The following is a 44,458-nucleotide window of genomic DNA, read 5'->3' on the forward strand; positions in this document are numbered from 1 at the left end:
ACATCCAAATGCTCTGCAACATGATGTAAATGTAATATATTCCTGTCCGCAGAAATATATTTTTCTTTTATTATGATAATTCAAATAGCTGGAAAGCGCATGCCGCAGCAGAAAATGCTTTCTTTTTGCATATCGCCGGACGCAGATCGGTTTAATCTCATATGCCGTGCAGCATGCGGCGAAACTGTCATAAGTCACATAGTTATATGTAAAACGATTATATTTATAATACTGATAATAATGGCTGAGCGCCTCCTCTTTTGATATTCTATTTTTCTGCATATAAGTACATAGGGATTTATAGTTTATATTGTAATAATCGCAGCATTTTTTTAAATCTGTCCACCTCACTTTCCTCCTTTATTACAAAATATTGCAAAATGTTATAGAATTAAAAAGTCCTTGCCTGACATCTCTGCCTGACAAGGATCTTTTTTTGATACTTTTTATTACTTCTTCTTTAAGAGGACATTTATTTGATTTATTCTCGAGAAACTTCCTACGCTTCTCTTTCCATTCCCATTCCTTCTGCAAGCTTCTTGCTGAATACAAGTACAACTGCACCCAGAATCGCTACCACCGCGCCGATTCCGATGAAGAACGGCACTTCGCTTCCTTCTTTATAGAAGTTAACGAGGATCATGTTAAGAGCAGCTCCTACTGACTGAGACATTGACCATACAGTCATCATCTGTGTTACAAAGGCTTTTGGCGCTGCTACTGCTGTGATCGAATATCCGATCGGGCATGTAAATCCTTCAGCAAACATCAGTACTGCATAGAACAATACGATCCACCATGCATTTACTTTTGCATCGCCTGGGTAGATGATATAAAGGAGTGCAATGATCATTGCGCCAAGTCCCCACAAAATCGTTCCGAATCCCATCTTTGTTGTTCCGAATGGCTGTTTCTTGCCAAGTTTTGTCCAAAGCATAGTAAGGAAGCTACCAAAGCAAACCGCAAAGATTGCCGGGATTGTCTGGAAGGAAGCTGCCGGAATTTCTACTCCGAAGATCACACGGTTTACTTTTTCTTCATAGAAGATAGCAAGGATTGAAATTGTCTGTGTCCAGATCAAAAGTGTAACGGCATTACAAATAAATGGCGGAAGCAGACAAAGCACTTTCTTTTTCTCATGCTTTTCTGTCTTCTTGCTTGAGTAGATGAAGACAAGATAAGCAAGCGGGATAAAGATAGAAATAGTACTTACTACGTTTGCAAAGGAAGATATTTTCAGCTTTCCTGTTGCAAATGAAACTGCTAAAGCTGTTCCTACGATAGCAACAACAATAAGCATTTTTACAACGAAAGAACGTTTCTTATCTGCCGGAAGCGGATCATCCGGTTCCAAACCGATATTTCCGAAGAATTTTTTGTAAGTAGCAATATAAGCAACAGTACCTAAGAATGAGAGAACTGCTGCTAATGCGAATGCTGCGTGGTATCCGCATTTCGCTGCAATTACACCCGCAAGAGCCGGAGCTGCTGCACCGATGTTGGAAATTACGTAAGAAATTGTGAAGGCACTGTCACGTCTTCCATCGTTCTCATCATAGAATTTACCGATCAGAGTTTCGATACATCTTCCTGCGAAGAGTGAACCGAATACCATACATCCCATAGCTGCTGCATATCCTACTACCCCAAGTGGAAATGCAAGTAAAGTATAACCGATAAATCCGGTAACTCTGGCTACAAGCAGTGACCTACGACATCCAAGGATACGATCGCAGACATAGCTTCCGATGATGGTTGTCATTCCGACTACAGTTGCGTATAAAGAAATCAACTGTGCTGCATCCGCTTTATCGAATCCAAGACCTGCAGGTGCATTTGCATACAGGTAATAGATCATTATAGCACTCATTGCGTAACTTGAAAAAGATGAACAAAGCTGTACAAAACTGAGAGTCCCCACTCCCCTAGGCTGACCTAAAAACGCGGTCTCCTTTTTTAAGGCTTCATCATATTGATTCATTTTTATTTTTCCTCCAAATAACATATACTTCTCATTCAATAAAAAACAGTTTATATTTTCCCCGATTTTTCCTGCTGCCCTCCTTTTTCCATGATTATATTCACTTGTTTTTATCTTGAACCTTTCTTGTATCTTACTGAATTTTCCCAAAATTGTCAACATTTTACATTTAACAAAATGCATTTATACTCATTTTTGTAACCATACACAAAAAAGATGAAAAGAGTTTGGTTTCCCATGACTCTTTTCATCTTTTTTTCGTCATTTTTCACATATAGAAAATTCCATTTTCGGAATTTTATTAACAATTAAACACTTCCATGATCTTTTGGATTTTTATATCTTGAGGTGTTCCAAAATTATGATAAACAACCTGAAAAGTAAGATCTACTGATAACCATATAATACAAAAGACATAATAACACCTCAAAAATCATCTTTTACAATACATGAAACTCCGGCTTTTCCTCCCCATATACACCCCAGAGCACCACTCCTCCAAGCACGATCGCCAGGCACAAAAGTCCTGAAAACATCACCATAAACGGCAGGCAGATCTGGCCACACAGCTGGAACGGCTGATCCCGGTAATCCCAGATCCCGATCTTCAGCCATTTATTACAGATAATCCCCGTCATAAATTCCAAGGATGTCAGGAAAAGCACTGCCCGGATAATCTGAATCCACATCGGCTCAGACCAGTGCATTACCTCGCCCTGAAAACTGCAAAATGTCAATGCAACTCCCCCAAGCACAAACATGGTCCAATGAGAAAATCCACGAAACCAGATCTCGATCAGATAATAGGTGCTTCCCCCTGCTGCTATCAGAAAGACTATCTCACTTACCCTTTTACTCACTCTTTTCACCATAAAAAACGCCCTCACTATGCAAATCTCTTACATAGCATGAGCGTTTCTTTTGGATTTTATCACAAATCATTGGATTTATTTACAGAGTTCTCCCATATAATAGAAGCCTTTTGCCTCTTTTAAGTAAACTGTCACGATCTTACCGATCATGCTTTCATCTCCCGGGAAATGTACCAGGAGGTTGTTGCTCATTCGTCCTGTCACCAATGACGGATCATGATCGTTGACACTTTCTACCAGCACATCCTGTGTGGTTCCCTGATGTACAGAGCATACTTCCGCCGAAATCTGCTGCACCTCTTTTAAAAGGCGATCAAAACGGTCTTTTACCACGTCGTCAGGAACCTGATCTTCCATTGCTGCCGCAGGGGTTCCTGTTCTCTTGGAATAGATAAAAGTAAAGGCACTGTCATAACGCACCTGTCTTACAATATCCAGAGTATCCTGGAAATCTTCCTCTGTCTCCCCAGGGAATCCGACGATAATATCCGTTGTAAGGGAAATATCCGGCACTGCTTCGCGGATCTTTCTTACCACCTCAAGATAATGCTCCTTGGTGTAATGGCGGTTCATCTTCTGCAGGATCCTGCTGCTTCCTGACTGAACCGGAAGATGCAGATGCTTGCAGATTTTCTTGGAATGTGCCATTACATCAATCAGTTCATCTGATAAATCCTTTGGATGGGAAGTCATAAAGCGGATTCTCTCCAGTCCTTCAATCTTCTCAATCTCCTGAAGAAGCTGTGCAAATGTCATCGGCTCTTCCAGATTCTTTCCATAAGAGTTTACATTCTGACCAAGGAGCATAACTTCTACCACACCATCTGCCACAAGTCCTTCAATCTCGCGAATGATATCTTTTGGATTACGGCTTCTCTCACGTCCACGCACATACGGTACGATACAGTAGCTGCAGAAATTGTTACATCCGAACATGATGTTAACACCGGATTTGAAGGAAAATTTACGTTCGCTCGGAAGATCCTCCACAATCTTATCGGTATCCTTCCAGATATCGATCACCATTCTCTCAGATTCAAATCTTGTCACGATCAGTTCTGCAAATTTATAAATATTGTGAGTTCCAAAGATCAGGTCAACAAACCGATAGCTCTTCTTGATCTTCTCTACAACAGTCGGTTCCTGCATCATACATCCGCAGAGTCCGATGAACATATGCGGATTCTTTTTCTTCTTTGCACCAAGCTGTCCCAGACGTCCGTAAACACGCAGATTCGCATTTTCACGGACAGTACAGGTGTTGTAGATAACGAAGTCTGCTTTCTCTTCATCCGACTCTTCCTTGTATCCGATCAGTTCCAGAACTCCGACCAGCTTTTCAGAGTCACGAGCGTTCATCTGACAACCGAAAGTCGTCACGCAAAAAGTCAGATCTCTTCCGATCTCCTGTGCTTTTTCGCTTACATACTTCCGCGCTTTGGCAATGTAATAGTACTGTCTCTCCGGCTCAGTGACCGGAGCTTCTTTGGTAAGATCTATTGCATCAAAATCAATATTATTCATATGTTATTAACCTCTCTATACAAACTGGTTCAGCCCTGCATCATATTCATAATCAATGGATGCCAGTTTCTCTGTCAGTTCTTTTTTCTCAATCTGCATCTCCTGGCAAAGAGTATCCAGATCTGCATAAAAATCCCGTAATTTTGTATTGACCACACTCAGAAGGATCATTGGATCCTTTGGTAAATCTGCCATGTTTTTATCCTCTTTTTCTAATAATCTCTCGTTTTCAACACGGTATTTCGGATATAATCAAAAGTTTTCTCTTCCCCGTCTGCCGCGAGCATATAGAGAAGTTCTTCCAGAAGTGCCCTGGTATCCTTATGCATCCAGTCCCCTGCAATACCGTGAAGATAATATTCAAGCGGTGACGTATCCGTATATTTATCTTTCATATAAATCTTGGAGGCTGCGATCCGGTCCATTAACATCTCGACCACATACTCTTTGGGCATCTTCATCCCGGTAAGCATTGGTTCCCCTTCCAGTCCGTAGTCAATCCAGTATTCATAATGATGTTTATTGCGTCCTTTATGGTGCAGCCATGCCGAAGAATAGCCCTTTTCTTCTCTTTCTGCGTTATTCGGGCTCCGGTTTCCCTGGAAATACCTGCACCCAACCCAGAACTCCGCCGGAGAGTACTTCGACATATCATGCAAAAGTCCCTGTCTGTAAAGTCCTACCTTAAAGCAGTTCTTCATAACCAGATATTTGTGATGTGTTATGGTGCAAAAATGTTTCCAGATTTTCATTCTTTAGCCTGCCTTCCAACAAAAACTTTGATCGTTCGCTCCTCCAGCTGAACCTTCTTATCTTTTACCGGAACTGCTTCTTTTTCATCCAGGACTCCTTCTTTTGTCCCTGCTATGCACACCCATTCCATTCCTTTTGGAAGGGAAGGAAGTGCAAATGAATGAGAAAGCCAGTGCATATTATATGCAATATAAAAGTCCTTCTCTGTACTTTCTTCATGATAGAATACACCAAGCTGTCTGCTTGCACGCCCTGCCGGCATCTGCCACGCATCCTCCCCATGATAGGAAATCTGAGGGATTCCGCTTCTGCCCATCGTGTCTTCTGATTTTTTCGCTATCTGCTTCATACAGGCTTTGCGAAGTGCAATCAGTCGACATACAAATGTATATAATTCTTCCTGTCTGGAAAGCTGGTTCCAGTCAAGCCATGATATCAGATTATCCTGACAGTATGCATTATTATTCCCTTTCTGGGTATTCATAAATTCATCCCCGGAAAGGATACACGGCATTCCCTGTGCAAATAAAAGTAAAAAGAACGCATTAAATATCTGATTCTTCCGCAACTCGTTAACCGCCTTTTTCCGGCTGTTCCCTTCTGCCCCACAGTTCCAGCTGTAATTGTAATCCGGACCATCCAGATTATTCTCACCATTTGCTTCGTTGTGCTTTCCATCATAGGAAACTACATCACAGAGCGTAAATCCGTTGTGGCTTGCAATATAATTATACAGCTGTGTATCCTGATTCTTCAGCTGGCAGATCACATCCCGGATCATGCCCTCATCTCCCTTTAAGAAACGGCGCATCACATTCTGGAATCCGTCTTCTTTTTTGAGGATCTTACTTTTCGCAAGCACAGGATCCTTTGCAAGTTCATCCGGATTGCAGATATATGGATTCACAATAAATCCATCCACATGATACTGCATCACCCAGTAACGCAGGCAATCTAAAATCAGAGAAAACGTAGTTCCCTCTGTGAAAGGCATCTCAAGAATAACTTCAATCCCTGCAAGATGCATCTGACGAACAAGTGACTTCATCTCATTCACCGGATCTCCTGCTGCATATGATGCTTTTGGTGCAAAGAAATATGCTTTTCCATATCCCCAGTAATTCACATGCCTCTGATTCTCATCAAATTCATAAACCGGCATCAGATGGATCTGGTTAATCCCCAATTTTTGAAGATAGGGCAGTTTCTCCGTAACTCCGTCAAACGTTCCTTTGTGTGCGACTCCGGACGAACTGTGTTTTGTAAATCCACGGACATGAAGACTGTAGGCGATCACATCTTCCTTTTTCAGATGTGGAAATTGCGACTTTCCCCAGTCAAATGTATCTGTTACGATCCGGGTACGCAGTTTTCTCTTTTCCTTTGACACAGACCAGTGTTCTCTGCCTGAAAATGCTTTTCCATATGGATCCGGAACTATCTTTCCACCGATTTTATAACAATATTCATAATCTTCCGGTTGTTCCAGCACCACGGAGAGAAAGTGCAGATTTCCTGCCACATCAGAGTATGGCATCTCCTGTGAAAATGCTGAAGCCCTGGCACCTTTTTTATAAATGATCAGTTCACATGTCTGTCCTTCCGGAACTGCTACCGAAAAATTCGCTGTCTGTCCTTCCACAGTACATCCCTGTGGAAACGGAAATCCCACTGCTGTCTTCATATCCACTGTTCCCCCTGTTACTGCCATCCGTCAACTCCATACATATCTACATTCGAGGCATCAATAAAAAATACATCCAGATACGTTGTCTTTTCATAATCATCCCCGTTTAAAATAGCAAAACCGATTTTGGCCGATTCTTTTCCGAGTTTGATCGGTGATTGCGCACTTGTTCCGCGAATCAGGGAATCCGTCTTCTGAAGTTCTTTTTTCAGATCTGGAGAACCATCTACCCCGTAAATCTTTACATCAGTAAGACCGGCTGTTCTTGCTGCAACCAGTGCCCCAAGCGCAATCTGGTCGTTCCCGCACATTACTGCCGTAACATCCTTATTCTCTGCAAAAATCTTGTTAGCTGCTTCTCTTGCCTCGTTCAAATCTCCACTGACATCTGCTCTTCCTACAATCTCAAATCCCTTTCCGGCAATTGCTTCCTCAAAGCCTGTAATTCTCTCTACAATAGAATTCTGTGTAAGACCTTCAAGAATTACAATCTTTCCACCATCCGGACTCTGCTGTATCAGATCTTCTCCACAAAGCTGTCCGGCAGCTTTATTATCCGAACCAATAAAAGCTTCAATATAATCCGTATCCTTAACTTCCGTATCAATATTGATGATCTTAACATCGGCTTCCTTAAGCTCTTTCAGTGCAGGTGTGATCGCATCTCTTGATACCGGACACAGAAAAATGGCATCCAGTCCGTCTTTGATCATCTGATGGATCTGCTCGATCTGGGTGTCTACATTCAGTGCCGGATCTTTTGTCACCAGCGTACTTCCCTGTGCTTCGACTGCTTCTCTCAGTGCCTGCTCAAGTGTAATATAGTATGGATTTTCCATGGTAATACAACTAAATCCAAAACGATAGCTTTTTGCCTCTTCCTTGCTGTCATCGTCCTCTTCTGCTATTGCATTGTCCTGGCTTGTCCCAACATTCTTCTTACAGCCTGCAGTCATGCCAATACAGAGAACCATCACAAGAAAGATAGAAAAAATCTTTTTCTTCATATAGATAAACCTCCCTGAAACCTTTCTTTTATTGTATCTTTTTTACCGCTAATGTCAATACTTTTCCCCTTGCAAATATCCCCATACTCTGTTAGAGTGATAGTATCAGATTGAAAGGAGAACTGAACAATGGAAAAGGAACATAATCTGCTTGAATCCGATGTTGTCACACTGACACTTGATGACGATGTGGAAATCGAATGCGCCATTATCACAACTTTTAATATGGATTCTACCGAATACATTGCACTTCTTCCGCTTGATGAAGACGGTGGAAATGAGGACGGAGACGTATGGATCTATCGCTTTATCCGTGATACCACAGGCGGCTCCGATCATGATCTTCAGAATATCGAAGATGATGATGAGTATGACCGCGCTGCGGATAAGTTTGATGAATGGCTTGATACACAGGAATTTGAAGGCTTTGATATTGAAGAATAATTATTTTATTCTCTGACCTAAAAGCTCTTCCACAAAACGGGACGGTTTGATACTGTTCCCGTTTTTTTGTGTAATATAGGAAATACAGAGATTATTCTTCGCACGGGTTAGTGCTACATAAAAAAGTCTTCTCTCTTCTTCAATCTCATCTTTCTTTTCTGCCTTCTGATGCGGAATCTCACCCTCATTGGCATGGATCACAAATACATCCTCAAATTCCAGTCCTTTCGCTGAATGGATCGTCATCAGCTGTACCTTATTCTCCCGCTCTCCTTTGATCTTCCTTGCCTTTGCCTGCTGTTCTTCCAGCTCCTGCGTATATTTTGCAATATGGATTTCCCATTCATCATAGGATTTGAAGTTTTTACTCCTCTCCTCAAGCTCTGCCATCACATCCATCAGCTGCTTCCACGAAATCTGATGTTTTTCGGCATATTCCTTCAGAAAATCATCATATCCGATCTTTTTCCGGATATACTGGATTGCCGCATAAGGTGCCATATTCTTCATCATACGGACATCCACATCAAACTGGTCAATAATATCCAGCATCCAGTCCTTATCGCAATAAAATTTACGCAGATCCTCAAAATTTACCTGCCGGTTCTCCATACTGTTCCGTGCCAGATACCTGAGTGGTCGGTTACAGATTGTCAGGAAAAGCGACCTGTCCCGCTTTCCTGCTGCCAACTGCAGATATGCCATCATATCTTTTACAATAAAATGCCTGTAAAAATTGGTCACATAATCTCGCATTTCAAACGGGATACGGTGTTCGCTTAATATTTCCGAAATCATTCGCGCCTGGACTGCTGCCCGGAAAAGTACAGCAATTTCTCCCGGCTTTATTCCCTGGTCCAGTTTTTTCTGGATCTCTTCCGTTACATACTGCGCCTCTTCCTGTTCATCCAGGACTTCCTGCACATGAACATTCTGTCCTCTTCCCCGAAATGACTGTACACGCTTATAAAAACGGGTATCATTATGCAAAATCACTCTTGCCGCTGCTCCGGTAATAAATTCGGTAGAACGATAATTCACCGTCAGCGAAATGGTCCGAAGTGACGGGAATTCCTGCTTCATATAAAGCATCAGCTCCGGCTTTGCTCCACGAAATCCATAAATGGACTGATCATCATCCCCGACTACAAACAAATTGTACCTCGGTGCTGCAAGCATCCGGATCACTTCATACTGCACACGGTTGATATCCTGGAATTCATCGATCAGGATATACTGGAAACGCTTCTGCCATCCTTGCAGAATCTCCGGCTTTTTCCGGAAAAGTGCATAACACTGTACCAACATATCATCAAAATCAAATTTTTTCAGTTCTTTTTTCTGATGCTCATAGCTGCGGAACACTTCTGCAAACTCATCTTGTGTAAGATACTTACTGTGAAAATCTTTCAGATGACAAAGTCCGTTCTTTACCATGCCGACTTCCCGCAGAAGTTCTCTCACCAGTTCCTCTTCATCTTCTACCTCAGGTGTTGATTCGATATCGGTCTGGTCTAAGACCTCCTGTAAAAGTACAGAGGACTCTTTTTCAGACATCAGATTATTCGCACCAATCCCATAGGCACATTTTAGAATCCCATAAAAAATACTGTGAAAGGTCCCAAACGTTACCGGATAATTTTTTCCGGCAGTCAGCCTTTCAAAACGTTCTTTCATTTCACGTGCTGCATATCTTGTAAAAGTAATTACAAGAATCTGATCCGGGCGTACTCCGCTCTCCTCAATCAGATAACGGGTACGTTCTGTGACAATAAGCGTCTTTCCCGAACCCGGAGGTGCCAGCACCATACACGGTCCATTCCCGTGCTTTATCGCTTCATCCTGTCCTCTGTTTAGTTTCATGAACTCCCCTTCTCATATGTAATACAACAGAACGGATTCCTCTTCCGCATTACGCGAAAAAAGAAATCCGTCCCCCATGCATACTTTTATATCTGTATATTATCTGCTTAATAATTCTATTGCATTCTTGATTCTTTCTACAGATTCTGCCTTACCAAGAACTTCCATGATCTCAGTCGCTCCACCCGGAGTATTCTGCTTTCCTGAAACTGCAGTTCTTACCGGCCACATCACATATCCGTTCTTATAACCTTTTTCTTCTGCAAATCCCTTCAGCAGCCCGAATAATGCGTCGTTACTGTAATCATCCCATACTTCCAGTCTTGGAAGAATTTCTTTTAATACTTCCAGAGAAGTCTCTTCGTTAGTCTTCATCTTCTTATGGCAATACATTGCAGTATCATATTCCGGAACAGCTTCAAAGAAATCAATCTGGTCTTTGATATCAGGAAGGATTTCGATACGGCTCTTGATCAGAGACGCAATCTTTTTCAGATCATAATCCTTTGTGATCACTTTCTTGATATACGGCTCTGCAAGTTCATAGAATTTATCAAAATCCATAGCCTTCAGATATTCCCCGTTCATCCACTTCAGCTTATTGATATCAAATACAGCCGGTGATTTGCTCATATGATGATAGTCAAATGCTTCAACAAGTTCCGGCAGTGAGAAGATCTCTCTGTTATCCTGCGGACACCATCCAAGAAGTGCCACATAATTTACAATTGCTTCACTTACAAATCCCTGATCCAGAAGATCTTCGTAAGAAGAATGTCCACATCTCTTGCTGAGCTTTTTGTGGTTCTCATCTGTAATCAGCGGGCAATGTACATAGACCGGTACTTCCCATCCAAATGCTTCGTAAAGACGGTTGTACTTCGGTGCTGAAGAAAGATATTCATTCCCTCGGACAACGTGTGTAATATTCATCAAATGATCATCAATAACGTTCGCAAAATTATAGGTCGGATATCCGTCTGATTTGATCAAGATCATATCATCCAGTTCCGCATTCGGAACGGTAATATCTCCATAAATTTCATCATGGAAAGTTGTGGTTCCCTCTGTCGGCATATTGATACGGACAACATATGGCTTTCCGGCTGCAAGGTTTGCTTCTATCTCTTCTTTACTCAGATGCAGACAATGCTTGTCATAATTCACAATCTGTGTTCCATCCTCTGATACAGAAGTCTTCAAAGATTCCAGACGTTCTTTATCACAGAAACAGTAGTATGCATCTCCCTGTTCAATTAACTGCTTAGCATACTTCATGTAAATTCCTGAAGCCTGTCTTTCACTCTGAACGTATGGTCCGACACCGCCATCTTTATCTGGGCCTTCATCATGAACAAGGCCTGTCTTCTCCAGTGTTCTGTAAATAATATCCAATGCACCTTCTACATATCTTTCCTGATCTGTATCTTCAATACGGAGCATAAAATCTCCGCCTTCATGTTTTGCGATCAGGTATGCATATAATGCAGTACGCAAATTACCGACATGCATTCTACCTGTCGGACTCGGTGCAAATCTTGTTCTGACTTTTTTCATTTTAGTGTTCCTCTCTTTAACTTCTGTTTTATTTTCACTGTGAAAATAAACTATTCACAGTTCTCTATGACATTCAAATATATGTTCATCTTTATAATACTAACACATTCCCTTTTTTACTTCAAGCATTCCGAAGCCACTATTTTTCCCGTTTTTCTGTATTTTGCGGTTCCTCAGCTCCAGGAACGATCTTTCGGACATACTTCATGGAATTCTGCTTCCACTCACTCTTCTGAAAAGCCTGGAAAAAGGTATCCACGACAAAAATTGCAAGAGAGATCACGCCTGCGATCTCCAATGTCTGGATCAGATAAAATTCGGACATCGCCTCGTTCCCGTCGATCAGATAATGAACCGTCTGGTACATCCCGTTTCCGGGAACAGTCGGAAGAACCCCGGCAATCAGAAACAACGTAACCGGTGTCTTATAAACTCTCGCAAAAATATGCGAAACAACCGCAGCTGCAACTGCTGAATATAAAGATGCCATCACATCTCCCCTGCCAAAATGTATTGCAAGCAGATAAACAAATCCACCAATTGCTCCTACAATACCAGCCTGAAGAACAAAGCGGCGCGGAACCTGAAGGAGAACCGCAAAACTGTAAATAGATAAAAACGCTCCAAATACCCGGATGATCATTTCAAAAAAAGTACTGTTCATTTTTTGCTCTCCTTCCTGCTAAAAAATCTTTGCGCAAAGCGCCAGCCCAATACCAATTCCAATTGCAATCCCAAGTGCTTTTAAGAAAGCTTCCATCACTCTTGCACCACCGGAAAGATAATCCCCCCGCAAGGTATCCCTGACAGCATTGGTGATTGCCATTCCCGGTACAAGAGGCATGAAACTTCCTATCATAACAGTATCCATATTCATCTGATCACCCAGACCTTCTTTTAGAAGGCAGCAGGCAAATGCAACACCAAATCCTGCGAAAATATCCTGAATAAATGGGTGAAATTTCAGATCCTGTCCCGCTGATACAAAGGCAACAAGAAAAAGTCCTACAACGATGGCTGCCCCGGTATCTGCAATGGATCCACCAAAAAAAATTGTAAATCCCACACCAACCCCCATCATTGCCAGGTTGGTTGTCTTGCGGCTGAACTCGAACTGTTTTAACGTCGAAAGCTTCTCATATGCCTGCTCTAGTGTCAGATCATCTCCACAATACTGCCTGGAAATCTCATTAACATCTACGACGAGCTTTAGATTGGTATCCCGTTCTTCTACTCTCTTTGTAACAGTAACTGCCTTTTCGTTCTCCAGTTTGATCGTCGCGGAAATTCCGGTCATGATCACCAGAACTTCTGCCATCTCGATGTGATCCGCCGTCTTCAGTATATGATGCATGGTATCTTCCACACGATACGTTTCCGCTCCGCTTCGCAGCATTATTTCACCGGCAAGCATCGCCGTTTTCAGTAATAATTGCGTATCCATGACTTTCTCCCTCTCACTTTTTCGGATTTATAACTGTCATGATACTATTTCCTATTCTAAAAATCAACCAAAAATTTTTCGTACACAAAACAGTACAATCATTACCGTTCACAGTATCTGTGACAAATAATGTATAATCTTTCTGCAAAAACAGTTTTTCGCAAGGAAAAAGGCTTCCCGGTCTTATGACCGGAAAGCCCATCTTCCTGAATTAGAGTGAGAGTGTTTATAAAAAGGCAGATTTTATTAGTTAATATATCCGCTCTTTTTCAGTTCTTCCTCAGCTTTTGCGAGGTTTGCGTCTGATACACGGATGATTGGTCCTGTGCATCCCATTCCGCTTTCTGCGTAAATGCCGAGTTTCCACAGTACTTTAACTGCGTCTTCCAGATCCATAACTTCAATTCCAGGGATCTGTGCTGTTACGATTTCCTTCGGTGGCTCTTTAACTTCTTCTTCAGCCACTGCCGGTTTCTGTGATGCTTTATGTTCATCCAGGATTTCTTTTAATCCTGCTTTCTTAACAGCTGCAAATTCTTCTTTCGCTACTTCAAATACTTTTCCTCTTACCAGCTGTGCTGCGTAACGGATCGCATTTGCGATAACCGGTGCTCCGGATGCTCTGGATACGATCATAACAAGCTGTTCATATCCTTCTCCGATTCCAGGTCCGTATCCGAATCCTGTTGCTTCAAAGCTTCCACCTGTTGTGAAAGAAGAAAGCATCTTCACCATGATATTTCCGGTAAGGGAATCTGTTACCATGATATCTGGGGATGCCTGAAGGACGTCATTTCCTCTCATAACGCATCCGCCATCTGCTCTTCCTGATTCTGCAAATTCGATCGGATACCCGTTCTCCTGCAGTTTCTTCAGAGCTTTCTCTGTCTGACGTGCACCGTCTACATTCAGGATACCAACGGTCGGATTCTTCTTGCCACAAGCTTTTGCAGCGATGATTCCGTAGATCGCATTTTTGATCATTCCTTCAATACGGTCTGTGCTGGATGTTCCTGTTGTATTAGCGATGAACATTTCTTTTGCAGTTGCCGGTGTTACACAGCGTCCTACTGTAGATACACCGATCGGGAATGGGAAGTGCATGGTTACTGCTGCATCTACTTCTCCATTCTTCAGCATTTCTTCCATCTTATCATGACCTTCTTCATCGTTAGCCACTTTAACAGTTGTAACGCCTTCTGCTTCTAATGTTCCGATATAATATACATCAATTCCGTCTTTTGCCGCTTCAATTGCCGCTGCCATAGAGTTTTCTTCTCCATGTTCGCTTCCCATTCCGGTCAGTGCAACTTTCGGGCGCTTTCCGAAGCTTCCTGTCTCCAGTCCCTGCGCCATCTCCATAAAGGTGTCGGCAATCATTCTTTCAATTCCATTTGCCATTTTGTTTGTCCACCTTTCTTATTCTTCTGTTGCCATTAATGATGCTGCAAAATCTTTCATTGCTTTTGCGATCAGTCCTTTTACTTCTTCTTCTGATACGCCGCTGTTATCTTCTGCACCAGTATTTGCCTGGATTACGAAAGATACACCGTCGAAGAGGTTGGTCATACGTCCAAGGAACAGACTTCCTTTTCCGATGATCATGGCTTTATTGATCTTTCCTGCAAGGATATCTTCTCTTGCAAATCCGATGTACGGTACACCTGAAGGAATATGTCCCTGAGTCGGAGCCCATCCTGTCAGTCCGTGTTCTCCTGCAAAACTTGCAAGTTCTTTTCTGTCAAGTTCGCCTCTCTTAACTGCGAGAGCTGCGATCATCTTGTAGTTAGCAAGCGGTACATCTCCAGCTCCTGCCGGTTTTGTGATATCCGGGTTCTGCATTTCCGGAGAGAATTTATCGATATCTGTGATCTTAAGTCCTGCTCTTTCCAGTGGATCAGCTACAAGGCTTCCGATTACGTTCTGCGGAGCACTTCCTGTTCCTACTGTATGGCGTCCAAGGATATCCAGGTTGATTTCCGGGTTTACGCCATCGTTTTCTGCGATGATTACACAGAATCCACCAAGGCAGTCTTCCAGGATCGGAAGACCTTTCTTTACATGGTCTTTACCGTTCATACCAAGTTTTGCTGTACAACCACCAGCTGTTACAGCTACACATTTGTATGCGCCTGATTTTACGAGAGCTGCTGCTTCGATCAGTGCGTGAGATGGTCCGGCACAGAATCCACGTGAGTCAGAACCTGTTGCGTTCAGAAGTCCTGCAACTTCAGCTGCTGCTTTTGCGAAGTTACCGCCACCACGCTGGTTCATATCACCACAAGCTTCTTCTGCACAGTCGATGACATACTCAACGTCTGTCTTTTCGATTCCTGCGTTTCTTACACCATAGAGGAGGGCGAGCACGCTGGATGCCTTACTCATAATGTTTTCATGCATAACATGAGCTGAAAGGTTTGCATCAATGTCATGCGCTCTCTTTACACAGCCTACCAGTTTGTTTTCATGATACAGACCTTCAGCATGCTCTTCATTTACAAAATGTTCAATTTCTGAGATTTCAAATCCCTCGATTACTTTTTCTACGATATCATCTGTGATGATCGGATCTGCTGCAAATTTTTCTTTTGTAGCTGCTACAAATCCTTTTTCAAGCATAACAACTTCGAACATGTCGCATGCCTGAGCTAAAAGAAGGAATTCGTCTTCCGGCATGATTTCACCGTATTTTCCGTAACGCTCTGCACCTTCTTTTACTTTATCGTAGTAAGGAAATTCAACCTGGGCAAGGTCGTCCGGTGTTGCATTTCCGATATATACCTGATTCGGCCAATAATTTACACATGTATCATATGACCGAAGATGATCTCTAAGTTCTTTTAAATATTCTGATTCCGGATTAACAACTCTTTCTGTTGTCTGTGTTGTTCCGTTGTAAACTACCATTTCCGGGGTATGTACGAGTACATATCCTGCTCCTTTAATTACACTGTTCATCGCTGGTTTCCACCTTTCCTGACATTCTCTTTTTACGAATGTCACCATCATTCATTTCTCCGTGATATGCGCGTATAATCTACCTGCCTGATTTAAAAGAATTTTGGCAGAATGCGCTAAACAAGCTTTTCATCAGAAGTGTATCACTGGCACACTTCTGATCTGCTAGGCAACTCACTAATGCAATACCAGCATGTTCCCGATATGCCTGGCAATAAAACAGGCGACAGGAAGAATCCTGCCGCCTGTACCTCTATCTCAGATATTCCGCTTTGAAGGTATACCCCTCTTTATCTTAGAGGTATTTGCAATATTCGTCGCGGATTGCTGACATTTCGTCTACGATATCATCAACATCAAGGACCATTTCCATCATGCCTACCTGTTCATCGTAAACAGCCGGGTCAAATTCTTCTTTTAACTCTGGTTCACATACGTGATATGTCGTGAGTCCAAGCTGGACCCCTGTCAACGGACCTGCGAATGTCGGGTCTCCTGCTGTAACGGTTTCTGCAGCAAGTCCTGCTGCTTCTCCTTCAGCTGCGCCTACGATTACGACTACGTTTTCCGGGCCGTACTCCTCAGCAAATTCTTTTACCCTTTTCTGATTCTCCAGATCCATTGCGCCTGCGCTAGTTCAGACGAAACATTCTGTTGAAGAAAAAACTACATCTCCGCCAGCTGTCTTTACGCATTCTGCGATTGCTGGTCCCGGTACACCGTCACGGTCACCGATAATAACAACTTTTTTATCTTTTAAAATTGCCATGATGTCTTTTCCTCCTTCCTTTCTTTTAAAATTTTGTTTTGTTAATAGTTTTACACGCTTTACGCGATTATATATTGTGAGCACACAAACAGCTCTTTGCCGCCTGTGCGCGGCTCACCGAATTAAATTGGTTTAATGATTAGATATATTTCTTAATCATTGCTTCGATGCTTTCCTGTGTAGCATCATCTTTTACTACTTCTTCTACTTTTTCGCCATCTTTGTAAATAGCCATAACCGGAAGACCAAGGATCTTCTGTCCGATAGCAAGACGACGAGCTTTTGTTGTATTCAGAGATGTGAATTTGATCTTATCTCCGTATTTGTCTGCCATTTCATGTACGAACGGCATCAGAGCCTGGCATGGAACGCATCCATCACCAAAGAAATCTACGAATACATAACCTTCTGCTTTTAAGACTTCGTCTTCAAATGTTTTCTTATCTACTTCTAACATGTCAAATGTCCTCCTCACTCTATTAAAAAGTGTTTATTATTTTAACTCGTTAATATACTTTTCTGCCTGTGTAGCTGCGATTGCTCCATCAGCTGCAGCTGTAACAACCTGTCTTAAGCTCTTAACGCGGATATCGCCTGCTGCGAATACGCCTGGGATATTAGTGTGCATATCTGCATCTGTCGGAATATATCCTCTTTCATCCATCTCAAGACCTGTTCCTTCATAGATCTTTGAGTTTGGAAGTGTTCCGATAAATCCGAATACACCAAACATTCCGTCATCTTCATCAGCTACGATCTTAGTGAGTTCACCTGTTTTAACATTCTTAACAGTCATCTCAGAAAGGATTCCGTCACCGCCAACTTCTTCTACAACCGTATCCCACATAAAGTGAAGTTTTTCGTTCTTGAAAGCTTTTTCCTGGATGGATTTTGCTGCACGAAGCTCATCACGTCTGTGAATAATGGTAACTTTTCTTGCAAATTTTGTAAGGTACATAGCTTCTTCTACAGCAGAGTCTCCTCCACCTACTACGTATACTTCAAAATCTTCAAAGAAGTTTGCATCACAGGTAGCGCAGTAAGAAACGCCCTTACCCATGAATTCTTTTTCGCCTTTGCATCCGATCGGTCTTGCAAAAGCTCCGGTTGCGATGATAACCGTCTTTGACTGATATTCAGCCTTCGCACTCTTCAGTACTTTGATATCGCCGTCCAGGTGTACTTCGTTAATTACATCTGATGCTCTCTCAACGCCGAATTTTTCACACTGCTGTGTCATTCTTGCGATAAGAGAAGGACCGCTTTCCCCTTCTACGATCTGTCCAGGATAATTTTCGATGTCATCTGTGATTGCGATCTGTCCGCCATCTTTACCTTTCTCAATAACCAGTGTTGAAAGACGGCTTCTTCCTGCGTACAGACCTGCAGCTAAGCCTGCAGGTCCCGCACCCAGGACGATCACGTCATAAACTTTGCTCATAACGTTCTCTCCTTTTTTAATAAAATTACATGACCTTCTAACTATGATTTAGTTGTCAAAGATTGTCTGTCCGTCTACTTCTGTTGTAAGAGCTTTCAGAGCTTTTTCAACAAGACCCTTACGAAGAGCATACTCTTCATCTTTTTCAAGAGCCGGATTTCCAAGTGGATGAGGAATAGCAATCGTAGGAACGATTCTGTTCGCACCAACTGTCATGGAAATCGGAGTTACTGTACACATATGAACTACCGGGAGTCCAGCTGCTTCAATTGCTTTTACCATTGTTGCACCGCAACGTGTACAGGTACCTCAAGTAGAGGTCATGATAACTGCGTCAACACCGTCTGCTATAAGTTTCTGAGCATATTCCTCAGCGAAAGCTTTTGCAGAAGCTACGGCTGTACCGTTACCAACTGTTGTATAGAATTTGTTGTGAAGTTTTCCGATAACGCCTTCTTTTTCGAATTCACGCATAACGTCTACAGGAAGTACACGGTCTGCATCTTCGTTAGCGTATACCGGGTCATATCCACCATGAGCTGTTTCGTATGTTTCTTCTGTAAGATCCATAACGCCTGTGATGTCATATTCTCCGTAGTGAGAAGCATTTGAACTTTCGATGTGGTCCGGATTTCCTTTCGGAACGATTCCACCTGAAGTGCAAAGTGCGATTGTAGCCTTGCTAAGGTCTTTGATAGCCGGCTGTGGATCAACACGGTCGAATGATGGCATTGGATACTCTGTCTCGAACGGCTTGTCTGCCAGTTTCTTAAGGAGCATCTTAACAGCTCTCTTAGATCCACGTTCTTTTTCGAAGAAGTTTACACGAACTCCGTTCGGCATATAACCTTCCTGGCAAGAAGCACCGATCTTTTCGCCTTTAGCGATCTTAAGAGCAAGAGGAGCAAGTTTCTTAACTGCATCTCTCATACCAGCTGCGCTGTTCTTTGTAGATACTGTATAAACTTTGTTCTTGAACATATCAGCACCTGGGTTTTCTACATACATACCAGTTACTGCCGGGATTCCAAGTTCTTCCTGTACTGCATCACAGATAGTTCCGCAAGCAACACCGTAACGTCCAGCGTTGAAAGCAGGTCCAGCGATGAAGATATCAGGATTCTGGCTCTTAACCATTTCAAGAATATCAGCTTTTGCTTTGTCAAGGTTTTCATTGAAGTAAGAGTCACCACAAACGATTGTAGCTACGATCTCTGCTTCTTCTCCAAACTGCTGTGTCAGAGCCTGTCCAGGTCCAACGATTTCGCCTACGCGAAGTTCAGCAGGATAATCAGCTTTTTCTTCTCCACCGATCTGAGCGAAGAACTGATTGATATAATGTACAACTTTAATTTTACTCATTATCTTTACGTCCTCCATTCCTAACGTGCACTCAGATATCCAAATCCGGTTTCATTTGTAGCACCGGTAATGGCCTGAATTTCAACTTCGATTGTTCCATCTTCACGATGAGAATGTTCATTACCACCAGCAATGATTGTAACGAAATCTTCTGTTCCGATTACTTTATCCATCTTAGGAAGTACGATTACCTGGTTAGCATTTCCACCGGTTACAACTGCGTCTGCAGCCGGATCAGCGTCAGCGAGTGACTGAGATTTTCCGTCACGTCCAGCATATTCGTCTGTAATGATTACAGTCTTAACGCCTTCAGCTTCGATCTTCTTGCAGTTCATGATAAGGTCAGTATCCGGGTTTCCGAATCCTTCCTGTGAAACGATAACTGCATCAAGGTCTAACAGACGACACATTTTAGCTGTCCAGTCAGATGAACGCATCTTATCTGCAAGGTATACGTTTTCGTTTGTAAGGATCTGGCAAACAAAGTTGATTGTTTTTCCGTGTTCTTCAAAGAGGTCATGTACAACCGGGTTGTTTTCATGAACGTATGTTGGGTTTTTATCACATGCTGATACACAGTTACCAGATACAATAGCTCCGTCCATAACTTCTGTCGGATTCATGATAGTAGAGAGTGTTCTCTTAGCATCAACACCGTATACATATGTGTCATGAAGAAGTCCCTGGCTCTGAAGCATCTGTACATATGCAACTCTCGGAAGATTCGGGAATTTTTCTTTTCCTTCCATGATTCCGTATGTTTCATATACTTTTGTTTCATCTGGTGTAAGTTCACGAGCAAGTTCTCCAAGGTAAACTGCTACTCTGAATCCAGCAAGACGAACAGCTTTTTCATATTCATGCTGTTTGATTCCTTCAACCGGTTCGCAGACAACAACTAAGTTGTTCAGCTTTGAAAATGGAGTGTATTCTGCACCCGGGCCTGACATATCGATGATACCTTCCTGGAAACCAACGATCTTACCAGCTGTTACAACAGCCATTCCCTTTAATGCATATGTCTTACCACTTCCTACAGTGTCAACTTTTGCGATAACGCCCGGGAAGACTCCCCCTCTTCCTTCAACTTTAACACGTGGTTCAATAACATCTTTAACCGGTGTGATACGAACGCTTTCACCTGGTTTTGCGATATCAAATTTAACACTTTTGATTTTTTCGTCCTCGAGAACGATTGCCTTTACAGCTTCTTCGTCAACATAAAGAACACCATTTTCGATCTTTGATTCAGATGCGAACTGAATGTCGTTAATAAAAATGTGACCTACTTCTAATTTCACTGTAAATTCCCTCCTTTTTTGAATGTGTTTGTTGTATGCTCAAAAGTACACCAAACCGCATGTACTTCTACAGCCTTTTTTCTAACGCCAGCTTTCCGCTGACGGCAGAGCACTTGAGATCAATGTGTAATCTACAAGTTGAAAGTCTGCATAAACCTGTGGTTTATAAAGATCAGACTTAAACTGAAATTTGCCGCACGCCTGAATAGCGCTTGCAATGATCTGCATTGCCTGTGCATCCAGACCTTCCGGCGTTTCCGAGAGCATAACCGACTTATATGGAGTCTCATTCGGTTTTACGCTTCCGGACAGCGGATGTGTCAAAAGTCGGTATCCCCGGAAGATCATCTTCTGAACTTTTTTAAGTGTGTCCTCATAAGAAAGCTCTTCGTATTCCACATGATAATCTTTCCCAAGTTTTTCTTTTACCAGTGGATTATTTGTGATAATCATAAATCCAGTATTCATAGCCGCTTCTTCCTTTCGTCCCCTGTCCGTTTATGCGGTCTTTTTTGACTCCCTGTGTCTGAAATACTCCAGATAATTTTTTAACATATATCTGGTATCAAAAAAGGACGCCAAAACAACTTCTCTGTTTTAAACGCCCTTTCTGTTTCCTTGCAAATTCGGTAATTCCGGATTCAGAGTGTAGTACCTTTCCCGATCCTTTTGCCTGAAAGTTTCACCATTCAGCGAGCTTCACTGCTCTACGGCTTGCATCTTCGGCGACCATTTATCAAATATCTTTATAAATGATTCTCTCGCAGGAAATATCAACCTACTATCTAATTGACTGCATCTTTTTATTGATTTTGCAGCATCTTTCTTGCTGACATGATAACTATAACACACTTTTATACAAAATGCTAGTCTTTTTATAGATTTTTTTGTATATTTCTTATTGTTTTTTTCTATAACTGTTTTCCAGCTATTATACAAATTATCTATTTGCCTTTTTTCCGATTTGGCAGGAAATTATTATAGTAATCGTCATGTGTCTTCTTAACAAGACCACTGAGTGCTATCAGTGCAATCGCATTCGGGATAACCATTAAACTGTTGAAGCAGTCTGCCATATTCCATACAAGTTCTACTTCCTGAAGTGATCCAAGCACTACGCAGATACATACAATGATTGAGTAAATTTTAACAGCTTTTGCTCCAAACAGATAACGGATGTTTGCTTCACCGAAGAAATACCATCCGATGATCGTTGAGAATGCGAAGAATAACATACAGATCGCGATAAAGATCTCACCGAACTTACCATATAAAGTAGAGAAAGCATACTGGCTAAGTTCTGCGCCTGTAAAACCACTTGTTCTTGATCCTGTTGTAATAATAACAAGTGCTGTCAGGTTAAGAATTACGAATGTATCAATGAACACACCGATCATAGCTACAAAGCCCTGTTCAACCGGATGGTTTACTTTTGCTACTGCATGTGCGTGTGGTGTAGAACCCATACCAGCTTCATTGGAGAAGAGACCTCTTGCCACACCTTTCTGTACTGCAAGCTTCAAGGTTGCGCCCATTGCACCACCTGCTACTGCTGCCGGTTTAAACGCACCGATAATAATGTCATGGAATGCTGCCGGGATTGCTGTAACGTTTGCAAAAATTACGATCAAAGAACCTAATATATAAAATGCTGCCATGATCGGCACGATCAGTTCAGTAACTTTTGCGATTCGCTTCATACCACCTGTGAATACAAACAGGGAAACAACTGCTACAAAAATACCCATTGCAATCTTCGGAATTCCGAATGCAGTGTTCCATGATGCCGCGATCGAGTTAGACTGAACCGCATTGCCCATGAACCCAAGTGCAAAGATTATCAGGACTGCAAAAATAGCTGCCAGAACTTTTCCGAACGTTCCTTTAAATGCCGCTCGTATGTAATATACCGGACCACCTGTTACGGTTCCGTCATCACTGACCTGTTTGAACTTCTGAGCCATAACCGCTTCTGCGAAGATCGTTGACATTCCGAGGAATGCGCTGATCCACATCCAGAAGATTGCTCCCGGACCACCGACTGCAATTGCAGTTGCAGCTCCGGCGATATTACCGGTACCAACCTGAGCAGCGATCGCCGTTGCAAGTGCCTGGAAAGAAGACATTCCGTCTTTTCCGGCATCCCCTTTCTTACTAAAAAGACCTCCAAAGGTTCTGTTCCATCCATCTTTAAAACCACGGATCTGGATAAATCCAAGCTTAAATGTGAACAGCAAGCCAATACCTACAAGTGCTATGATCAGCACCGATCCTGTTAGGACATCATTTACCTTTAATACTAAATCGTTAATACTCATACATTAACCCTCCTTTTTAATAGACATCCCTTATAGTTTTTATCTGTTGAATCTATAATAACCTATTTATAGTTTTTATGCAATATTTTCAGTTAACTTATTTATTTTTTGTGTATTATCACCATGTTATTGCGATAACATAATAAATTTGCTCTAAATAAGTGCCTTTTTTCGCGCTTTTCTATGTTTGTCAAAAACTCAGTTTTCATATTTTTCGTCAAATTGTCTAATTAATGACGATTTAATATCTATACATTTCCATGGGATTTATAGATTCCTTCAGATGAACGCATTAATTCTTTACTATATTGATATTTCAAAGAAGTTAATTTCAGACCATGAAACATAAATAAAAAGCAGGAAACAATCTTCCGTCTTACCCGGAAATCTGCTTCCTGCTCTTCCATTCTGTTTATTCAGTTATTCTATACATTGATCTCCGCTTTTACACCAAGCAGCTCTTTATTTTCATCCAGGATCGGCCGGATCACATTCTTAAGGAATGCTTCGACCTGTTCTTTGGAACGTCCTACATATTTGGATGGATCCATTGTTTTCTGAAGATCTTCCAGACTCAGATTAAATGCATCATCTGACGCGATCAGTTCAAGAAGGTTGTTGTCCAGACCTTTTTCTTTAACATTCTTTCCTGCTTCCATCGAAAGTTCACGGATTCTTTCATGCAGTTCCTGACGGTCTCCACCAGCTTTTACTGCATCCATCATAATATTCTCTGTTGCCATGAACGGAAGTTCAGACATCAGGCGTTTTTCAATTACTTTTGGATATACAACCAGTCCGTCAACGACATTCAGGCACAGATCCAGAATACCGTCAATCGCAAGAAAACCTTCCGGTACACTCAGACGCTTGTTCGCAGAGTCATCCAGAGTACGTTCAAACCACTGTGTAGCAGAAGTGATCGCCGGGTTCAGTGCATCAATCATCACGTAACGGGACAGAGATGCGATTCGTTCGCTTCTCATTGGATTTCTCTTATATGCCATTGCAGAAGATCCGATCTGTGTCTTTTCAAACGGCTCTTCCACTTCTTTCAGATGCTGGAGAAGACGGATGTCATTAGAGAATTTGTGTGCACTTGCTGCAATTCCGGCAAGAACATTCACAACTCTTGTATCCACTTTACGGGAATAGGTCTGTCCGGATACCGGATAGCATGCTTCAAATCCCATCTTCTTAGCAATCATTGGATCGATCTTATCAATGGTCTCCTGATCTCCCTCAAACAGTTCCAGGAAGCTTGCCTGTGTACCGGTTGTTCCTTTTGATCCAAGAAGTTTCAAGCTTCCAAGCACATAATCAAGATCTGCAAGATCCATAGAAAATTCCTGCATCCACAGAGTTGCTCTCTTTCCAACCGTTGTCGGCTGTGCTGGCTGGAAATGAGTAAATGCAAGTGTCGGAAGATCTTTATACTGATCTGCGAACTTTGAAAGTTCATCCAGAACATTAACCAGCTTTTTCTTAACAAGTTTCAGAGCCTCTGCCATGATAATGATATCGGTATTATCACCTACATAACAGGAAGTTGCTCCCAGATGAATGATCCCTTTTGCTTTCGGGCACTGCTGTCCATATGCATATACATGAGACATCACATCATGGCGCACTACTTTTTCACGTGCTTTTGCGACATCGTAATTGATATCCTCTGCATGCTCTTTCAGTTCTGCGATCTGTTCATCTGTAATATTGAGCCCCAGCTCTTTTTCTGTCTCTGCAAGTGCGATCCAGAGTTTTCTCCATGTCTTAAATTTCATGTCCGGAGAAAAAATATACTGCATCTCCTTGCTGGCATACCGCTCCGAAAGCGGACTTACATACTTGTCGTATCCCATAGTCTTATCCTCCCTATTCTTCTGACTCAAACGCGTGGGAAATATCTTTTCCCGGAACGCGCATCGGGTAATTTCCTGTAAAACATGCATCGCAGTATCCAAGATCTCCAACCATGTCTTTCAGCTTATCTATTTCCATATATCCAAGAGAATCTGCTCCGATCATTTCACGGATCTGCTCCGTTGTATGCGAATGAGCAATGAGCTGATCATTCGACGGTACATCTGTACCAAAATAACAAGGATGTAAAAACGGCGGCGAACTGATTCTTACATGAACTTCTTTTGCTCCTGCTTTCTTGAGCATCTTGATGATATTTGCACAGGTCGTTCCACGGACGATGGAATCATCTACCATGACAATACGCTTGCCCCGTACAACCTCTTCAATAACATTCAGTTTGATCTTCACACTGGACTCTCTCTGGCTCTGCTTCGGCTTGATAAAGGTTCTTCCTACATAACTGTTCTTGTGGAATGCCATACCGTAAGGGATTCCGGAATATTCCGAATATCCTTTTGCCGCAACCAGTCCGGAATCCGGCACACCGACAACCAGATCGGCCTCTACCGGATAAGACTGTGCAAGAGCCTTTCCTGCAACAATCCTTGCATGATATACATTGATGTTGTCGATCACGCTGTCCATACGTGCAAAATAAATGTACTCAAAAATACAACGTGCCTGCTTTTCAGGTGGAATCTGCATACTTTTGTCCGAAGATACTCCATGCTTTGTAAAGCTGACAATCTCTCCCGGTTCCACGTCACGGATAAAGTCTGCACCAACTGCTGCAAGGGCACAGCTTTCCGATGCCAGGAACCAAGTATTATCTCGCTTGCCGATACAGAGTGGTTTGAGACCAAATGGATCTCTCGCTCCGATCATCTTACGCGGGCTTGATACAACCAGTGCATATGCGCCTTCAATTTTCTTCATTGCATTCCTGACCGCATCCTCTGCCTTTGAAACCTTCAGACGCTCTCTTGCAATATGATAGGCAATCACTTCCGAATCAATCGTTGTCTGGAAGATTGCTCCGGTATATTCCAGTTCATGACGAAGCTCGATCGCATTCGTCAGATTACCATTATGGGCAATCACCAATGTACCTTTCACATAATTCAGAACCAGTGGCTGTGCATTTTCCGCACGGGTTCCCCCTGCTGTCGAATACCGCACATGTCCGACGCCAAGGTTTCCCTTTAATTTGCCAAGTTCTTCCTCATCGAATACTTCATTGACAAGTCCTAGTCCCTTTCTGAAATGAACTTTCCGCTTGCCATAGGTATCTGTCACTGCAATTCCGCAGCTTTCCTGCCCTCTGTGCTGAAGGGCAAACAAACCATAGTACACTGACGGCGCAACATCGCCACCATCCATATCATAGGCACCGAATACACCACATTCTTCACCTAAACCAGTCTCTACTCTTTCAAGTTCGCTCATCGTTTTGTCTTCTCCTATTTGTTGTATCCGCTTAATTTTTACATAGAGAGTATAATACATGATTTTCCGAAAATCAATACACAGCCTTGAACTTTCTCCCGTACACTATGCTCTTCTGTACTCTTTTTTCCATTCTTCAAACAATTCCTTTGACGGTTCGATGTTGATATTTTCTCTCACTTTTTCTATCTTTTCTGTAAGTTTGTTGTCAATTTCCAAAAGGATTTCATTGCCCATGACCATCTTCTGATATTCATCCTGCGGCATGTATCTGGAACTTGCATACAGATAACCTTCGAGCATTTTATTATCTTCACAGATCTTATACGCCTTCTCATACATTCTCGCCGACTCTTCATACAGAAATGCTCTCCCATATGCTCCGGCAAGGCACGCAGACACGCGACCATAAAAACGCTTATCTACCGAATCATCCTTTTCTCCGTTGACGATCGACATGTAAACCAGGATTGCCGATTCCAGTTCTCCACTTTCCATCAGCTTATCTGCTTTGTATTTCTGACGTTCTACTTCTTTCTGGTTCTTGAGTTTCTCCAGAACATTCTGGATGTGTGCCATTTCACCCGGTGTGTAGATTCTGGATTCATGTAGCACAAGAACCACAAATTTCTCCACGGAACCATGATTCCGGATCAGTTCCACCAGCTTTACTGCAAGATCCTGCATTTCCAGTTCATCTGCGATCCATCTGCAGAGCTGCTCATTCATGATCGTATAATCGATCAGATACAGATTGTTGCACAGATAATAACACAGCTCTTCCAGTGTACTGATCCTTGTATGGATCCTCGAAATTTCATAGGGATGTTTTGCCTTTTTCTTATGACAAAGAATTAAACTGCCCATTGCTGCCTCCTAATTCAATGATCTTCTCCAACCGGAATCCTGATGGCGCAAAAAATTCGCCAAATCCCATATCCTCAAAAATAATATGACACGTCTTTTCATCCGAGAAGAATGTACTAATTTTCAGACGAAGCGCATAGTTTTTCCGGTCCGGCATACCTTTCAGAGAAACCAACTCCACAAGATGCCTGCCGGTCACCAGAGAATCTACATGGATCTCAATATCCTCTGTATCACCAAGAAGCACCTCGAACTGTCTGTCTGATTCGTACCAGTGATTGCCCCAGGATACCAGTGGGTACCAGCCTTCTTCTCCATTCACGCGCATCCGCACGGAAATCTGCTCGGTCAGTTTTGTCTCATCCAGGTAGACTGGCGCATCTGACTGTTCCTCTTTTCTGCGCTGCGCTGTATAACACGCTCCTTTACTGTACAGATTATTTCCCATAAACGCACGGCGTCCGTTACAGAGAACGCGCAGAGAATTCGGATACCAGTTATTTTCAAATCCATCTCCTGTCAAAAAGACAGAAGAGATCATCTTCTTGTTGAATACACTCTGGATAAAACGTTTAAAATGCTCATCTGCCGCTTTTGCCTTCTCAACATGCAGCACCGGATAAACTGCTTCCAGTTCTTCCATACGTGCATCTGCCACCTTGTCCACCGTCACAAAGCTTTCTCTGCTTTTCTGCGAACTGTTCTTCAGTTCCCGCAACATATATGCCCGGATCACATCCTCGTCACAGTAAAAAAGTGCCGCTTCATACTGCCATAATTCTTTCGGCTGATTAAACATATAATGGCAGAAGCTTTCCTTGTAGTCCTGAACATAAATATTTTCCTTTGCCACTCCGAGTTTCTGTCCGATTCCCTTCAGCAGGACGCGGATATCTTCGTTTTTCTCCGGGACTGTAAACGTGATGCTTTCAATTTCTTCAAATCCGTTCAACGTGTACTTTACAAAATCCGCCAGCAGCTGGACGCCTTCATATTCCTGTCCGTCTACCTCAATTTTCCTATTGCCAAGCGCACACTCCCAGATCCCTTCCACGCAGATACTGTCCCTTACCGTAGACATCCTTCTTGCCTGTCTTCCGTAAGTCCAGGTCTCTTTATAATAGTTCATCACCAGAGGAATCTGATTGTTCTCTTTTTCAATTCCGGTATCCACCGTCTCCGGTTCCTGTGTTTTTTCATTATAATAACTGATCTGACACATCTTTGCATTGATGTCATATCCTATAATACTTCCATGTGTCATGAAGTATTTCCTCCTTTAGTAAGCAACAAAAATATCCTCAGCAAGCTGTTTTTCTGTTGCAAATTCCTTCATCGCGATTGCCAGTGCTTCATTCTTCAGTGATGTCATATCATTCAGTCTTCCAAATTTTCCGATTGGTCTCACCTCACGCGGCTTATAGTCACTTTTTTCCGTAACCGTCACCTTATCCTTATTCGTCTCTGTAAAATAATAACGCAGAGATTCATCACCAAACAAAATAAAGCTCTTGATATAAGTGTCTTCATATGCCGGAAGCAGTATTTCTTCCTGATAATTCATATTATCACTTTCGCCTTTCCGTATCTGGTAGGAAATTGCCACTTTGCTTCCAGGTTTTGCGTGATATTCGATCATCGTCTTATCATAAAGCTGCACTTCTCTGAGCCAGTTCTCCGGATACTTCAAATAGAAAGAAAAATACAGCTGTTTTTCACACATTTCGCGCAGGAATTCCCGTAGCATCGGTTCCAGTTCCTGATGCACTTCCCTGCTGGAATAATATTTTAGCAGGGCGATCTTACAGATATCCGGAAGATCTTCCTCTTTGCGGTATTCATTTGCGATGATTACAAAAATACATCCTTTTACCTGGCGTCCGTTCACCACATATTCTCTTGAAACATAAGCAAGATATGCTCTCTTTAAACGGAAATACGTTCTTCCTTCATAATAATCCGCAAAAATTTCTTCCTCACCAAACATAGTTTCCGAGAAAAGCATCTGCGTAATGATTCTTTCTGAAAGTTTGTAGGTTGTAATATCATAATCTCTTGCCACATGCCAGAGTTTCTTCATATTACGGGTCGATCCACAATAATACTCAGCAAGATAAGACAGCGTCTGCTTATCATACTGATCTTTCAGAAACAGTTCAAAGCATAATGCCAGAAGAAAATCATCCTCCTCCGTACCTTCTTCACGCAGGCGCATACTGCACATTTTAAACACTTCTTTTTCATCTGCCATCTCCAGCCCGTGCTCTCTAAGCATATCCCAGGTCAGTTCTTTTTTCTCTTTCTTCCGTTCCTCTTCCTCATGCTCTTCCTGATATTTTTTGCAGATTTCCATATACCGGTTCTCATAGAACATCCTCATAGTCTCATATGGAATGGAATCAATGTAATGGCGGCCGTCTTTTGATTCCCAGACAATCCGTGCGTCTTTATTGTATAAATATACAATCACTCCATCCGCACTGTACTGTACTTTCTGACTGATCGTTCCGTCAGGCTCGATCACCATGACAAACGCCATGTTCTTTACCGTTGTCTTAATCTCATAAGCATGGCAGATATCATAAACTGCCCGGATTCTTTCCGGTGTCATATCCCGCTCAGTACAGCAGCGTTTGTAAATAATATGCAGAATATCATTGATCCTTCGATTCTCAAGCTGCATCCAGGCAAACCGCTCCATCTGCTCTCTGTAAGCACTGTAAAGCTCACTGCTTTCTTCCTCACAGTTAATCAGATTTGCATACAACACCGCTGCTTTTTTATATTCCAGTGTATTTCCATGCCGGAAGTAAAGTAATACGGATTTTGGAAACTGTCTGTCCAGATATTTGTCATCCACAGTCATCATATAATATTCAAAAAGCTGTGCAATCTTCAGATCTTCTTTTACTGCCAAGGCATACCACTTGAAGCATTCCGGTGTTGTCCGATTGCCACGGATCAGATGGGTACAAATTGCTGTCAGAATCTGTGGATCCGGGAAAATCCGATAAACCTTCTGCATCACAACATCCAGATTCTTATCATAAGTCCGCTGTTGGGATGCAAGGTTCGCCATATAAAGCGCAATTTCCTTTGTCAGAACTCCGTGCTTCTGCGCAAAATTGAGAATCTGTACTTCAAATGCCGAGAGCTTTTTCAGACAGGTTGGCTTCTCCAGAAAACACCGGTATGCCTGCCAGTACAGAATTACCTGGTTCGCACCGTTGCTGCAGTGGCGTTCCAGAACCTGTAATTTTTTGCTGTAGTTTTTATATTCCGGATCAATGTCAATCAGCATACACACAAGTTGCCACGATGTCGGTTCTTTCATATATGCCTTATTCAGTTCTTCAATTGCTTTGTTAACCTGGCTGCCTGATTTTCTCAAAAGCGCAGTCAGATACAGATAATACGATGAAATGACCGAATCCTTATTCACTGAGAAACGGCTGTAATTGTAATCATCCAGAATATCACTGGCCTTGTCCGGCTCCTTACAGAGCAGGTTAAGATGTGCATCAAACAGTGGATAAACATCTCCGTCTTCTGAATATATATCCAGTCCCTTCAGTTTTTCTCTTGTTGCGTCCGCCCAGGCTGTCAGATCCTTTCCTTCCGCATTGCACGCAAGGAAATCCTTTATGATTGATGCAATCGTCTTATCTGCCACACGTCTGTTTTCTGCATGATCCTTGTGATTGGCCAACATTACCTCATAGGTCAGCGATTCATACGGACTTTCAAAAACAATCTGTCCATAATTATTTCCCGCATGAGCCTTTTCCGGATGAATGATATAACTGAAATCAAACAGATTTCCCACAAAATCGTCCGTTGTAAAGTTATCCCTTCCAATCTGGATAAAATCACCGCTCACATGCACCTTCACAGGCATAAATCCCCAAGTATTCTTTGTAAAATGAATAATCTCACGGGTTGCTTCTTTTAAATTGCGGAAGGTTCTCTGATTCCGTCCCATTGTCAGGAAAATACATTCTTTCTGTTTGATTCCGACCAGAAATTCTTCCATCGCCTGCTCACCGAGAGACCATTTCCTAATATTATCATAAAGTGCCTTTATCCTTGGCTCTTCATACTTTATCACGTCATAAAAATCGCGTGATCTGAAAAGACGGTGTGCCTCAATAAAGTTCTCCATCGCCAGCCTTTTAAAATCACGGATATTCTGTACTCTTCCACAGGAAGTCTCGACTGATGGTTTTTCAATGATCGCAGTAAAGTTTACCTCAAATTCTCCACCATTACATACAATCGTAAACTTTCCCTGTTCAACATGCCCGGGAGCAAGTCCGCTTCCATCATAAGTAAAACGGAGCTCCACCGGGTTGCCCTCAAATCCCTGTTCTTCTAAATGTATACGAAAAGAAGAAGAATATACAAGTCCTCTGATATCTCCTTCTTTCCTGTTCTTCAAAATGAAACTTCCCTGGCAGGACTCTCCTTCCCCGATCGTCATCTCAAGATTCGTTACCGGCAGTACAATCTCCGGATGAACGGTTCGAAAATCTCCTTTGGAAAATTTTTTTATTTTATTCTTCAAGCTTGCCACCTACTTCTGCATTGCATTTTTTCAAAAAGACATTATAATAAATTATAACATTATTCTGCATATCAGGCAATGCGGAATACCCGTTTTTTTTAATTCACAGATTTTTGTTATACACAAAGGAGAATACTATTTATGGAAGCAAAACCGCAGTTTCATGGAAGTGACACCGCTGCTGTCGCCGCATTTTATCATGTACCGGTGGACGAGATCGTCTGCTTTGGAGCCAATGTCAACCCACTTGGATTATCCCAAAACCTGAAAAAAGATCTTGCTGCACATCTGGATCTTCTCAGTAGTTATCCGGACCGAAATTACACTACTTTGAAGAAAGTGATTGCCGATTACTGCCAGATTTTACCGGAACATGTAATCGTCGGAAATGGTTCTACCGAGCTGATCTCTCTCCTGATCCAGACACGGAAACCACAAAAAACACTGGTTCTTGGACCAACTTATTCCGAGTATGGACGTGAACTGGATCTGGTGGGAAGTTCCATCCATACTTACCTGTTAAAAGAGTCAGATCAGTTCCATCTTGATATCCATGCCTTCTGCGAAGAAATCAGGAAAGGCTATGATCTGGTGATATTATGTAACCCGAACAATCCGACTTCGTCCGCTCTCAAAATGCCTGAGATTCAGACCATTCTGGACTGCTGCCGGGAGGCTGGCTCTTTCTTGATGATCGATGAGACTTACGTTGAATTCGCACCGGATATTAATGAAATTTCTTCCATGTCTCTGATCAGCAGTTTTGATAATCTGATGATTCTCCGTGGCGTATCCAAATTTTATGCCGCACCTGGTCTCCGCCTCGGCTACGGTGCAACCAGTAACAGCCAGTTTCTTCAGGATCTTCTGCTGATGCAGAACCCATGGAGTCTGAACAGCCTCGGCGCTTACGCTGGTGAGAAGATGCTCCAGGATCAGAAGTATATCCGGAAAACACGGGATCTGATCCTCTCCGAGCGACACAAAATGTGTACTGAAATCTCCAAAATCAATGTGCTGACTGTGTATCCTGCTTATGCGAATTTTGTACTGGTAAAGATTGAAAAAGAGGGAGTTACTTCTGCGGATGTGTTTGAATTTCTGATCAAGCAGGGTCTGATGGTGAGAGACTGCTCCAGCTTCAAAGAACTGGGCGGGGAATACTTCCGGTTCTGCATTATGGCTCCGGAAGATAATAAGAGACTGCTTCAAGGAATACAGGATTTCTTTGCATAATGTTTCCTATCCCCACCAGAAGACCATTCACTAAATCGCCAACTCTTATTTCTAAAAATTTTGAGCAGCACAGGATCCCGGCGCAAATGATATTGAATCGTCGCGACTAAGAGCGCACAAAAATAGGGGTGGTGTCCGTGTTCACACGAACATCATCCCCTTTTTTGTACAAGCTTCGGAGTTGCCATGCATCCGTATGAAACTGCCAGTGACAGTTTCATAGGTGACGATCAATATCATTTGCGCCGGGATCCGTCCCTCTTCACACTATTCTTTCAAAATAAGCGCCACAAACACAAGATCTTCTTCCCTCGCATTCTTGATGCCATGTCCATTTCCGTCTGCGCAGAAAGTCACATCACCAACTTCTACCGGATATTCTTTGCCATTATCATTGTAAATGCCTGCCCCTTTTGTCAGATAGTAAGTCTCAGTCTCTCCATGATGCTCATGATATCCGATCTCACATCCAGGTTTTAACGTTACTTCATTGAACATCTTGCAGTACGCGCCGAGCTGTTCACCTTTGATCAGTTCTTCCTTCAGGATATAGCCTGCGCCACCCGCTACATTTTCTGCTTTGATTGGTTGTCTTTCTGATTTCTTTGTCATGACTCTTTTCCTCCTGTCTGATCAGATTTCTTTATCTGTCATTGTGACACGATTATTGAATTGCGTCAAGTGCCGCAGAAATATCTGCAATCAGATCCTCTTTATCTTCAAGTCCCAGACTGATACGAATCAGTTCTGCCGGAACTCCTGCTTCTTTTAACTGCTCATCATTCATCTGGCGATGTGTGGATGTTGCCGGGTTCAGGCAACAGGTTCTCGCATCTGCCACATGGGTTTCAATCGCCCCAAGCTTCAGATTCTGCATGAATACGGAAGCAGCTTCTCTTCCACCTTTCAATCCGAAAGATACCACTCCACAGCCCCCGTCTGGCATGTATTTCTTTGCTCTTTCATAGTATTTGTTAGATGGAAGTCCTGGATAATTGACATAAGCAACCTTTGGGTGCTGCTCCAGAAATTCTGCGACAGCCTGTCCGTTCTCCACGTGTCTTGGCATACGCACATGAAGAGATTCCAGTCCGAGATTCAGGATAAATGCATTCTGTGGTGCCTGGATCGATCCGAGATCACGCATCAACTGAGAAGTACATTTTGTGATAAATGCGCCTTCTTTTCCGAATTTCTCAGCATAGGTAATTCCATGATAGCTTTCATCCGGTGTGCAAAGTCCGGGATATTTATCTGCATGAGCCATCCAGTCAAATTTACCACTGTCTACGATTGCTCCACCGACTGCTGCTCCATGTCCATCCATATATTTTGTAGTCGAATGTGTCACAATATCTGCTCCCCATTCGATCGGATGACAGTTGACCGGTGTCGGGAAGGTATTATCCACGATCAGCGGTACACCATGCGCATGTGCAACCTTTGCAAAAAGCTCAATATCCAGAACAGTAAGTGCCGGATTGGCAATCGTCTCACCAAACATCAGCTTTGTATTTGGCTGGAATGCCGCATTTAATTCTTCTTCTGTTGCATCCGGAGAAACAAATGTTGCGTCAATTCCCATTTTCTTCATTGTCACACTGATCAGATTGAAGGTTCCACCATAAATCGAAGATGAAGCCACAATATGATCTCCTGCTTCACAGATATTGAACATAGCAAAGAAATTCGCTGCCTGTCCGGAAGAAGTCAACATTGCAGCTGTTCCGCCTTCCATCGCCGCGATCTTTGCCGCTACGTGGTCGTTAGTCGGATTCTGCAGACGGGTGTAGAAATATCCGGATGCCTCCAGATCAAATAATTTTCCCATATCTTCACTTGTATTGTATTTGAATGTCGTAGACTGAATGATCGGAACCTGTCTCGGCTCTCCATTTCCAGGTGTATATCCTCCCTGCACGCATTTTGTTCCCATATGATAAGTATTCATGAGAAAGTTCCTCCTTTTTCTTTTACACATTTCCTCTAATGTATATTCATTAAGTATGTTTTCTATTATAGCAGAAAACGGGAGATTTTGTTTAAAAATCTCCCGTTTGTTTTATATTTTTCGTAGAATATGCAGTTTTTCTTTTATTTTCCTCTTACGGTTTACATCTCCCACACGGGCTATACCCCTCTTTAATCAGTTCTTCTCTTGAACCTGTAAATGTTTTTTTATTTCCTTCTTTGATATCTTTTACCCCTGAACACTCCGGCGTATGGAACTTCTTTGTATTTTCATTCAACACATACGTCTTTTTCTCTGTATTTCCACTGGTTTTTCCCGTACCCGCTGACGCATCCTCATCGGAAAGCACTGCCTTTCCCGTTGCATAATCAATCGTAATTCCCGGCTGTACATTATAGACATACACATTAAATTTCACACCTTCTCCATGATCCTCCACTGATTCTGCTTCCATTAAAACTCCGGATGCAACCAGATTCTCCCCTTCAAATACCGGTGTGACACGATACATTACATGATTATCTGTCTCTTTGATGTAGTCGGCAACCATATTTTCAAATGGCAGCATTCCATCCACATTCATATAGCGGGTTCCTGTAATCAGATTCTTTTCGTTTGCATTTTCTGCCGTCAGCTGATAGCCTATCAGATGACAACGGTTGTAAAGATATTTTCCATCCACATTGTCAAATTTTATTGTCTGCCACCCGGACGGTTTTATCTGTCCAATCTTTCCTCTTTTCCCGGTCGGCATCAGATCTGTCCCAATGTTGGACGCGGCAACACTGCATCGTCCCAACTCATCCAGATCACTGTAGCTTTCATAAGACTGATCTGTCAGCTCATCTTCGGTAAAACCCGGTTCATTATCGTCAATCACTACATATGGTGTTCCGCTGTATACCGGAATATTATCCAATGTAGCGCTCACCGGATCCTGGCTGCCACCTGCTGTCGATTCATTTTCTCCGCTACCTGACTGTTTTTCAACTACTGCTGCCTGACTGTTTCCATATGATGCACTTTGCGCATCTGCTCCACCTGTGCCACACGCTGTCAGAAACAATGCAAACGTCAGAAGCAGCACACCTCTCATTTTCCCAATTTTCTTCTTCATAGCAATCCCTGCCTGTTGTAAATTTCTTTTGTAATCTTCTCATGGGAGTAACCGGAAAAATCTTTTCTCTCTTCCAGTCTCCACTTACTTAAATCTACCTCAAAAAATACATCTGCCGGATAATCCCGGTTCCATTTATACAGAACAATCTCTGTAATCTTCCCCTCATATCCAGCCAGATTCTCCCCCTCAACAAAACAGAAATCCTCTTCTTCTGCCTTTTCCAGAAAATTCCGGTCAACCTTCCACATTTTTTCATCCTCCAGGTGCCCTGCGTCCTGTATTTTCTTCCCAGTCCCAGTTTCCCGGCATACCTCTTCTTTTGCTTTAAAGACTTCTTTAAAAAGCTTATCTGCCTCCGGCGCCATCCAGAGCACATTCCCTCTCGTCATCTCAAGAATATCCTCTGACACCATCCGGTCCCGGCTCACTCTCCTGCCATTAAAGCATATCCCCATCCGGTTATCCACACATACAATAGTTTTCACACTACAAAACTCCTTCCCCGCAATTCCGGCCAATATCCGAAATTCTCTACACAGCTTCACATTCTTTTGCCACTGTAGCGTCCGTCTCGTCCCTGCATTTTCCATAACACAAACAGGCAGAGAATCCAATCCCTGCCTGTCCGTATTCATAACATCTTATTCAACTTTCGCAATATCAATCAGTGTAAGCTGACGGATATCTGTATTTTCCAGACTTGTCACAAGTGCTCTTGCAGTATCCATAGCTGTCAGTACATTGACACCTGTCTCGATTGCATTACGACGGATTACAAATCCATCTCGTGCATGATCTGCTCCCTGTGGAGGAGTATCAATTACAAGGTCGATCTCGTGTCCAAGGATCAGATCCATCAGGTTCGGTGATTCCTGCTCAATCTTATTGACCGGAATTGCTTTTACACCACCTTCTTTTAATGCATCTGCTGTACCGCGTGTTGCAAAAATACGGTAGCCGAGTGCCTCAAATCTGCGTCCGATCTCAACAGCCTCTCCCTTATCCTCATCACGAACAGTCATAACCATGTTCTTGTATTTTGGAAGGTTGATTCCAGCTCCAAGGAACGCCTTGTAAAGTGCCTCGTTAAATGTAGTTGCAATTCCCAGGCACTCACCTGTAGACTTCATTTCCGGTCCAAGGCTGATATCTGCACCGCGGATCTTCTCAAATGAGAATACCGGCATCTTGATTGCAATATAATCAGCTTCTTTCTGAAGTCCCGGTGTGTAACCCATTTCTCTGATCTTATGTCCGATGATCGCTCTTGTAGCAAGCGGAACGATCGGGATACCTGTTACCTTGCTGATATAAGGAACGGTACGGCTTGAACGTGGATTAACTTCAATTACATATACATCTTCGCCACATACGATGAACTGGATGTTGATCATACCAATTACGTGAAGGGCTTTTGCAAGACGCTTTGTATATTCTTCAATTTTACGCTTTGTCACTTCAGAAATGCTCTGCGCAGGATATACAGAAATACTGTCACCAGAATGGATTCCGGCACGCTCAATATGTTCCATAATACCAGGGATCAGAATGTCTGTTCCGTCACATACTGCATCGACCTCAATTTCTTTACCGACCAGATATTTATCAACCAGAATCGGGTGATCCTGTGCAATACGGTTGATGATTCCGATAAATTCATCAATATCATGATCGTTGATTGCAATCTGCATTCCCTGTCCGCCAAGTACATAAGAAGGACGAACCAGTACCGGATATCCGAGACGGTTGGCAACCTCTTTTGCTTCTTCAGCGGTAAATACTGTATCTCCCTTCGGACGTGGAATATTGCACTGTGCAAGGATCTCGTCAAAGAGCTCTCTGTCCTCTGCAGCATCTACATCTTCTGCGGAAGTTCCAAGAATCGGCACTCCCATCTTCATCAGGGATTCTGTTAATTTGATCGCAGTCTGTCCACCAAACTGAACAACTGCTCCGTCCGGTTTTTCCAGGTCTACAATGCTCTCTACATCTTCCGGAGTAAGTGGTTCGAAATACAGCTTATCTGCGATATCGAAATCGGTACTTACAGTTTCCGGGTTGTTATTTACGATAATAGTCTCGTATCCTTCTTTTGCAAATGCCCATGTACAATGTACAGAACAGAAGTCGAACTCGATACCCTGTCCGATACGGATCGGTCCTGATCCAAGTACTAGAACTTTCTTTTTGCCGGAAGTCTCTTCTACTTCGTTCTGGCTTCCGAATACAGAATAATAATATGGGGTCTCTGCCGCGAACTCAGCCGCACAGGTATCAACCATCTTGTATGCTGCAACGATTCCGTTTGCATGACGCATATCGTGGATTTCTCTCTCATCTTTTCCGGTCAGTCGTGCAATAACATTATCCGGGAATTCAATACGTTTTGCTTCTTTCAGAAGTTCCGGTGTGAGTTCCTGTGTCTTCAGAGCCTGTTCCATCTCAACAAGGATCGCAATCTTGTCGATGAACCATTTGTCGATCTTTGTGATCGTATGGATCTCGTCATAAGAGATTCCTTTGCGGAGTGCTTCTGCGATCATCCAGATTCTGCGGTCATCTACGATTTCCAGTTTTTCCAGAATTTCTTCTTTGGAAAGTGCTGAGAAATCATAAGAAAGCAGGCAGTCTACATGCTGCTCCAGAGAACGGATTGCTTTCATAAGAGCTCCTTCAAAGTTATCGCAAATACTCATAACTTCTCCGGTAGCTTTCATCTGTGTCGTCAACGTTCTCTTTGCACTGATAAATTTATCGAACGGAAGTCTCGGCATCTTAACAACACAGTAGTCAAGCATTGGCTCGAAGCTTGCATAAGTTTTCTTTGTAACTGCATTCTTGATCTCGTCCAGTGTATATCCAAGGGCAATCTTTGCAGCAACTTTTGCGATCGGGTATCCTGTCGCTTTGGAAGCCAGTGCAGAAGAACGGCTTACACGCGGGTTTACCTCAATTACACAATATTCAAAAGAGTCTGGATGTAATGCGTATTGTACGTTACATCCACCAGTAATATTCAGTTCTGTAATGATATTCAGTGCCGAAGTACGCAGCATCTGATATTCTTTATCTCCAAGAGTCTGGGAAGGTGCAACAACGATACTGTCACCGGTATGAACTCCGACCGGATCAATATTTTCCATATTACATACAGTAATACAGTTTCCGGCACTGTCTCGCATTACTTCGTACTCGATTTCTTTCCATCCTGCAATGCAGCGCTCTACAAGAACCTGTCCTACACGTGACAGACGGAGTCCGTTCTCAAGGATTTCTTCCAATTGTTCCTGATCATGTGCGATACCACCACCGCTTCCGCCGAGGGTATATGCCGGACGAAGAACAACAGGATATCCGATCTTATCTGCAAACGCGACACCATCTTCTATATTTTCAACGACCAGCGAAGCTGCAACCGGCTCACCGATCTTTTCCATGGTATCTTTAAATTCCAGACGGTCTTCTGCTTTCTTGATGGTTTCCGCCGTTGTACCGATCAGTCTCACATTATGTTCCTTAAGGAATCCTGCTTCTTCCAGTTCCATTGCAAGGTTCAGTCCGGCCTGGCCTCCAAGGGTAGGAAGTACGCTGTCCGGTTTTTCTTTAAGAATCAGCTGTTCTACAACTTCTACCGTAAGTGGTTCGATATAAACGCGGTCTGCAATATCTTTGTCTGTCATGATCGTTGCCGGGTTCGAATTCAGAAGTACAACTTCAAGTCCTTCTTCCTTCAGTGAACGGCATGCCTGTGTTCCGGCATAGTCAAATTCTGCTGCCTGTCCGATTACGATTGGACCGGAACCAATAACTAATACTTTCTTTATGTCTTTATTTCTTGGCATTATTTTGTTCCTCCCATCATATCCATAAATCTGTCAAACAAGTAACCAGAATCCTGTGGTCCCGGGCAAGCTTCCGGATGGAACTGTACTGTGAAAATATTCTTTCCAACGTATGACATTCCTTCGTTTGTATTGTCATTTACGTTCACAAATGCAGGTACTGCAACGCTTTCCGGAATGCTATCAGCATCTACAGCATAACCATGGTTCTGGGAAGAAATATAAACTCTTCCTGTCTGCAGATCTTTTACCGGATGGTTTCCGCCCCTGTGTCCGTATTTCAACTTATAGGTCTTACCACCGTTGGCGAGTGCCATCAGCTGATGTCCCAGACAGATTGCAAAGATTGGAATCTCTGAATCGTATAATTTTCTGATTTCTTTAATAATGGAAGTGCAATCCGCCGGATCGCCAGGTCCGTTCGACAGCATGATACCGTCCGGATTTGCGGAAATGATCTCTTCTGCAGGTGTATTTGCCGGGTAAACGGTAACTTCACAGCCACGATCATTTAAAGACCTTGCAATGTTGTTCTTAGCACCAAAGTCCATCAATGCAACTTTTGGTCCATTGCCTTCTAAGACATATTTTTCACTGCAAGTTACTTTGGAAACTACATCTCCTACTTTGTATGCATGAAGTTTCGGAAGTACCTCATCCAGATTGTAATTTTCATTCGTTGTGATCATACCATTCATTGTACCCTTTTCGCGGAGGATTTTGGTAAGTGCTCTGGTATCAATTCCTGCAATTCCCGGAATATCCTGTTCTTTCAGGAAATCCTGAATTGTACCTTCACAACGGAAGTTGCTTGGCATTCTGGACAATTCTCTTACAATATAACCATCCGGCCACGCCTTCTTGGACTCCATATCCGGTGTAATACCATAGTTTCCGATCAGCGGATATGTCATAACAACGGCCTGTCCGGCGTAAGAAGGGTCTGTCAGCACCTCTAAGTATCCAGTCATTGAAGTATTGAATACAATCTCACTAATCATATCTTTTGTTGAGCCGATGCTTGTGCCTTCAAACACAGTTCCGTCTTCTAAAATTAGAAACGCTTTCATATGTTCACCTTATCCCTTCGTAATACTCTTTTATTCTCAAAAAAGGGGCACTCTTGGAGTCTTTTCAATTCCAGAGCGCCCACACTTTCTCAAATTGTAAAAAGTTTACCATATCTGGTTACAGATTTCAATACCTATTTTTTATGTTTATTTTAAAGTGTAATTTTTTTAAAAAAGAGTTGCTTTTATTCAAAAATTTGATATAATATAATTCGTGACTGCGAAAGCAGTACGAATGCTGGAATAGCTCAGTCGGTAGAGCACTTCACTCGTAATGAAGGGGTCGTCGGTTCAAGTCCGATTTCCAGCTTAGTGATCAGAGAAAAAGGGAGTGCCTGTTTATCAGACATTCCCTTTTTGTATCCGGCAGAAATGCCTGTGATACCTTCACTGACTGTCCTATCGACCGGACATCTGTTTTTCCTGTTCTTCGATCATTTTCTTGACCATATAACCTCCGACAGATCCGTTCTGTCTTGAAGTTAAGTCTCCGTTGTACCCGTCTGATAACGGTACTCCCAGTTCGCTTGCAACCTCGTATTTAAATTTGTCCAGTGCACCTTTTGCTTCTGGCACGGCTGCTCTGTTTGATGAACGACTTGCCATATTCATTTCCTCCTTTTTTGTAACATTTTGTTTTGTGTTACGCTCCTAGTATATGGAGAATAAATTCAGATTACACTGGGAGGTTTTGTTAATTTTAGCATTTTTTATTTTGCAGTAATCTGCACCAGATGAGTATGAAACATTTTAAACTGAAGCATGACACATTTGGTATTCTTTGCATAAAAGCAGACTTTGGGAGAAAACTTAGATCATAATATAAAATCCAAGTCAGGACAATTCTGCAATTCTGGATACACCTACATAAATTTCGGAAATTTTATACCATGTACGGTAATCAACAGTTCCGGTTACCGGAAGCCCGAACACCGACTGGAATTTTCTGACGGACGATGCTGTTGCCGGACCATAAATACCGTCAACTGTGATTTTCGGAATTGCCGGGTATGCACCGGCAATGACATTTAGCTGTTCCTGCATTTGCCGGACTTTTGTACCAGAAGAGCCCTGGGAAAGGGTATACCCTGGCCATGAAGACGGAATGCCTGAAATTTCTTCAGCGGTATTGATGTAAATATCATCTCCGTAATAATAGCGGAGGATTTCCGACGGAGAATACCCCTGATCACCAAGTGCTTTAGAACCCCATTGGGTCAACCATTTTGCCACAACCGATAAAGTTATTTCTTCTTATTTTAAGGGAATTATAAGTCCTCATGTTTGGCGCTGTCAACCGTGATTTATTTCACCCGCAGCCTCTGACCAACATAGATCAAATTAGGATTGGATAGCCCATTAAGCTGCGCAACCTTCTGGTAGGATGTGCCATACTTGGATGCAATACCGGAAAGCGTATCTCCGCTCTGCACGGTATAGTATTGTGCGTTTCCGGCATTAACCTGATCCTGTACATCGTTGTATCGGCTTCCAAGAACTGCCTTGCGCACATCTCCGTTGCCGTATCGTCCGGATAATACTTCCTGTGCCAGATTGTCTATACTTGTCACCCAAATGTGATTTATGAAGTTTTGTACCTCTTCGTACCTGGTTCCGAGATTCCGGATCCGCTCTTCTCCGTTTCCGAATTCTCCAAGCATGGTCTTGTACGCCAGATCTAAAGTAGATCCTTCCGGAGATGCTGTTGCCGGTTTTGGCGTCTCTGGTTGTTCTGGAACAACTACGTTCGTCTTATCGCTTACAGCGTACTTGCCCCAATCCTCTTTGCTTCCGTAGAATTTATCCAGATCGAGGTTGCCGGCATACCCTGATAGCCTTCCACAAGATGTATACTGCCGGATTGCACAGGTGTACTCTCCCTCATTCCAAGGTGCGTCCTGATATCCAGTTGGATCGTTATCCGCATACTGTGCGATCCATAAGCCATAGTTGCCTATATTATCGAATTTGTATGCAATCGACTGGGAGCAATATAAAATTGGATGCACTCCAGTCTTTTCATATACATAGTCCAACCATCCTTTGCACCAGGCATAATCGCAGTTCCCGAAAGAAACATTGTTTCCTACTTCCCAGTCCAGGATTAAAATAGCTTCTCCGAGTCGATCACCTACATTACTCAGGAAGTAATCCGCTTCTGCCTGGATGTTTCCGCCATTGGCATAATGGTAGACTCCCAGACATTTGCCGGAAGCCTTCGCCTGTCGGTAGGCTCTCTCATAATCCGGATTTACATAATTAGTTCCTTCCGTTGCCTTGATCACCACGAAATCACATTGGACAACCGTTAGATTGATCCCTCTTTGCCAGCTGCTGATGTCAATTCCATTTAGTGCCATAATGGTTCACTCCCTTCAAAAAAAGAGGGCGATCACTCGCCCCATTATTCTTTGTATTTACTTCTGTTCCAGATTTCTGTGATCCGTTCCCAGCCTCCGGTGCTTACCAGATACACAATAAATGCTGCCAGAAATGAGGCAAATACATAATACCATTCAATTACAATCTTGTAATAGACACATAGAACTACCACTGCCGTCGGTGTCAGGATTAGCGCTACCCCAAGCGCCACCACATTGGTCTGAATCTTTTTCAGTACCGGCATTTCCTTTATCACCTGTACAACTACGCTCACAAGGAATGCTAAAATTCCGATTCCACCAAGTGCGTAGGTAATATACTGCATCAACATTTCCGTATTCATAATCGTTACTCTCCTTTTTGCTTCAGATGTAATTCATCAATTTCCTGTTTCATTTTCGTCACCATTCCATTTCCGCCAAGTTCATGATATGCCTCATACATTTCACAGAAGTTCTGGTATGCATAAGACGGGATATTTCCAAGCTACGTGTACTTGCCGTGGTATTCAATCAACTGCACTCTAAGCAAGAGCATGGTGCCTTTGCTATTTGCATCTCTATCTCTTTTCTGATTTTTAAGAAGCCACACAATATACCCCAGTAATACCGGAAGTGCAATGGTATAAGTTTGTAAGACTAAATCTTTCATTTTTTGTCTCTCTTTCCTATTTTCTTGTAAAAAAATAAGACCTTCCGGTCTCGCTCTTATTTCCATATAATATATGCCTTTCTACATTGAAAAAGAGAGGCGTTAACCCAATGTCATTAAGTTAAGGAAAAATAATTAGATTCTTATATTAGAAATAATATAGG

At 42.6% G+C, this 44,458-nt stretch carries 38 protein-coding genes, 1 tRNA gene, 1 pseudogene and 1 riboswitch; of the genes and pseudogenes, 3 read left to right on the forward strand and 37 right to left on the reverse strand.

What is annotated here, in order from left to right:
- From PGW42_RS13105 to PGW42_RS13140, 8 genes are all read right to left on the reverse strand, one after another.
- The coding region (locus PGW42_RS13105) for a hypothetical protein (protein ID WP_270235153.1) at window positions 1–351 on the reverse strand (351 nt) is incomplete at its 3' end.
- Window positions 352–499: 148 nt separating this feature from the next.
- Complete coding sequence (locus tag PGW42_RS13110; protein ID WP_195501867.1) at window positions 500–1,981, reverse strand: peptide MFS transporter; 1,482 nt, start codon at window positions 1,979–1,981, stop codon at window positions 500–502.
- Window positions 1,982–2,421: 440 nt separating this feature from the next.
- Complete coding sequence (locus PGW42_RS13115) at window positions 2,422–2,853, reverse strand: putative ABC transporter permease (RefSeq protein ID WP_008375501.1); 432 nt, start codon at window positions 2,851–2,853, stop codon at window positions 2,422–2,424.
- 75 nt (window positions 2,854–2,928) lie between these two features.
- Complete coding sequence (gene miaB / locus PGW42_RS13120; RefSeq protein ID WP_270203793.1) at window positions 2,929–4,377, reverse strand: tRNA (N6-isopentenyl adenosine(37)-C2)-methylthiotransferase MiaB; 1,449 nt, start codon at window positions 4,375–4,377, stop codon at window positions 2,929–2,931.
- A 15-nt stretch (window positions 4,378–4,392) separates the two neighbouring features.
- Window positions 4,393–4,572, reverse strand: a complete 180-nt coding sequence (locus tag PGW42_RS13125) for a DUF4250 domain-containing protein (protein WP_008375347.1) — start codon at window positions 4,570–4,572, stop codon at window positions 4,393–4,395.
- A 17-nt stretch (window positions 4,573–4,589) separates the two neighbouring features.
- Window positions 4,590–5,129: a DUF5662 family protein gene (locus PGW42_RS13130; protein WP_118217880.1), complete on the reverse strand. Its 540-nt coding sequence runs from the start codon at window positions 5,127–5,129 to the stop codon at window positions 4,590–4,592.
- The gene (locus tag PGW42_RS13135; protein ID WP_270203794.1) at window positions 5,126–6,841 is read right to left on the reverse strand and encodes an alpha-amylase family glycosyl hydrolase; all 1,716 of its coding nucleotides are present in this window, start codon (window positions 6,839–6,841) and stop codon (window positions 5,126–5,128) included. Before PGW42_RS13135 ends, PGW42_RS13130 begins: the two co-directional genes overlap by 4 nt.
- Window positions 6,832–7,824: a sugar ABC transporter substrate-binding protein gene (locus tag PGW42_RS13140; RefSeq protein WP_270203795.1), complete on the reverse strand. Its 993-nt coding sequence runs from the start codon at window positions 7,822–7,824 to the stop codon at window positions 6,832–6,834. Before PGW42_RS13140 ends, PGW42_RS13135 begins: the two co-directional genes overlap by 10 nt.
- 129 nt (window positions 7,825–7,953) lie before the next feature.
- Here PGW42_RS13140 and PGW42_RS13145 point away from each other — a divergent pair, with 129 nt between their 5' ends.
- On the forward strand, window positions 7,954–8,268 hold the full coding sequence (locus PGW42_RS13145) for a DUF1292 domain-containing protein (RefSeq protein ID WP_008375343.1): 315 nt from the start codon (window positions 7,954–7,956) through the stop codon (window positions 8,266–8,268).
- Here the strand turns inward: PGW42_RS13145 and PGW42_RS13150 are convergent, their stop codons facing one another.
- The 18 genes from PGW42_RS13150 to PGW42_RS13235 all read right to left on the reverse strand — a co-directional run bounded on the left by PGW42_RS13150 (window position 8,269) and on the right by PGW42_RS13235 (window position 32,030).
- Window positions 8,269–10,131, reverse strand: coding sequence for an ATP-dependent helicase (locus tag PGW42_RS13150; protein ID WP_117558219.1), 1,863 nt, complete (start codon window positions 10,129–10,131; stop codon window positions 8,269–8,271). It lies immediately after the preceding gene.
- A gap of 99 nt (window positions 10,132–10,230) precedes the next feature.
- Window positions 10,231–11,688: a glutamate--tRNA ligase gene (gltX, locus tag PGW42_RS13155; RefSeq protein WP_117558221.1), complete on the reverse strand. Its 1,458-nt coding sequence runs from the start codon at window positions 11,686–11,688 to the stop codon at window positions 10,231–10,233.
- 139 nt (window positions 11,689–11,827) lie between these two features.
- Window positions 11,828–12,352, reverse strand: coding sequence for a threonine/serine exporter family protein (locus PGW42_RS13160; protein WP_270203796.1), 525 nt, complete (start codon window positions 12,350–12,352; stop codon window positions 11,828–11,830).
- A gap of 18 nt (window positions 12,353–12,370) precedes the next feature.
- Window positions 12,371–13,132: a threonine/serine exporter family protein gene (locus PGW42_RS13165; protein ID WP_055297034.1), complete on the reverse strand. Its 762-nt coding sequence runs from the start codon at window positions 13,130–13,132 to the stop codon at window positions 12,371–12,373.
- A gap of 246 nt (window positions 13,133–13,378) precedes the next feature.
- Window positions 13,379–14,533 (reverse strand): glycine/sarcosine/betaine reductase complex component C subunit alpha, encoded by a 1,155-nt coding sequence (grdD, locus tag PGW42_RS13170; protein WP_117558225.1) that lies wholly within the window; start codon window positions 14,531–14,533, stop codon window positions 13,379–13,381.
- Between the two features lie 18 nt (window positions 14,534–14,551).
- Complete coding sequence (gene grdC / locus PGW42_RS13175; protein WP_270203797.1) at window positions 14,552–16,090, reverse strand: glycine/sarcosine/betaine reductase complex component C subunit beta; 1,539 nt, start codon at window positions 16,088–16,090, stop codon at window positions 14,552–14,554.
- 295 nt (window positions 16,091–16,385) lie between these two features.
- The gene (grdA, locus tag PGW42_RS13180; protein ID WP_117558227.1) at window positions 16,386–16,859 is read right to left on the reverse strand and encodes a glycine/sarcosine/betaine reductase complex selenoprotein A; all 474 of its coding nucleotides are present in this window, start codon (window positions 16,857–16,859) and stop codon (window positions 16,386–16,388) included.
- A 139-nt stretch (window positions 16,860–16,998) separates the two neighbouring features.
- Window positions 16,999–17,316 (reverse strand): thioredoxin TrxA, encoded by a 318-nt coding sequence (gene trxA / locus PGW42_RS13185; protein WP_008375313.1) that lies wholly within the window; start codon window positions 17,314–17,316, stop codon window positions 16,999–17,001.
- A gap of 36 nt (window positions 17,317–17,352) precedes the next feature.
- Window positions 17,353–18,300, reverse strand: a complete 948-nt coding sequence (gene trxB, locus PGW42_RS13190; RefSeq protein WP_008375312.1) for a thioredoxin-disulfide reductase — start codon at window positions 18,298–18,300, stop codon at window positions 17,353–17,355.
- A gap of 48 nt (window positions 18,301–18,348) precedes the next feature.
- On the reverse strand, window positions 18,349–19,662 hold the full coding sequence (grdB, locus tag PGW42_RS13195) for a glycine reductase complex selenoprotein B (protein ID WP_270203798.1): 1,314 nt from the start codon (window positions 19,660–19,662) through the stop codon (window positions 18,349–18,351).
- A gap of 20 nt (window positions 19,663–19,682) precedes the next feature.
- Window positions 19,683–20,963, reverse strand: a complete 1,281-nt coding sequence (locus PGW42_RS13200) for a glycine/sarcosine/betaine reductase component B subunit (RefSeq protein ID WP_173825755.1) — start codon at window positions 20,961–20,963, stop codon at window positions 19,683–19,685.
- An 81-nt stretch (window positions 20,964–21,044) separates the two neighbouring features.
- Window positions 21,045–21,431, reverse strand: a complete 387-nt coding sequence (locus PGW42_RS13205) for a GrdX family protein (protein WP_270203799.1) — start codon at window positions 21,429–21,431, stop codon at window positions 21,045–21,047.
- Window positions 21,432–21,614: 183 nt separating this feature from the next.
- Window positions 21,615–21,739: riboswitch (glycine riboswitch) on the reverse strand.
- Between the two features lie 168 nt (window positions 21,740–21,907).
- Entirely contained in the window at window positions 21,908–23,281 is a 1,374-nt protein-coding gene (locus PGW42_RS13210; RefSeq protein ID WP_270203800.1) for an alanine/glycine:cation symporter family protein, read from the reverse strand.
- Window positions 23,282–23,706: 425 nt separating this feature from the next.
- Complete coding sequence (gene purB / locus PGW42_RS13215; protein WP_044999258.1) at window positions 23,707–25,140, reverse strand: adenylosuccinate lyase; 1,434 nt, start codon at window positions 25,138–25,140, stop codon at window positions 23,707–23,709.
- 13 nt (window positions 25,141–25,153) lie between these two features.
- Window positions 25,154–26,590, reverse strand: a complete 1,437-nt coding sequence (gene purF / locus PGW42_RS13220; RefSeq protein WP_044999256.1) for an amidophosphoribosyltransferase — start codon at window positions 26,588–26,590, stop codon at window positions 25,154–25,156.
- A 105-nt stretch (window positions 26,591–26,695) separates the two neighbouring features.
- Window positions 26,696–27,457 carry a hypothetical protein gene (locus PGW42_RS13225; RefSeq protein WP_008375292.1) on the reverse strand — a complete coding sequence of 254 codons (762 nt, stop codon included), beginning with the start codon at window positions 27,455–27,457 and terminating at the stop codon, window positions 26,696–26,698.
- On the reverse strand, window positions 27,432–28,721 hold the full coding sequence (locus tag PGW42_RS13230; RefSeq protein WP_270203801.1) for a DUF5716 family protein: 1,290 nt from the start codon (window positions 28,719–28,721) through the stop codon (window positions 27,432–27,434). The genes PGW42_RS13225 and PGW42_RS13230 overlap by 26 nt, the downstream gene beginning before the upstream one ends.
- Window positions 28,722–28,736: 15 nt before the next feature.
- Entirely contained in the window at window positions 28,737–32,030 is a 3,294-nt protein-coding gene (locus PGW42_RS13235) for a DUF5717 family protein (protein ID WP_442872437.1), read from the reverse strand.
- A 132-nt stretch (window positions 32,031–32,162) separates the two neighbouring features.
- Between PGW42_RS13235 and PGW42_RS13240 the strand changes: the two genes are divergently transcribed.
- A complete protein-coding gene (locus PGW42_RS13240; RefSeq protein WP_270203803.1) occupies window positions 32,163–33,257 on the forward strand; it encodes a pyridoxal phosphate-dependent aminotransferase in 1,095 nt (364 codons plus the stop codon).
- 267 nt (window positions 33,258–33,524) lie between these two features.
- Here the strand turns inward: PGW42_RS13240 and PGW42_RS13245 are convergent, their stop codons facing one another.
- The 6 genes from PGW42_RS13245 to PGW42_RS13270 form a co-directional block, all read right to left on the reverse strand.
- Window positions 33,525–33,869, reverse strand: a complete 345-nt coding sequence (locus PGW42_RS13245) for a cupin domain-containing protein (RefSeq protein WP_270203804.1) — start codon at window positions 33,867–33,869, stop codon at window positions 33,525–33,527.
- Between the two features lie 52 nt (window positions 33,870–33,921).
- A complete protein-coding gene (locus tag PGW42_RS13250) occupies window positions 33,922–35,208 on the reverse strand; it encodes an O-acetylhomoserine aminocarboxypropyltransferase/cysteine synthase family protein (protein WP_117558238.1) in 1,287 nt (428 codons plus the stop codon).
- Between the two features lie 154 nt (window positions 35,209–35,362).
- On the reverse strand, window positions 35,363–36,346 hold the full coding sequence (locus PGW42_RS13255) for a DNA/RNA non-specific endonuclease (protein ID WP_270203805.1): 984 nt from the start codon (window positions 36,344–36,346) through the stop codon (window positions 35,363–35,365).
- The gene (locus PGW42_RS13260; RefSeq protein WP_117823607.1) at window positions 36,343–36,834 is read right to left on the reverse strand and encodes a ribonuclease Z; all 492 of its coding nucleotides are present in this window, start codon (window positions 36,832–36,834) and stop codon (window positions 36,343–36,345) included. Before PGW42_RS13260 ends, PGW42_RS13255 begins: the two co-directional genes overlap by 4 nt.
- A gap of 156 nt (window positions 36,835–36,990) precedes the next feature.
- Window positions 36,991–40,191, reverse strand: a complete 3,201-nt coding sequence (gene carB / locus PGW42_RS13265; RefSeq protein ID WP_270203806.1) for a carbamoyl-phosphate synthase large subunit — start codon at window positions 40,189–40,191, stop codon at window positions 36,991–36,993.
- On the reverse strand, window positions 40,191–41,261 hold the full coding sequence (locus PGW42_RS13270; RefSeq protein WP_117558244.1) for a carbamoyl phosphate synthase small subunit: 1,071 nt from the start codon (window positions 41,259–41,261) through the stop codon (window positions 40,191–40,193). Before PGW42_RS13270 ends, carB begins: the two co-directional genes overlap by 1 nt.
- Before the next feature lie 237 nt (window positions 41,262–41,498).
- On the opposite strand from PGW42_RS13270, the gene PGW42_RS13275 reads away from it, so the two are divergent.
- Window positions 41,499–41,571: transfer RNA gene (locus PGW42_RS13275), tRNA-Thr, on the forward strand.
- 89 nt (window positions 41,572–41,660) lie between these two features.
- Here PGW42_RS13275 and PGW42_RS13280 read toward each other — a convergent pair.
- The 5 genes and pseudogenes from PGW42_RS13280 to PGW42_RS13300 all read right to left on the reverse strand — a co-directional run bounded on the left by PGW42_RS13280 (window position 41,661) and on the right by PGW42_RS13300 (window position 44,294).
- A complete protein-coding gene (locus tag PGW42_RS13280; protein ID WP_022220917.1) occupies window positions 41,661–41,867 on the reverse strand; it encodes an alpha/beta-type small acid-soluble spore protein in 207 nt (68 codons plus the stop codon).
- A gap of 228 nt (window positions 41,868–42,095) precedes the next feature.
- Window positions 42,096–42,485 (reverse strand): annotated as a pseudogene (locus PGW42_RS13285) (peptidoglycan-binding protein); the annotation flags it as partial.
- 80 nt (window positions 42,486–42,565) lie between these two features.
- Complete coding sequence (locus PGW42_RS13290) at window positions 42,566–43,621, reverse strand: GH25 family lysozyme (RefSeq protein WP_270203807.1); 1,056 nt, start codon at window positions 43,619–43,621, stop codon at window positions 42,566–42,568.
- Between the two features lie 44 nt (window positions 43,622–43,665).
- The gene (locus PGW42_RS13295) at window positions 43,666–43,986 is read right to left on the reverse strand and encodes a ribonuclease (RefSeq protein ID WP_118219215.1); all 321 of its coding nucleotides are present in this window, start codon (window positions 43,984–43,986) and stop codon (window positions 43,666–43,668) included.
- Window positions 43,987–44,129: 143 nt separating this feature from the next.
- A complete protein-coding gene (locus PGW42_RS13300; RefSeq protein WP_270203808.1) occupies window positions 44,130–44,294 on the reverse strand; it encodes a hypothetical protein in 165 nt (54 codons plus the stop codon).
- Window positions 44,295–44,458: the final 164 nt, after the last annotated feature.

The sequence above is a fragment of the Coprococcus sp. TM115-187 genome (genome assembly GCF_027679115.1).
GTDB classification, from domain to species: Bacteria; Bacillota; Clostridia; order Lachnospirales; family Lachnospiraceae; genus Allocoprococcus; species Allocoprococcus comes.

Bases quoted from the DNA above. Each gene is read 5' to 3' on its own strand.
- PGW42_RS13110 (WP_195501867.1), bottom strand. From the start codon at position 1,981: ATGAATCAATATGATGAAGCCTTAAAAAAGGAGACCGCGTTTTTAGGT.
- PGW42_RS13115 (WP_008375501.1), bottom strand. From the start codon at position 2,853: ATGGTGAAAAGAGTGAGTAAAAGGGTAAGTGAGATAGTCTTTCTGATA.
- miaB (WP_270203793.1), bottom strand. From the start codon at position 4,377: ATGAATAATATTGATTTTGATGCAATAGATCTTACCAAAGAAGCTCCG.
- PGW42_RS13125 (WP_008375347.1), bottom strand. From the start codon at position 4,572: ATGGCAGATTTACCAAAGGATCCAATGATCCTTCTGAGTGTGGTCAAT.
- PGW42_RS13130 (WP_118217880.1), bottom strand. From the start codon at position 5,129: ATGAAAATCTGGAAACATTTTTGCACCATAACACATCACAAATATCTG.
- PGW42_RS13135 (WP_270203794.1), bottom strand. From the start codon at position 6,841: ATGGCAGTAACAGGGGGAACAGTGGATATGAAGACAGCAGTGGGATTT.
- PGW42_RS13140 (WP_270203795.1), bottom strand. From the start codon at position 7,824: ATGAAGAAAAAGATTTTTTCTATCTTTCTTGTGATGGTTCTCTGTATT.
- PGW42_RS13145 (WP_008375343.1), top strand. From the start codon at position 7,954: ATGGAAAAGGAACATAATCTGCTTGAATCCGATGTTGTCACACTGACA.
- PGW42_RS13150 (WP_117558219.1), bottom strand. From the start codon at position 10,131: ATGAAACTAAACAGAGGACAGGATGAAGCGATAAAGCACGGGAATGGA.
- gltX (WP_117558221.1), bottom strand. From the start codon at position 11,688: ATGAAAAAAGTCAGAACAAGATTTGCACCGAGTCCGACAGGTAGAATG.
- PGW42_RS13160 (WP_270203796.1), bottom strand. From the start codon at position 12,352: ATGAACAGTACTTTTTTTGAAATGATCATCCGGGTATTTGGAGCGTTT.
- PGW42_RS13165 (WP_055297034.1), bottom strand. From the start codon at position 13,132: ATGGATACGCAATTATTACTGAAAACGGCGATGCTTGCCGGTGAAATA.
- grdD (WP_117558225.1), bottom strand. From the start codon at position 14,533: ATGGCAAATGGAATTGAAAGAATGATTGCCGACACCTTTATGGAGATG.
- grdC (WP_270203797.1), bottom strand. From the start codon at position 16,090: ATGAACAGTGTAATTAAAGGAGCAGGATATGTACTCGTACATACCCCG.
- trxA (WP_008375313.1), bottom strand. From the start codon at position 17,316: ATGTTAGAAGTAGATAAGAAAACATTTGAAGACGAAGTCTTAAAAGCA.
- trxB (WP_008375312.1), bottom strand. From the start codon at position 18,300: ATGAGCAAAGTTTATGACGTGATCGTCCTGGGTGCGGGACCTGCAGGC.
- PGW42_RS13205 (WP_270203799.1), bottom strand. From the start codon at position 21,431: ATGAATACTGGATTTATGATTATCACAAATAATCCACTGGTAAAAGAA.
- PGW42_RS13210 (WP_270203800.1), bottom strand. From the start codon at position 23,281: ATGAGTATTAACGATTTAGTATTAAAGGTAAATGATGTCCTAACAGGA.
- purB (WP_044999258.1), bottom strand. From the start codon at position 25,140: ATGGGATACGACAAGTATGTAAGTCCGCTTTCGGAGCGGTATGCCAGC.
- purF (WP_044999256.1), bottom strand. From the start codon at position 26,590: ATGAGCGAACTTGAAAGAGTAGAGACTGGTTTAGGTGAAGAATGTGGT.
- PGW42_RS13225 (WP_008375292.1), bottom strand. From the start codon at position 27,457: ATGGGCAGTTTAATTCTTTGTCATAAGAAAAAGGCAAAACATCCCTAT.
- PGW42_RS13230 (WP_270203801.1), bottom strand. From the start codon at position 28,721: ATGACACATGGAAGTATTATAGGATATGACATCAATGCAAAGATGTGT.
- PGW42_RS13240 (WP_270203803.1), top strand. From the start codon at position 32,163: ATGGAAGCAAAACCGCAGTTTCATGGAAGTGACACCGCTGCTGTCGCC.
- PGW42_RS13245 (WP_270203804.1), bottom strand. From the start codon at position 33,869: ATGACAAAGAAATCAGAAAGACAACCAATCAAAGCAGAAAATGTAGCG.
- PGW42_RS13250 (WP_117558238.1), bottom strand. From the start codon at position 35,208: ATGAATACTTATCATATGGGAACAAAATGCGTGCAGGGAGGATATACA.
- PGW42_RS13255 (WP_270203805.1), bottom strand. From the start codon at position 36,346: ATGAAGAAGAAAATTGGGAAAATGAGAGGTGTGCTGCTTCTGACGTTT.
- carB (WP_270203806.1), bottom strand. From the start codon at position 40,191: ATGCCAAGAAATAAAGACATAAAGAAAGTATTAGTTATTGGTTCCGGT.
- PGW42_RS13270 (WP_117558244.1), bottom strand. From the start codon at position 41,261: ATGAAAGCGTTTCTAATTTTAGAAGACGGAACTGTGTTTGAAGGCACA.
- PGW42_RS13280 (WP_022220917.1), bottom strand. From the start codon at position 41,867: ATGGCAAGTCGTTCATCAAACAGAGCAGCCGTGCCAGAAGCAAAAGGT.
- PGW42_RS13290 (WP_270203807.1), bottom strand. From the start codon at position 43,621: ATGGCACTAAATGGAATTGACATCAGCAGCTGGCAAAGAGGGATCAAT.
- PGW42_RS13295 (WP_118219215.1), bottom strand. From the start codon at position 43,986: ATGAATACGGAAATGTTGATGCAGTATATTACCTACGCACTTGGTGGA.
- PGW42_RS13300 (WP_270203808.1), bottom strand. From the start codon at position 44,294: ATGAAAGATTTAGTCTTACAAACTTATACCATTGCACTTCCGGTATTA.